Source organism: Paenibacillus antarcticus (assembly GCF_001637225.1).
Taxonomy (GTDB): Bacteria; Bacillota; Bacilli; order Paenibacillales; family Paenibacillaceae; genus Paenibacillus_AQ; species Paenibacillus_AQ antarcticus.
On the sequence record NZ_LVJI01000001.1, the window covers coordinates 1 to 57,671 of the forward strand.

55 protein-coding genes, 1 tRNA gene and 2 other annotated features (1 of these 58 running past the window's edge) are annotated in these 57,671 nt (G+C 41.0%); of the genes, 3 read left to right on the top strand and 53 right to left on the bottom strand.

Annotation, left to right across the window (positions count from 1 at the left end; all coding sequences use genetic code 11):
* Positions 1-273: 273 nt before the first annotated feature.
* From PBAT_RS00005 to PBAT_RS00225, 46 genes are all read right to left on the bottom strand, one after another.
* On the bottom strand, positions 274-1,722 hold the full coding sequence (locus PBAT_RS00005) for a LysM peptidoglycan-binding domain-containing protein (protein WP_068645718.1): 1,449 nt from the start codon (positions 1,720-1,722) through the stop codon (positions 274-276).
* 204 nt (positions 1,723-1,926) lie between these two features.
* Positions 1,927-2,802 carry a prephenate dehydratase gene (pheA, locus tag PBAT_RS00010; protein ID WP_068645719.1) on the bottom strand — a complete coding sequence of 292 codons (876 nt, stop codon included), beginning with the start codon at positions 2,800-2,802 and terminating at the stop codon, positions 1,927-1,929.
* Entirely contained in the window at positions 2,799-3,767 is a 969-nt protein-coding gene (thrB, locus tag PBAT_RS00015; protein ID WP_068645720.1) for a homoserine kinase, read from the bottom strand. The genes pheA and thrB overlap by 4 nt, the downstream gene beginning before the upstream one ends.
* A complete protein-coding gene (locus tag PBAT_RS26140) occupies positions 3,764-3,895 on the bottom strand; it encodes a hypothetical protein (protein ID WP_276326506.1) in 132 nt (43 codons plus the stop codon). The genes thrB and PBAT_RS26140 overlap by 4 nt, the downstream gene beginning before the upstream one ends.
* A 118-nt stretch (positions 3,896-4,013) precedes the next feature.
* Complete coding sequence (locus PBAT_RS00020; protein ID WP_068645721.1) at positions 4,014-5,300, bottom strand: homoserine dehydrogenase; 1,287 nt, start codon at positions 5,298-5,300, stop codon at positions 4,014-4,016.
* A 42-nt stretch (positions 5,301-5,342) separates the two neighbouring features.
* Positions 5,343-5,780: an ACT domain-containing protein gene (locus PBAT_RS00025; protein WP_068645722.1), complete on the bottom strand. Its 438-nt coding sequence runs from the start codon at positions 5,778-5,780 to the stop codon at positions 5,343-5,345.
* Between the two features lie 151 nt (positions 5,781-5,931).
* Complete coding sequence (gene obgE / locus PBAT_RS00030; RefSeq protein WP_068645723.1) at positions 5,932-7,242, bottom strand: GTPase ObgE; 1,311 nt, start codon at positions 7,240-7,242, stop codon at positions 5,932-5,934.
* A 13-nt stretch (positions 7,243-7,255) separates the two neighbouring features.
* A complete protein-coding gene (locus PBAT_RS00035; protein WP_068645724.1) occupies positions 7,256-7,996 on the bottom strand; it encodes a Spo0B domain-containing protein in 741 nt (246 codons plus the stop codon).
* A gap of 154 nt (positions 7,997-8,150) precedes the next feature.
* A complete protein-coding gene (gene rpmA, locus PBAT_RS00040) occupies positions 8,151-8,456 on the bottom strand; it encodes a 50S ribosomal protein L27 (protein WP_068527061.1) in 306 nt (101 codons plus the stop codon).
* A gap of 17 nt (positions 8,457-8,473) precedes the next feature.
* Positions 8,474-8,806 carry a ribosomal-processing cysteine protease Prp gene (locus tag PBAT_RS00045; protein WP_068645725.1) on the bottom strand — a complete coding sequence of 111 codons (333 nt, stop codon included), beginning with the start codon at positions 8,804-8,806 and terminating at the stop codon, positions 8,474-8,476.
* Between the two features lie 14 nt (positions 8,807-8,820).
* Positions 8,821-9,132 carry a 50S ribosomal protein L21 gene (gene rplU, locus PBAT_RS00050; protein ID WP_068527065.1) on the bottom strand — a complete coding sequence of 104 codons (312 nt, stop codon included), beginning with the start codon at positions 9,130-9,132 and terminating at the stop codon, positions 8,821-8,823.
* Between the two features lie 13 nt (positions 9,133-9,145).
* Positions 9,146-9,231, bottom strand: a sequence feature (ribosomal protein L21 leader region).
* Between the two features lie 58 nt (positions 9,232-9,289).
* Positions 9,290-10,534, bottom strand: coding sequence for an Rne/Rng family ribonuclease (locus PBAT_RS00055; protein ID WP_068645726.1), 1,245 nt, complete (start codon positions 10,532-10,534; stop codon positions 9,290-9,292).
* An 88-nt stretch (positions 10,535-10,622) separates the two neighbouring features.
* Complete coding sequence (locus PBAT_RS00060) at positions 10,623-11,483, bottom strand: M50 family metallopeptidase (protein ID WP_068645727.1); 861 nt, start codon at positions 11,481-11,483, stop codon at positions 10,623-10,625.
* On the bottom strand, positions 11,476-12,282 hold the full coding sequence (locus PBAT_RS00065) for a M23 family metallopeptidase (protein ID WP_068645728.1): 807 nt from the start codon (positions 12,280-12,282) through the stop codon (positions 11,476-11,478). Before PBAT_RS00065 ends, PBAT_RS00060 begins: the two co-directional genes overlap by 8 nt.
* 199 nt (positions 12,283-12,481) lie before the next feature.
* Positions 12,482-13,279 carry a septum site-determining protein MinD gene (gene minD, locus PBAT_RS00070; RefSeq protein ID WP_068645729.1) on the bottom strand — a complete coding sequence of 266 codons (798 nt, stop codon included), beginning with the start codon at positions 13,277-13,279 and terminating at the stop codon, positions 12,482-12,484.
* Positions 13,280-13,282: 3 nt separating this feature from the next.
* Positions 13,283-13,945, bottom strand: coding sequence for a septum site-determining protein MinC (gene minC / locus PBAT_RS00075; protein ID WP_068645730.1), 663 nt, complete (start codon positions 13,943-13,945; stop codon positions 13,283-13,285).
* Positions 13,946-14,026: 81 nt separating this feature from the next.
* On the bottom strand, positions 14,027-14,557 hold the full coding sequence (mreD, locus tag PBAT_RS00080) for a rod shape-determining protein MreD (RefSeq protein ID WP_068645731.1): 531 nt from the start codon (positions 14,555-14,557) through the stop codon (positions 14,027-14,029).
* Positions 14,557-15,432, bottom strand: a complete 876-nt coding sequence (mreC, locus tag PBAT_RS00085; RefSeq protein WP_068645732.1) for a rod shape-determining protein MreC — start codon at positions 15,430-15,432, stop codon at positions 14,557-14,559. Before mreC ends, mreD begins: the two co-directional genes overlap by 1 nt.
* Before the next feature lie 48 nt (positions 15,433-15,480).
* Positions 15,481-16,503 (bottom strand): rod shape-determining protein, encoded by a 1,023-nt coding sequence (locus PBAT_RS00090; RefSeq protein ID WP_068583361.1) that lies wholly within the window; start codon positions 16,501-16,503, stop codon positions 15,481-15,483.
* Between the two features lie 38 nt (positions 16,504-16,541).
* On the bottom strand, positions 16,542-17,231 hold the full coding sequence (gene radC / locus PBAT_RS00095; RefSeq protein ID WP_068645733.1) for a RadC family protein: 690 nt from the start codon (positions 17,229-17,231) through the stop codon (positions 16,542-16,544).
* A gap of 42 nt (positions 17,232-17,273) precedes the next feature.
* On the bottom strand, positions 17,274-17,876 hold the full coding sequence (locus PBAT_RS00100) for a Maf family protein (RefSeq protein WP_068645734.1): 603 nt from the start codon (positions 17,874-17,876) through the stop codon (positions 17,274-17,276).
* Between the two features lie 23 nt (positions 17,877-17,899).
* Complete coding sequence (locus PBAT_RS00105; protein WP_068645735.1) at positions 17,900-18,142, bottom strand: DUF4321 domain-containing protein; 243 nt, start codon at positions 18,140-18,142, stop codon at positions 17,900-17,902.
* Positions 18,143-18,263: 121 nt separating this feature from the next.
* Positions 18,264-19,436 (bottom strand): SPOR domain-containing protein, encoded by a 1,173-nt coding sequence (locus tag PBAT_RS00110; protein WP_149466378.1) that lies wholly within the window; start codon positions 19,434-19,436, stop codon positions 18,264-18,266.
* Between the two features lie 200 nt (positions 19,437-19,636).
* A complete protein-coding gene (murC, locus tag PBAT_RS00115; RefSeq protein ID WP_068645737.1) occupies positions 19,637-21,007 on the bottom strand; it encodes a UDP-N-acetylmuramate--L-alanine ligase in 1,371 nt (456 codons plus the stop codon).
* Positions 21,008-21,014: 7 nt separating this feature from the next.
* Positions 21,015-22,391 carry a bifunctional folylpolyglutamate synthase/dihydrofolate synthase gene (locus PBAT_RS00120; RefSeq protein ID WP_068645738.1) on the bottom strand — a complete coding sequence of 459 codons (1,377 nt, stop codon included), beginning with the start codon at positions 22,389-22,391 and terminating at the stop codon, positions 21,015-21,017.
* A gap of 37 nt (positions 22,392-22,428) precedes the next feature.
* On the bottom strand, positions 22,429-25,095 hold the full coding sequence (locus tag PBAT_RS00125; RefSeq protein ID WP_068645739.1) for a valine--tRNA ligase: 2,667 nt from the start codon (positions 25,093-25,095) through the stop codon (positions 22,429-22,431).
* A 59-nt stretch (positions 25,096-25,154) separates the two neighbouring features.
* Positions 25,155-25,430: a binding site (T-box leader), on the bottom strand.
* 121 nt (positions 25,431-25,551) lie between these two features.
* On the bottom strand, positions 25,552-26,721 hold the full coding sequence (locus tag PBAT_RS24565) for a LysM peptidoglycan-binding domain-containing protein (protein ID WP_068645740.1): 1,170 nt from the start codon (positions 26,719-26,721) through the stop codon (positions 25,552-25,554).
* 128 nt (positions 26,722-26,849) lie between these two features.
* The gene (locus tag PBAT_RS00135; protein WP_068645741.1) at positions 26,850-27,749 is read right to left on the bottom strand and encodes an RluA family pseudouridine synthase; all 900 of its coding nucleotides are present in this window, start codon (positions 27,747-27,749) and stop codon (positions 26,850-26,852) included.
* Positions 27,746-29,047 (bottom strand): glutamate-1-semialdehyde 2,1-aminomutase, encoded by a 1,302-nt coding sequence (hemL, locus tag PBAT_RS00140; protein ID WP_188016972.1) that lies wholly within the window; start codon positions 29,045-29,047, stop codon positions 27,746-27,748. Before hemL ends, PBAT_RS00135 begins: the two co-directional genes overlap by 4 nt.
* 27 nt (positions 29,048-29,074) lie before the next feature.
* Positions 29,075-30,076, bottom strand: coding sequence for a porphobilinogen synthase (gene hemB / locus PBAT_RS00145; protein WP_068645742.1), 1,002 nt, complete (start codon positions 30,074-30,076; stop codon positions 29,075-29,077).
* Between the two features lie 160 nt (positions 30,077-30,236).
* Positions 30,237-31,769, bottom strand: a complete 1,533-nt coding sequence (gene cobA / locus PBAT_RS00150; protein ID WP_068646319.1) for a uroporphyrinogen-III C-methyltransferase — start codon at positions 31,767-31,769, stop codon at positions 30,237-30,239.
* 13 nt (positions 31,770-31,782) lie between these two features.
* Positions 31,783-32,739 (bottom strand): hydroxymethylbilane synthase, encoded by a 957-nt coding sequence (gene hemC, locus PBAT_RS00155; protein ID WP_068645743.1) that lies wholly within the window; start codon positions 32,737-32,739, stop codon positions 31,783-31,785.
* Positions 32,740-32,742: 3 nt separating this feature from the next.
* Positions 32,743-33,399 carry a precorrin-2 dehydrogenase/sirohydrochlorin ferrochelatase family protein gene (locus PBAT_RS00160; RefSeq protein WP_169810065.1) on the bottom strand — a complete coding sequence of 219 codons (657 nt, stop codon included), beginning with the start codon at positions 33,397-33,399 and terminating at the stop codon, positions 32,743-32,745.
* Complete coding sequence (gene ccsA / locus PBAT_RS00165) at positions 33,396-34,223, bottom strand: cytochrome c biogenesis protein CcsA (protein WP_068645744.1); 828 nt, start codon at positions 34,221-34,223, stop codon at positions 33,396-33,398. Before ccsA ends, PBAT_RS00160 begins: the two co-directional genes overlap by 4 nt.
* A 16-nt stretch (positions 34,224-34,239) precedes the next feature.
* Positions 34,240-35,634, bottom strand: coding sequence for a glutamyl-tRNA reductase (gene hemA, locus PBAT_RS00170; RefSeq protein WP_068645745.1), 1,395 nt, complete (start codon positions 35,632-35,634; stop codon positions 34,240-34,242).
* Between the two features lie 208 nt (positions 35,635-35,842).
* Positions 35,843-36,364, bottom strand: a complete 522-nt coding sequence (locus tag PBAT_RS00175; protein WP_068645746.1) for a hypothetical protein — start codon at positions 36,362-36,364, stop codon at positions 35,843-35,845.
* Positions 36,365-36,473: 109 nt separating this feature from the next.
* Entirely contained in the window at positions 36,474-36,875 is a 402-nt protein-coding gene (gene speD, locus PBAT_RS00180) for an adenosylmethionine decarboxylase (protein ID WP_068594264.1), read from the bottom strand.
* Positions 36,876-37,152: 277 nt separating this feature from the next.
* Entirely contained in the window at positions 37,153-37,740 is a 588-nt protein-coding gene (locus PBAT_RS00185) for a non-ribosomal peptide synthetase module (RefSeq protein WP_068645747.1), read from the bottom strand.
* A 209-nt stretch (positions 37,741-37,949) separates the two neighbouring features.
* Complete coding sequence (gene yihA, locus PBAT_RS00190; protein WP_068645748.1) at positions 37,950-38,606, bottom strand: ribosome biogenesis GTP-binding protein YihA/YsxC; 657 nt, start codon at positions 38,604-38,606, stop codon at positions 37,950-37,952.
* A gap of 17 nt (positions 38,607-38,623) precedes the next feature.
* Positions 38,624-40,960, bottom strand: coding sequence for an endopeptidase La (gene lon, locus PBAT_RS00195; RefSeq protein ID WP_068645749.1), 2,337 nt, complete (start codon positions 40,958-40,960; stop codon positions 38,624-38,626).
* 88 nt (positions 40,961-41,048) lie between these two features.
* Complete coding sequence (gene lonB / locus PBAT_RS00200; RefSeq protein WP_068645750.1) at positions 41,049-42,785, bottom strand: ATP-dependent protease LonB; 1,737 nt, start codon at positions 42,783-42,785, stop codon at positions 41,049-41,051.
* Positions 42,786-43,002: 217 nt separating this feature from the next.
* Complete coding sequence (ispG, locus tag PBAT_RS00205; RefSeq protein ID WP_068645751.1) at positions 43,003-44,109, bottom strand: flavodoxin-dependent (E)-4-hydroxy-3-methylbut-2-enyl-diphosphate synthase; 1,107 nt, start codon at positions 44,107-44,109, stop codon at positions 43,003-43,005.
* A gap of 121 nt (positions 44,110-44,230) precedes the next feature.
* The gene (gene clpX / locus PBAT_RS00210) at positions 44,231-45,499 is read right to left on the bottom strand and encodes an ATP-dependent protease ATP-binding subunit ClpX (RefSeq protein ID WP_068645752.1); all 1,269 of its coding nucleotides are present in this window, start codon (positions 45,497-45,499) and stop codon (positions 44,231-44,233) included.
* Positions 45,500-45,511: 12 nt separating this feature from the next.
* Positions 45,512-46,102, bottom strand: a complete 591-nt coding sequence (clpP, locus tag PBAT_RS00215; protein ID WP_068645753.1) for an ATP-dependent Clp endopeptidase proteolytic subunit ClpP — start codon at positions 46,100-46,102, stop codon at positions 45,512-45,514.
* A 225-nt stretch (positions 46,103-46,327) separates the two neighbouring features.
* Positions 46,328-47,662 carry a trigger factor gene (gene tig / locus PBAT_RS00220; protein WP_068645754.1) on the bottom strand — a complete coding sequence of 445 codons (1,335 nt, stop codon included), beginning with the start codon at positions 47,660-47,662 and terminating at the stop codon, positions 46,328-46,330.
* 125 nt (positions 47,663-47,787) lie between these two features.
* Complete coding sequence (locus PBAT_RS00225; protein ID WP_246169297.1) at positions 47,788-48,624, bottom strand: hypothetical protein; 837 nt, start codon at positions 48,622-48,624, stop codon at positions 47,788-47,790.
* A 243-nt stretch (positions 48,625-48,867) separates the two neighbouring features.
* On the opposite strand from PBAT_RS00225, the gene PBAT_RS00230 reads away from it, so the two are divergent.
* Positions 48,868-48,941: transfer RNA gene (locus PBAT_RS00230), tRNA-Arg, on the top strand.
* A 519-nt stretch (positions 48,942-49,460) separates the two neighbouring features.
* On the opposite strand, the gene PBAT_RS00235 is transcribed toward PBAT_RS00230, so the two are convergent.
* The 6 genes from PBAT_RS00235 to PBAT_RS00260 form a co-directional block, all read right to left on the bottom strand.
* Positions 49,461-49,658, bottom strand: a complete 198-nt coding sequence (locus PBAT_RS00235) for a sporulation protein Cse60 (RefSeq protein ID WP_068645756.1) — start codon at positions 49,656-49,658, stop codon at positions 49,461-49,463.
* A 30-nt stretch (positions 49,659-49,688) separates the two neighbouring features.
* A complete protein-coding gene (locus tag PBAT_RS00240) occupies positions 49,689-50,138 on the bottom strand; it encodes a GreA/GreB family elongation factor (protein WP_068645757.1) in 450 nt (149 codons plus the stop codon).
* Positions 50,139-50,390: 252 nt separating this feature from the next.
* Complete coding sequence (gene pstA / locus PBAT_RS00245; protein ID WP_068645758.1) at positions 50,391-51,272, bottom strand: phosphate ABC transporter permease PstA; 882 nt, start codon at positions 51,270-51,272, stop codon at positions 50,391-50,393.
* A complete protein-coding gene (gene pstC, locus PBAT_RS00250) occupies positions 51,269-52,219 on the bottom strand; it encodes a phosphate ABC transporter permease subunit PstC (RefSeq protein WP_068645759.1) in 951 nt (316 codons plus the stop codon). Before pstC ends, pstA begins: the two co-directional genes overlap by 4 nt.
* 79 nt (positions 52,220-52,298) lie before the next feature.
* Positions 52,299-53,159: a phosphate ABC transporter substrate-binding protein gene (locus PBAT_RS00255; RefSeq protein ID WP_068645760.1), complete on the bottom strand. Its 861-nt coding sequence runs from the start codon at positions 53,157-53,159 to the stop codon at positions 52,299-52,301.
* A gap of 30 nt (positions 53,160-53,189) precedes the next feature.
* Entirely contained in the window at positions 53,190-54,659 is a 1,470-nt protein-coding gene (locus PBAT_RS00260; protein WP_068645761.1) for a stalk domain-containing protein, read from the bottom strand.
* A gap of 438 nt (positions 54,660-55,097) precedes the next feature.
* Here PBAT_RS00260 and PBAT_RS00265 point away from each other — a divergent pair, with 438 nt between their 5' ends.
* Together PBAT_RS00265 and PBAT_RS00270 are read left to right on the top strand one after the other, a co-directional pair.
* Positions 55,098-56,264 carry an amidohydrolase gene (locus tag PBAT_RS00265; protein WP_068645762.1) on the top strand — a complete coding sequence of 389 codons (1,167 nt, stop codon included), beginning with the start codon at positions 55,098-55,100 and terminating at the stop codon, positions 56,262-56,264.
* Between the two features lie 147 nt (positions 56,265-56,411).
* Positions 56,412-56,720, top strand: coding sequence for a hypothetical protein (locus tag PBAT_RS00270; RefSeq protein ID WP_157091278.1), 309 nt, complete (start codon positions 56,412-56,414; stop codon positions 56,718-56,720).
* A gap of 12 nt (positions 56,721-56,732) precedes the next feature.
* Here PBAT_RS00270 and PBAT_RS00275 read toward each other — a convergent pair whose 3' ends face one another.
* Positions 56,733-57,671 carry the 3' portion of an AraC family transcriptional regulator gene (locus PBAT_RS00275; protein ID WP_068645764.1) on the bottom strand. The gene runs 675 nt beyond the window's last position, so only the last 939 of its 1,614 coding nucleotides appear in the window; its start codon lies off the right edge, out of view — the gene reads right to left on this strand; the stop codon is at positions 56,733-56,735.

Sequence of the window (57,671 nt, forward strand, 5' to 3'; positions counted from 1 at the left end):
ACCAATTATTTCATTTTGTTAGCACCAATCTGTCTCGGTGACAACTTTTATATCATATCATGCGGTAATTCATAATGCAAGAGTTTTTTTCGGAACAGGAATCTATTTAAATATTCTGCCCAAGCCATTCCCTTGTAACTAAACCTTATCAACCATCATTCTTTTATCGGTTGGGTTATTAACTTAACATATACTTAACCACGTTGGCAAATGCAAATAATATACAAATGAATTAAGGCAAGCGATTATGAATCGCTTGCCTTAATTTGAAGCTTACTTATTTTTTATCCAAGGGTTACGCCGCTTCTGTTGTTTGTTTTTTTGTCTTTTATCTCCGGCTTGATTAGTAGCTCTACCTTTACCTGTATTTACACTTGAGGTTTTGGCTTTCTTCAATTTCGAAACACTAATGGAATCTTCAGGCTCCAAGGTTGAGTTACTCACATCATTACCTATAAATGCTTTTTCTGAAATGGCTGTGACGTTACCAACATCAGATGATTCATGAATACCTTCTCTACTATGACATCCGCAGTCATGCATAACTTGAGACTCAGGTTGAGAATAACCATACGACATAACTGGATGTTGCCCCTGATGTTCAACTCCTTGCCCTTGCATCATTCCATTCGGGAAAGTCCAATCGTAAGGTGATATACAAGAATATACCTCTGAGCAAGATACTGAAATATTTTCCGATGGTGCCATATTGTTCGATAATGGTGAAAATCCTTGATTGTCGCCCCCATAACCAGATAAACCACCAGCAAATGAGGTACCGTACGGTGACATGTTAGGATTACAATGATCTGGTCCTTCGTGTACCATTTGCGGCATCATAGGGTAACATGGTTGCGTAAATTGCGGTTGTACCCAATTCTGTTGTTGCCCATAACCTTGATGTTCCCACGTTGCTTGTTCGCACTGTGGTTGATTCCAAGAGTATCCTTCCGTAATACCTGGATAATACATTTGTTCTGAAACCTGAGGGCAAGGATTAGACTTCTCCATTAATGGAGCTTTTTCCTCCGCCTCTTGAGTAGGGACAGAATACTGTATATACAAGTGTTGTTTCATTTCTATTTTTTCTTCTGCAATTGGTAACTCAGGAAGTGGCATAGGTATGTGGTGTGGTGGAACATGTTGAATTGGCGCATTGTTAGGAGGTGGGGGATTAGGAATTGAGACGTTTGGCATTTGTACGTTAGGCATAGGCACGTTAGGTGCTAGCGCATTGTCTTGAATTTGTGGAAGTTGAGGGATAACAGGTGGGATTGTTTGAATTGGTGAGGTGTCTACTTTGGGTCCTGTGTGCGTTTTACCTCCTGCAGTTGTTTTATTGTGATTAGCATTTCCACCAACTAACTCTCCGTTTATTACCTCTTTCATTCCAACCTTAGGAATATTCACAATTTCCCCAACAAGCAGTGCATTTGGATTTTTCAATTGAGGATTAGCGTCGATCATTTCCCTTAATGTTACTCCCCAAGCTTTAGATAACTGCCAAAGACTATCTCCCTGCTTCACAACATGTTTGTGAATAATATTTTCTGGCATTGGGACAGAACTTGCTTCCGTTGGAATTTTGACTTTTTCACCTATGTTTAATTTGTTCGGGTCTTTCAGTTGCGGATTAGCCTCAATTAGCTTTTCTAGCGATATACCATACTTTTTAGATAACTCGTATAAGCTGTCGCCCTTCTTAACCATGTGTATTTTCACGTGGAAAAAACCTCCTAAACTTCTTATAGACGGCATCTGCCCGCCTTCTTTACTCTCATCTTATGCAAGTGATGGGCGGATGACATCATTGATGACAAAAAAAATCCTTTCATGACTTAACCATGAAAGGATTTTTACTAAAAACAGCCTTATTTTAACCCATTTAAGTAAATCCATTGTTCTACATTGATTAATGTATTGCATCTAAGAATTTTTATTATAAGGATAACAAGGATAAGACCCCAATACACGCACCTGACATCCTAAGGCCTCAATCTCCGAAAAGGCTGCTTGTAACAACACCGCACTATCCTCAGCAAGAACATCAATGTAAAAATAATAATTACCTAGTTTCTTTTTCGTTGGACGGGATTCAATTCGAGATAAATTGAGCCTTCTCCAAGCAAATGCAGAAAGAACTTGGTGAAGTGCCCCTGGGAAATCTTCAGGAAGCGTTACTGTAACACTCGTCTTCATCTGATTACTCTGGCGCTGGAGACGTGCAGAATCAGAACCAATCAGCACAAATCTAGTGAAATTATTATCATGATCCGTTACTCGCTCGGCCATAATATCTAACTTATACTTTGCAGCTCCAAGAACTGTACCGATCGCAGCCCATCCTTGGCCTGGATTATTTTTGACAATATGAACTGCCTCTGAAGTACTTCCTGCGTGCTCTACCTCAGCTTGAGGTGCATACTTACGAACGAACTGCATGCATTGAGCAGCAGCGACAGGATGAGATATAATTTTAGTGATTTTACTGTAGTCTATCTCTCCATCTTCTGAAAGAAACGCTTCTCGATCACCAATTAAATTCTGTATGGATGGATAGACCCACTCCGCTTGCATAGGAATATCCACTTCATTTACAAGCCAATCCATATGCAGACTCACTGAACCATCAATCGTATTCTCAATGGGGATTACACTATAATCACTTTTGCCTAGAACAGTTGAACGAAACACATCGGAAATCTGTTTATAATACAGTAATTCCACAGGCTCATCGCCAAATAAATGAACTATAGCCTCATGAGAGACAGACCCTTCTGGTAGTAAAGCAATTCGTTTCATACTTCAACTTCCCCTTTTATCATATCCAAAAATGAATTAGATGACATATTATCATTGATAATAACGCCATCACTTGAAGGATTAAGCCATCTAGCAGATGCCTGAATTCCATATTCCTTCATCGTATCCAATAAATATGTCTCTAAATCCCCCTTAAGAAGATTACCACGATCTACTAACGCCAGCAAAGTTGGGCCTGCTCCACTTAAAGCGACACCAAGAGCTCCACGGTTCGGAGCCTCCTCTAAAATACGAGACATACCCGGCACTAAACTTGCGCGATATGGTTGATGTAATCGATCAGACATGGCTCTTCCGATGAGATCAAATCTTCCCTGCGATAACGCAGCTACGAGTAGTGATGATCTGCTGATATTATATATAGCATCTTCACGACTTATTTGATCAGGTAGCACCTTTCGAGCATCCGAGGTAGATAGTTGAAATTCTGGGATAACAACAAGTACTTCCAAATTGTTATGAGGCTCCATTTTTATATAATCAGCATGCACCCCATCCCATACAGCAGTGATAATTCCACCAAATAAAGATGCTCCCACATTGTCAGGATGACCTTCTAACTTAGTGGCCATATCGAATAACTTATCCTTGGAAAGTGGTGAACCAATTAAGGCATTTGCCGCAACCATTCCCCCAATGATAGCCGAAGCACTACTCCCAAGACCCCTGGTTAAAGGAATATCAGAATACATTGAAATCTCAATCTCTGGTACGCAAACACCCGCTTCATCAAAGACTAGTTGTGCCACTTTGTATACTAAGTTAGATTTATCCGTAGTTAATCCATTCATTTGATCGCCATACAAATGAAACTGAGTATGCTCCGATTCTTTCATCTCAATCCATGAATATAACGACAAGGCCATTCCTAGCGTATCAAAACCAGGTCCCAAGTTCGCTGTACTGGCCGGCACCTTCACACAAACACCTTGACTTCTAATCATCCCTGTTCCTCTTCCAGCTTAGCGATAGCATCCATATCAGTCGCTTCATAGTTCCCTACAATAGTAGGTTGTGCAATAACAGTCTCATTGAAATATTCAGATCTTTCAATCTTATGCCTGCTAATCACATATACTACGCTTTCCCCATTTAGGAAGTATCCTTAGCATTTAAATTTATAGACTCCTTCAGTACGTTGCACACGGCAACAGATCCTGAAGGAGTCGGTTCAAATATATTCTCTGAGTTTATCCCTCAACGCGATAAACACTTTTAATGGTACGAATGACTGCGAGACCCTCGAAATGCTCTAATACCTTGTTCATACTAGCTTTACTAGCATCGTGAGTGACGATGATAATTTCAGCATAAGGATTATGTTCGTTAGGTTGTTGCACGACGGACTCTAAACTTACATCAAATTGAGCAAAGGCTTGTGTGATTTGTGCAAGCACTCCTGCCTTATCATCGACGTGTAGAAGAATAAAGTTCTTATACTTAATTTGCTCATCATCTTTGAGCTTCTTCTGCTTGTATGGAACAATAGCTTTCAAACCATTCACGCCAAGCTTCAAGTTCTTGATCGCCGCCACAAGATCAGCTACCACCGAAGTTGCTGTAGGCATAGCTCCGGCTCCGGCTCCGTAGAACATCGTCTCACCGACAGCTTCACCATACACATACACAGCATTATATACACCATTCACAGATGCAATCGGATGACTGCGACGTACCATTGTAGGTTGAACACTGATACTGATGTGCTCATCATCACGATCCGCAATTCCTAACAACTTCATTTCATATCCAAGACGTTTAGCATATGCAATATCTTCTTTGGTCACTTGGGAGATTCCACGTACACTAACATCCTTCAACTCCACATTCGTTCTAAATCCAAGTGTTCCTAGAATAGCCATCTTACGTGCAGCATCCAATCCCTCAACATCAGATGTTGGATCTGACTCCGCATAGCCAAGTTCTTGTGCTTCTTGTAAAACATCATCATAAGAAGCGCCTTCTTTACTCATCTTAGTCAGAATAAAGTTCGTTGTTCCATTTACAATACCCATTATTTTCAGGATACGATCCGATGAGAACCCTTCAATTAGTGTGCGAATAATCGGAATACCACCCGCTACACTAGCTTCGTAGAATACATCACACTGTTTCTCTTGTGCTTTAGCCAGAATTTCAGAACCGTACAATGCCATGAGGTCCTTATTGGCAGTTATAATATGTTTACCTTGCTCTAAAGCTTCTAAGATATAAGCTTTAGTCTGTTCCACTCCACCCATCACTTCAACAATAACATCAATCTCGGGATCACGAATAACATCCCATGGGTCTTCTGTCAATATTGCGGGGTCAATATATATATCCCTTGATTTATCACTATTTTTTACTGCAATTTTTGAAATAATAATAGGAGAACCCACTTGACTACTTAAATCCTCCTGATTTCCTTCTACAATTCGAACGACCCCTGTACCCACAGTTCCTAATCCTAATAATCCCACTCTTACCGGTTTCATTAATTCGTCCCCCTTGATCACGTCATTCATCTTTATTAGTGCCTACCCTTGTCCAATCATATGGACGCGCTTTACCCCTGATACGCCTTTCATACCTTCTAGCATATCACCAAGCCCTTCACTAAGCCGTGAAATTTCTACAGATATGACTACATTAGCAATCCCTTGTAACGGTATACTTTGATGCATAGTTAGAACATTACCACCAAGACCTGCCACAAGACTTAATACTTTAGACAACATCCCTGAACGATGTTCTAAATCAATGGATATCGTAACAATTCTTTCGCGTTCCAATTGATTAATAAGATGAATTCCATCTTTGTATTTATAAAATGCACTCCTACTTAAACCCACTTGTTCCACGGCTTCATGAACCGTTTTAACATCCCCGGCTGCAAGTAATTGCTTCACATGCATCGTCTTTATGACCGCTTCTGGTAAAATATCCTCACGAACTAAATAATAGCGTTCTTTCAAGAACGTCCTCTCCTCAAAGACTACTGTTTGTGTATAGTGGACATTATAATATATTTGTCCTTCGAGGGTCAAGAGATAGAAGCCCCATTCCGCAAAAAAAACCGTATTTCTGTACTTTAAAAGTACAGAAATACGGTTTATAAATGTGAATTTAGTAATAACTACTACCCTCAACAAATTCGAATTCGAAATCACCAAGACGAACGATTGTCCCATCTACCGCTCCACGCTTACGAAGCTCTTCATCCACACCCATAGCACGAAGAATTCGCCCTAATTTGAGGATAGCTTCATGCGAATTAAGCTGCATTCTCTGCATCAGATGTTCAATCTTCGAACTCGTAATGATAAATGCATCATTCTCACGAACAATCGTGAAGGAATCATCATCCTTCGGATCCAATTTATATACTTTTCTTTCCTTGATTTCAGGAACATCTTCAATAACCGTTTCAACTTCAAGTTGATCCAACAAATCTGTTGCCCGGTATAGTAATTCCTGTATACCTTTACGTGTCAAGGAAGAGATAGGCATGATCTCTAAATCCGGTCTTACAAGTTTAACTTGTTCACAGAAGGAGGCTAAATTCTCTTCGGAATCTGGCATGTCCATTTTGTTTGCTGCTACAATTTGTGGACGCTTCTCAAGACCTGGATTATACAATTTCAATTCCTCATTGATCTTAACCCAATCTCCATAAGGATCTCTGCCTTCAGAGCCAGACATATCCACCACATGAATAATAACACGAGTCCGTTCCACGTGACGAAGGAATTCATGTCCAAGTCCAACACCTTCATGAGCACCCTCGATTAGTCCTGGCAAATCAGCCATAACGAAACTGCGACCATCCCCTACATCAACCACACCTAGATTTGGTGTGATGGTTGTGAAATGATAAGCACCAATTTTAGGTGTAGCAGCTGAAACGACAGATAGCAATGTTGATTTCCCAACACTCGGGAAGCCCACAAGCCCAACATCCGCCATAACTTTTAATTCTAATACAATATTACGTTCCTGACCCTCTTCACCATTCTCAGCAATTTCGGGAGCTTTATTCTTCATGGTTGCGAATCGAGCATTACCTCTACCGCCACGCCCACCCTGGGCTACAACAATATGCTGACCATGTCTGGTTAAATCCCCAATCACTTCCCCAGTACTATCGTCCATGATGATGGTTCCTGGCGGGATACGGATAACGGTATGGTCCGCATTAGCACCATGTTGGTTCCTATTGCGTCCCTTTATACCAGGGTTCCCTTTAAAATGACGTTGATAACGAAAATCCATCAATGTTCGCAGTCCTTCATCTACCTTAAAGATGATGTCACCACCTCGACCTCCATCACCACCCGCAGGTCCACCATCCGGAACAAACTTCTCACGACGGAAAGCAACGAGTCCGTCACCCCCATTGCCAGCTTTCAAGAAAATCTTCGCTTTATCTACAAACATAACTTCACCTTCCTCATGTATCACACGGTACTCGTAGCTGGAAAGAACCTTGAGAGGCGTAAACCTGCTCAGCCTTCACCTTATGGCTACGTACCACATTATGAATTTGTTGCTGAAGAACTTCTGGGTCAACATGTGAACCTTCACCTTCAAAAAAAGCGACTATGTCTCCATCTTCTTCATAAAAACTAAGATTTAGCTTGCGAGTCTCACCCCAAGATGATAGTTCACCGTATTGATACGCTCGAACGGACTCCACGATGGCAGAAACCCAGTTCTCAATGTCATCTTGTTTCATTCTGCGACTAAGATGTAAGTCATCTGCGATGTTGACTTCAAGTTCTACATTACTTCCTATAGTACGAAAGGATTGTAAATAAAAAACTAAAGATGGAATACCCAGTTTTGAAATCTTACCCTCAAGATATATCCGTTCTTTTATTCTTCCCACACAATCGATTGTTTTATCATGCTTTCCCAGTTGTATATAACCATATAAAATTTGCAAATCATTCATCCAATCATGTCGATGATGATTCAAGGTATCAATAGCAGTCTGTTCAATACTCTGAATGACTAACCGTTGCTCCCTCTCACTCTGCCTATGAATAGATGAGATTGCGATCCAAAGTACTGTAGCCACCCAAAGCGTAAGCATGATGTACCATATTAACGCTGGATACCATATGACTAATGACAAAGGAATCCAAGTTGATATGATAGCTAGAGCCCCTAACTTTTTCCACGATTTCACAGCATCACCTCGTCCTCAATCATCTATTGGGTAATTTAACCATTTCATAGTATAGCACAGTATTTCATATCAAATCATCTAAAAACCTACAAAAAAGCCCCCGGCACTTATTGGCCGGAGGCTTATTATCAGTTCACAACTGTTTCGTTAGCAATTATGCTTCCACTGCTGCCGCTACAGGAGCTACCGGATAGACGCTTACTTTCTTGCGATCGCGGCCCCAACGTTCAAATTTCACAACGCCTTCCACTTTTGCAAACAAAGTATCGTCACTACCGATACCAACATTCGTACCTGGATGAATTTTAGTTCCGCGTTGACGAACTAAGATACTTCCGCCAGTAACCGTTTGTCCGTCTGCACGTTTCACACCAAGACGCTTCGATTGAGAATCACGTCCGTTTCTTGTGGACCCAACACCTTTTTTCGAAGCGAATAACTGAAGATTCAACTTTAACATGTTGTCTACCTCCTTCTTTAAAGAATAGCTTCTTCTATTAAAATATACTTACCGTAGGATTCAGCAATATTATTCAACATAACTAGCATAGATTCCAGTAGTAACTGCACTTTGCTTCCAGTAACTTCATCCTCTATAAGAGGAATCAGGCCACTTAAGAAACCATTATGCATCTCACAATTTAAAGTAATACCAGTTAACGTTTCAATCGAATTGACAGTTCCAACAGTAATAGCCGATACTCCAGCACATACAATGTCTTCCCCAGCCTTCGCATAATTCGCGTGTCCCTTAATCTTAAAACTCTGGATTATACCACTATGATTACGAAAGATTCGCACGACAATCACTTGATCGCACCTTCTTACGCCTGAATTTTTCCGATAGTTACTTTAGTGTATGGTTGACGATGACCTTGCTTCACATGATAGTTCTTCTTAGGTTTGTATTTGTATACAACAACCTTATGACCTTTACCATGTTTCTCAACTGTAGCGGCTACAGTTGCACCGGAAAGTAACGGTGTACCTGCTACCAATCCATTGTCATCACATACTGCTAGTACACGGTTGAAAGTAATACTTTCTCCGTCTTCTGCGTATAGTTTCTCAACGAACAACACATCGCCTTCTTGCACTTTGTATTGCTTACCACCTGTTTCGATAATAGCGTACATATTCTTGCACCTCCTCATGTCTCAGACTCGCCTAATCTAGGTGACAGCATTATAAAAATGTTGCGCTTCACAACCCGACCGGAGCGGTTACAGCATGTGCAGGACAAACAATCACCAGACACATACTAATAGATAATAACATAGGCACTACGTATAGTCAATGAATTGTAATTACGTTTATTCTGCCCGTTCCACTACAATGGTCACATTCTTTATCCAGAATGACAGATGTGTCTTCACGAACTTTTTTACGTGTGAGCTCTAGGAGTCCAAGTTTTGTCCAGCCAACAATTTGACTTTTAGCTCGATCTTTTTTCATAACAGACTCTAGAATATCTACCACACTTTGTCGATTAACTTCTTGCTCCATATCAATAAAGTCAATAACGATGATTCCGCCCACATCCCTTAGACGAATCAACCTAGCAATTTCTTCCGCAGCTTGTAAGTTCGTCAGTGTTACTGTTTCTTCCAGACTAAATGCACCTGTATATTTGCTTGTATTCACATCAATAACCGTTAAAGCTTCCGTATGGTCCCAGACGATGGTTCCACCACTTGAAAGTGACACTTTTCGAGCAAGACCTCTGTCTAATTGTTCACGAATACCATAAGCCTTGAATATGGATTCAGGTGCATGATACACCTTCACGGGTATATGTATACCATTCGTCATTTCAGACAGATACAATTCCGCATCATTTGCTTCCCTAACATTATTAATGACAAGTTCATCTTTTATGGGGTCTAATACATCACGAATCAGTCGCTGTACGATACTCAAGTCTCTATGTAGCAGACTAGGCGCTTCCGCTTCATTCGCACGCTCTTGAATGAGTTCCCACTGCGCGCGCAAAAAATTCAGATCCCCTTGAATGGCATCCCGTGGCTCATCTTGAGATACCGTTCTTACAATAATCCCCTCTCCACGGAATCTCATTTGTTCACATAAAATCTTCAATCGCGTACGTTCGCTCTCTCTCTGAATCTTCTTCGATACAGCTACATAGTCTGATATGGGCATAAAAACAACCCAACGTCCTGGTAGCGAATAATGGGTAGTCACCCGTGGACCTTTCCCTCGAAGTGATTCTTTCATCACTTGAACAACAACCTCTTGCCCTACTTTTAATAATTCTTCTATCGAAGGTTTTACCTTCGGCTGCTTCTCAAGATGGGGGTGTAGCACATCATCAACATATAAAAAGGCGTTCTTCTTGTGTCCGATATCAACAAATGCAGCCTGCATGCCCGGTAATACATTAACAACTCTTCCTTTATAGAAACTACCTACTAAGCTTTCACTTTGGCTGCGTTCTGTTGCAAACTCAATAAGCTTTCCTTCCTCTATGAGAGCCATCTGTGTAAACTTAGGTTCACAGTTAACGATCATCTGTTTCATGGCTTCACCTCTGCTAGAAGACATTTCACTATATCGTGCATGAAATCTCTTATGAATTTTGTATAATAATTATTTCGCTGCTTCACAGCTAAGGAAGGCGACGACCATGAGAAAAATAGGCTGCAATAAGACGTTGTTCCGGTAAAACAGCTATAACTTTACCATCTTTATCCATAATATAAATTAAATGATATTTCTCTCTCTTAAATAGACGCAAAATATTCTCTAAATGTTTCGTTACATCCGTAATAATAGGCTGGGCAATTGAACCGCTTATGGCGTATTTTGTATATACAAGATCTCTATTCATCAAAAATCTCATGAATCGATATGGAAGATTGCGATAATCTATGAGATTTGAATAAAATAAAAATATTCCAATCATCAATATATTAAGTTGTATGATTCCTTCTCCCTTAATTAATGGAAGCATTGAGTAGGAAATCACAACCATACTAGTAACTATACTCACTCTTGAAGACCATAGCAAAGTCCAATGATAAGGAAATAATCGACTGGCGAGAGATTGCACTATTTTACCTCCATCAAGTGGGAGGATTGGCAGTAAGTTAAATAACGCAATCACCATATTACCATGCACGATATATGAAATAACCGCATTATTCCCCCATCCCACCTCCAAAAAAGTCATGCCAATACCCATCATGATAACATTCTGAAGAGGACCCGCCAACGCAATAATGATCTCCTTCCATGGCGTGAGTTGCCCATGGTCTTCAATAGACACAACCCCTCCAAATGGAAGTAACTGAATCGAACGGACCTTAATCCCCAATACGATTGCAGCACTCATATGCCCCAGTTCATGAATAAGTACAATAACAAAAAGTGTAATCAGTTCAATAAAACTTCCTGTCACAATAGACATTAACATCACGATAACAAAAAGAGGATGTAAGGATAGCGTTACCCCACGAATATTAATCAAAAGACATCACTTCCGTGGGGTCGATATATTCTTGAGCTTGCTGTATTGCAAAATATAAGAATGGAGTCTGCTCCATAGTTGCATTAGATAATACGCCAAGCGAATCTCCCGCTTCGACCCAATCGTTTATTTTCAAACTCGTATCGAGATGCCCATAAATAGCCACCATACCGCCTGTGTGCTGAATTGTTAAAGTCTTCCCTGCAAGCGAATCTGTCACCACATCTATCACTCGGCCCGTTGTTACGCTTTTAACCGGATGTTTGGCATTTGAATCGCCATTAGGCGTAATTTCAATTCCTTGAAGAGCCACAGAGTAAGGCATTGTTATATTCCCCTGAATAGGAGCAATCAGTGAAAGTGATGCAATAACCTTCTGAGGGTTATCCTGACTTTCCTTAAAGCTAGGAATAATCGTGGGCGCTTCTCCGAAATGAGAGACATACCAAGCCTCAGCTGCTTGAAAGTTCATTTCTCGGTTCAGTGACTGCGTTATATATTGCTGAACATTAACTGCCAAAGGTTGTTCCAACCGATATACGCCAACGATTAATCCAAATAATACACCACTAACTAACAAGCGCCAAGTAAAGCTAGAAACAAAATTATTTTTTCTACCCTCTTCATTGAATCCATTTAAACGGTTACGTTCCTTTTTCCATAACACTTCAGGATCCAGTTCTTGAACTACCTGATTTCCCTTGGACACCTTCGATATATCGAGACGAGGCTGATTATAATCCAATAGTTCCTGAATTCTCTCCTCTCGGCGTTGTTTCAATGCTGATTTATCATCCATTTCATCAATCCCCCTTACGAGGCTTCTTTTCACCTATTTTATGAGGGATGTCCATCTATTTAGAACAAGCTTACTTAGTTATCGGTACAATAAGAAATGCATATCAAGTTAACCTTTTACTTTTTCATATAAAAAAAGAAACCCTCTCAAAAGTAGACAATGCTACTTTTTTTGAGAGAGTTCCTATCCTCTAACTCTATTATTTTCCCATTCCAAAAAACTTTTTAAAACGTTTGAACGCACCTTGCTCAGCATTCATTTGCATTAAAGGTACCGTATCCCCCAGAATTCGACGAGCAATATTACGATACGCGATCGCTGCTCGAGAATCCGGGTTCATCACGGTTGGTTCCCCGTTATTGGCTGCCTTAATCACATACTCATCATCGGGTACGATACCAATCAAATCAATATTCAAGACTTGAAGAATATCCTCAATATCTAGCATATCACCAGACTTAACCATATTATGTCGAATTCGATTCACAACGAGTTTTGGAGATTCCACATGGGAACTTTCTAGAAGTCCAATAATTCGATCCGCGTCTCGAACTGCAGCGTTCTCAGGTGTGGTAACCACAATAGCCTTATCCGCTCCGGCAATCGCATTCTTAAACCCTTGTTCAATACCCGCAGGACAGTCGATGATCACATAATCGTATTCCTTCTTAAGTTCGAGGATAATATCTCTTACTTGTTCAGGCTTAATGGAGTCCTTGTCTTTGGTCTGTGCTGCTGGAAGCATATATAATTCATCGAATCGTTTATCCTTCACAAGCGCTTGTCCAAGCCGACATCTTCCTTCAGCTACATCGACCAAGTCATAAATAATACGATTCTCCAGTCCCATCACGACATCCAGATTACGCAATCCTATGTCGGTATCCACCAGACATACCTTCTTGCCAAGTAAAGCAAGTGCTGTTCCAATATTGGCAGTTGTGGTTGTCTTGCCTACTCCACCCTTACCAGAAGTGACAACAATAGCCTCTCCCATGTACTACACCCCCTTAAACATGTTAAAATCACGCCGTAATCGTACAATATTGCTCATCTTATCGATCTGCATAACCCCATCTTCTAAATAAGCGAATTCCATACGAGTCTCCCATGTTTCCCATTCATCAGGTGGACGACTGATCATATCAGAAATTCGTAATTGTGTTGGAGCAAAATGAGATGCAGCTATAACCGCCTCTTCGTTACCTTCATTACCCGCATGAGCCATTCCACGTAATGCACCCAAAATATAAATGTCCCCAGTACATGTCACAGAACCGCCTGGATTCACATCTCCCAGAAATAAAAGATTTCCCTCGTGATGAAGCACTTGACCAGAACGCACCATTCCGCTCATCACAGTAATATTGCTCCCTAGAATTTCTTCTAGTTTCAATTCTTGCGATTCAACTGAACGTACCAAGAGATTCCCTTTTTGCTTCATGATCTCAAGGATGCTCTGCTTCTGCTCCACGGTGATATACCGTGAACCCATCTTTATATCCACATGTATAATTGGACCTGCCAAAATATTTGTATGGCTATGCTCCAATTTATAGCGAAGTTCGGTCAATAAATCCTCGAAATCACATTCGTCCTCAAGTAGGAAGACCAGGCCATCTTTGATGCCCTTAATCGTGACATGATTGGATTTTACAGTCATAAGCCTGTCCCTCCCATCTTCTTTCATTTCGTTCCCAGAGTCCCAAGTTCCTGCTTTGATCTCTAAATAATAGAATTTAGCCTAAGCCGCCTTCTCTTTTTGGTTAAGTTTACTAATTTTCTCTAGTTGAGATCTTAGAGGAACATAGATTATTAATCCAAAAACAAAGTGAACGAATACGTCAGGAAGGATATGATGCACTAAAGCCCAATCGTAAGACGTATGACTCATTTGAAATATTGTATATATTCCGTACAAGGTACTATCTAATAGCAGACTGCCAAGAATAATAACTGTCATCATGATAGGCATTGGTGCCCTTGGAGTTTGAAATATGAATCCCATCAGATAGGCTGATAACCCCATCGCAAAGGAGTATGTCCCCATGATCTGCCCATAAAAAACAATGTCATGCAGTAAGCCAAATACGATCCCCAGGACTAATGCCGTATGACGATGGTTATAGATCGATACGAACAGAATCACTATGTACACCAAATTCGGTACAATTCTAGACTGCCATGCATCAGGAATGAGCCATGGCACAACAGTTCCTTCTAATATGAACAGTATGAATAACAACAGAATGAGAACAGGTCTACGCATCATCACTATTCAGGAACCTCCGGTGTGAACACCACAAATAGTTGTTTCCAATCTACAAAACTTGCAGAAGGAGTAATTATTGCTGTTCTCAACAGTCCCATTTCTCCGACTTGAACGCTATCCACAGTTCCGATAGTCATCCCTCGAGGATACAATCCCCCACTTCCTGAAGAGACAATGGTGTCTTTTGCTTTCAGTGGATCTTCCTGTTTGATTCCTGTCATTAGAAGTTTCCCCGTCTTCTCATCATAACTCTCAATGATACCAAACGTTTTATCCTGCTTGTTGAGCGCTGTTGCAGCAATAGCATTTGTATTAGGATCCTTAACATCCATGGTCGTAATCAACTTCACCGTTGAAGTAAAATTACTAACTTTACTTACAACACCAACGAGCCCCTCAACTGAAGTGACGGACATATCTACTTTCACACCATCACGCCCACCAATATCTATCACGAGTGAACGATTATTAGGGTCCGTATTCACACTAACTACCTGTGCGATATGGAATTCATAGTTATTTTTTCCCTCTTGTTCTTTAGTGAATTTCAGATCAGTATGAAGATCCCTAATCTCAGCTTCCATAAAGTTAAATTGTGCCTTCTCGCGTGCATACTGTGCCAGCGCAATTTTAAGCTGCTCATTCTCTTTATGAATTTCATTCATGTTACCAATATCTTCAAACAAGCCCGCTACATAGCCAGCGGGCTTATAAAAGATGTTTTGCACAAAACCGACCGTATCTCTGAGGAATTTCTCAGGCCAGGACAAAGTCGTCCTAGGCCCAAGTGTGAATCCCATTAGAGCTACAAACATAACAAGGCCAATTAATATAACAAACAATCGTTTGTTTCCAAGCAATTTAAACAGTTTCAACACCCTCTAACATTGCTTATTTCTATCCCATATCAGGGGTACATATTCTAATTAACGTCTTGATCTAGCTGAACTCTTAAACAAATGAATGTTCTCTAATGCCTTACCTGTACCAATAGCTACACAATCCAGTGGGTTCTCTGCCACAATAACAGGCATCCCCGTCTCTTGTGCAAGCAACTTGTCCAAGTTACGCAATAGTGCGCCTCCGCCAGTCAATACGATGCCACGATCCATAATATCCGCCGCAAGTTCAGGTGGACATTTCTCAAGTGTTACCTTTACCGCTTCAATAATAGCATTCACCGTATCGCCTAGTGCTTCACTAATCTCATCTGAGGTAATAGTGATGGTCTTCGGTAATCCTGTCACTAAGTCGCGACCACGAATTTCCATCGTTTCCACTTGATCTAGTGGTAGAGCAGAACCTACTTCCATCTTCAACTGTTCAGATGTACGTTCACCAATCATCAAATTATATTGACGTTTGATGTACTGAATAATAGACTCATCCATTTCATCCCCAGCGACACGAACGGAACGACTCGTTACAATTCCTCCAAGAGAAATTACTGCAACTTCCGTTGTACCTCCACCAATGTCAACAACCATACTACCCGTTGGTTCCCATACCGGAAGATCTGCACCGATAGCTGCTGCAAAAGGTTCTTCAATAATATAAGCTTCACGTGCACCCGCTTGCTTCGTCGCATCTTCAACAGCACGTTGTTCCACAGCCGTAATTCCTGAAGGTACACAAACCATCACATTGGGATGACGTTGAAACATGGAACGTTGCTTCTGAGCTTGCTTAATGAAATATTTAATCATTGTTGCTGTAATATCAAAATCTGCAATAACGCCGTCTTTCATAGGGCGTATCGCTTGAATATTACCAGGTGTACGTCCAATCATCTTTTTAGCAGATTCCCCAACAGCCTCAATGCTTTTCGTATCTAATCTAATCGCAACTACTGAAGGCTCTCTAACAACAATACCCTTACCTCGGACATATACAAGTGTATTTGCTGTCCCCAAATCAATCCCTAAATCTTTCGTAAAACCACCAAACATGCTGTAAACTCCCTTTCTGTGTCAATCTAAGCAATATATCACATGAAGCCTTGTTCCTTCAAACTTACAAAATCCCCGTCCCCAATAATGACATGATCTAATACATCAATTCCAATAATTTGCCCCGCTTCTACTAAACGAGAAGTGATGGCTATATCTTCTGGACTAGGTGTTGGATCACCGCTTGGGTGGTTATGTGCACATACAATCGAAGCGCTACTACATTTAATTGCCGCTCGAAACACTTCTCGTGGATGAACTATAGAAGCGTTCAAACTCCCCATAGAAAGTGTTTCTTGGGCTATAATGTGATTTTTTGTATTTAGAAATAAACAAACGAAATGTTCTTTTTGTAAATATCTCAATTGTTCACTTAGGACATCGAATGCATCGCGTGGGCTACGGATGGTTACCGTATCGCTCATGCGAGCTCTAGCTAAACGTTGTCCTAGTTCAATTCCAGCTTTGAGCTGAACAGCCTTTGCGTTTCCAATACCTTTAATTTGTGTAAGTTCATCGATGCTGAGGTCAACTAGATTGCGAATACTGCCGACTTTATTCATAATCCGCCCTGCCAAGTGGATGGCCGATTCTTGATGAGATCCCGTTCGTAACAGTATTGCCAGCAATTCAGCATGGCTTAAAGCCTCTGCCCCATAATGCATCATGCGTTCTCTTGGTCGTTCTTCATGGGGGAGGTCGCGTAACAATAAGAATTGCGACTCCACTCTATTCCCCTCTTTTCTGTTCAATTCAAACATTCAAACAGACTACAATACATCCACCCCAAATTCCGACAACATATCGGTAAGGAGAGAAAGTGGCAATCCCACGACATTGAAATAACATCCTTGTATACTGTCAATTAGCGTTGCTCCGAGTCCTTGTATTGCATAAGAGCCTGCTTTATCAAAGGGTTCGCCACTATTTACGTATGCTTGAATCTTACGATGAGACAATGATTTCATGGTAACTGCTGTCACCCTATGGCGAATCAATGTTCTTCCTGTCAATACATCAATACACGCTACGCCTGTATATACCTCGTGGGTCTTACCTTGGAGTGAAGAGAGCATAACATAAGCATCTTGCTCATCCTTAGGTTTACCAAGCACCTGATTGTCTAACAACACGATCGTATCACTACCTACAATGATTGAAGGTTCTGTCTGCGTCAAGCAAGTCCGATGCACGGCTTCCGCTTTGCGAAGAGCCAATCCCTCTACGATTTCACGAGGGGTCCAGTCCTCAAGCGTATCTTCATCTGCATGACTAGGTATAATTTCGTATGGAATACGTAGAGAGGAGATTAACTCCTGCCGACGCGGGGATGTCGAAGCCAGAATAATTCGATGTGAGTGTTGTGAATTCAAATAGAGTTCTCCTTTATCTTCGATTATAGCTTACGGTACAGCCACACGGAGATAATCATACTCAGCAAGCTAAGCAAACACAGTTTCATTTGAATGGTAAAATCATAACTAATAATATCCAAGTCGGCTTGTGGTGACCATTTAATCACCTTTGATGCAGTAAGAAAAGATAGACTTTGAACAGGCTCAAGAGCCGTGGCAATCCATGCTCCCACTAGCCAGCCAAGCAGCAGAAACAATATAAGCATTCCTACGTTTCTCTTCATTCGTATCTTCCCTCGCCATTTTTTGACACTCACATTATTATACGGTTATTTCTAGTTCAATACAAACAAAAATCCGGTAGGGGAAGTATTTCCAATTTCCTCTACCGGATACATAATCTATTTAGTTCTTTTTCATCATATTAATAATTTCTTTTTGCCCCATCATATATTCCATCATGGAAGACTGTATTTCCCACAAATGACCCTTAGATGTATTTCTATTGTACTCTGTCACAGATGATAGAGCACTATTCATGGTTTGTTCCATCTTCTTGCCTACCACAACGGCTTCCGGACTTAGACCCGATTGTAAAGTTTTTATAGACTCGGTCCACACTCTGTGTAGTTCTGTGAGTACGACCATTTCGCTGTCACTTAAAGGTATCGGATCTTCCATTCCTAGTAACGATGCCGAATGTGTACTTAAAGAAGAGATCAGATCCGTACTGACGGCAAAGTATCGATTCAGATTCTCAACATCGCCCGAGAAGGTAAGTTCACTGGCAGACGGAAGCGTAATCTCTCTCACGTAGAGCTCAACACCTTGTGTCTTCAACTGATTGCTAAGTAATTTCGCTTGTTCACGATCCGTAGATATACCCGCATATACCCTAAATCCCAAATCTGGGTCATCTCCTGCTGCGAGCCCAATCTTCTGAAGCTCCTCTTTGGCGATAGCCACACGCTCAGCATTGCTGAACACACCATACTGTAGCATATAATACGTCTGTGGTTCTAACGTAACCGCAACCGCCGGAATCTGACCTTCCGTCTCGACTGGCATATTACTATTTACCGTCATACTTTCTATAGCTGTACTTTTTTGTGAGTCTTCAGAAAATATACTTCCTACATCAAAAAAAGAAAGAACCACGAACCCGAACAATGCACCTGTTACTACCGCTGCCGTTACTGTGCCAAATATCTTCCACATTGAGGCAGGTCGACGAGGACGATGCTCGGCATAATGATGATCGACTTCCGGTCCTATGATTCTTTCGTTAGAAGGCTCATTGTCCCGCAAATCATTAAATGCATCTTCTATTGGATCCACTCTTTGAAAACGGTTTGTCATCAACTCTTCCCATGCCTCGTTCTTACTAAATGGATCTCCCCAACCATCTAGTGGCTCTGGTACAACGGCTAACCTTGGATAGGTTGTATTTCTTGATTCATCTGAGAACTCATTTTCAACGGTACTTTCCGTAGATTCCTGTACAATGATTGGGGCTTCACTTTGTTCCAAGTGTCGTTCAGCTACGTCAAATCGAAATGTCATTCTTCCTTTATTCACAGTTAACACCTCACCTTGTCTCATCTTCTATTATCCAAATATATGATAGATTTAAGAAAGATATGTTCAGTAAGACTTAGTAAATATGAAAAAAGAAGGAATAGCTAATGTATATCATTAAAATCTACTACATAACAAAACGGCAGCATAAGGAAGAACTCCTTGTGCTGCCGTCATTTTAGAAATCTGTAGTCATTAACTTATTTCTTATTCAAATCTTTAGCTAATTCTGCTCCAACTTTCCAGATATCTCCTGCACCCATCGTTAGAACGACATCTCCGAAAGCCACTCTTGTCTTCAAATCTAGCAGGACATCTTCTTTTGTCGGAAGATATCTTGCTCCAGCATTACTGTTCTGAACAATAAGCTCAACTAATTTGGAAGAATGGACACCTTCAATTTCTTTCTCACCCGCAGGTGCATAGATATCTGTAATAATAACCTCATCCGCTTCACTGAATGCTCTGCTGAATGCATCAAGTAAAAAGAACGTACGCGAATATCGCTGAGGTTGAAACACAGCAATAATCCGTTTACCTGTTGCTTTAGCTGCACTAATCGTAGCTTCAATCTCTGTTGGATGATGTGCATAATCATCAATAATGAGAATGCCATTCTCCTCACCTAGCACCTGAAACCGTCGTTTCGCGCCATTAAATTCCGAAATTCCTTGTACAATCGCATCGAAAGAAATACCCGATGTTAGACAGACAATGACGGTTGCCATGGCATTATATACATTATGAAGACCTGGAACGGATAATTCTACAGTCCCAAGCTTATCACCTCTATAACTCAACATGAACGAAACTTGACGGTCTCCAAGAATAATGTCACTCGCCATATAATCGGATTCTGTTTTAATACCGTAGGTAATCATTGAACATTCAAGTTCTGGCATAATTGCCTGTATATTATGATCGTCGCCACAGACTACAGCAGTCCCGTCTTTCCGAATCTGATTCAGAAATTGAACATAAGCCCCTTTTAGCTGTTCGAAATCACTGTTGTAATTCTCTAAATGATCCGCTTCAATATTCGTTACAACGCCAAGCCACGGATGATATTGAAGGAATGAACCATCACTTTCATCCGCTTCAGCAACAACGTGCTCCCCTTGACCAGCTTTAGCGTTTGTACCTACATTCATGATTTCCCCACCAATAATATATGTAGGGTCCACACCGCATTTCTCCATAACCAACGCAATCATCGAGGATGTAGTCGTCTTGCCATGCGCACCCGCAACAGCTACACCTTTACGTTCGTTAAGTAGTCTAGCCAACATTTGCGAACGATGTAATGTTGGAATATTTAACTGTTCCGCTTCCACTCGTTCTACGTTATCTTTGGATAATGCCGTAGAATATACGACCAAATCAGCACCATGTACTTGTGCTGCGGTATGACCAATATAAATTTTGGCTCCTTTAGCTACCAACTTTTCTGTCAATTCCTGAGATACAACATCAGACCCTGTAACTGTATGACCCATTTCTAACATAACTCTTGCAATGGCGCTCATTCCGTAGCCACCAATACCGATAAAATGAACATGTTCCGTATTCAACTGTTATTCACCAACCTTTTTCAGAATCGGATAGATTTAAGAGAGACCCTCGCACGTCGGCAATTAAATATAATGTACCGGATACCACTCCAAGATCCGCCTCTTCCGTCCGTAACTTTAATTTCTCTAACGCCATTCGCCAATCAGGTTCTACTATAATTTGCAAATTTGGTTTGCCGTATTTAGGCTTAAGCTGTTCAACAATCTCCAACAGCTTATTCACGTCCATTTTTTTGCGAAAATCCGGTTCTGTCAGAATAAGCGTATCCACTATAGGAAGTATATGCTTCAAGTAGGATTCATGATGCTTATTTAACAACATCCCCATCATCAAATTTAATGATTGATATTTATAGTACTGAGGAAGACTCTTCACAAGCGTCTCTGCGCCCTCTGGATTATGTGCACCATCCAATACAATTCTTGGAGAAGTACCTATCTCCTCTAATCGACCTGCCCATTTCGTATTTCGGAACCCTTGAAGTAGCTCTTCATCATCCATGACGAATGCCATGTACTGACGAAGCACCTCAAGTACCATCATAGCAGCCGAAGCATTCGCAATCTGATGCTCACCTTTCATCCCAATCTCGATATCTATTGAGCGGAAAGGTCCAGCATAATGAAAAGATTGCATACTAGACTCATAGTTTAGACGTTCATATGTGAATTGCTCGCCTGCGAGATATAAAGTTGAACGATTTCTTTGCGCTGCTTCTCTTATTACCTCTACAACCTCAGGCTGATTGGCACAACTAACGACGGGAACCCCAGGTTTAATAATTCCCGCCTTTTCCATAGCAATTTGTTGCAGCGTATCTCCTAGAATATCCGTATGATCTAAGCCCACATTCGTAATAACTGACACCACTGGATTTACAATATTTGTTACATCCAGTCTTCCCCCAAGACCTGTCTCCCATACCACAACATCAGGTACGCAAACCTCTGCATAATAAAGAATAGCAAGGGCCGTCGATACTTCAAACATTGTCGGTGAACCAAGCTCAGTTAGTGCTATATTATCTACTACAGGACGTAAACGATTCGAGAGATCAAGTAACGTCTCTTCGGGAATATCATCACCATTATACTGAAAGCGATTAGTGAACTTAGTAATATACGGTGAAGTGAACGTCCCCACCGAATACCCGGTTGCTAACAGAACTTTAGTCAAGAAGGCACAAGTAGAGCCTTTACCATTCGTCCCCGCTACATGAATAAATTTGAGACGACGCTCAGGTCGCCCCAATTGTTCCATCATCATTTCCATGCGAGATAAACCTGGTCTGATCCCAAAAGGGATCAAACCATTAATCCAATCGACTGCTTCTTTATAAGTTGTAAGAGGCGACTTACGTTCGGCTCCTATATGATCCCCCATACTCTCTCACCTTCAGGTCTATGAATTGGTTGTTAAGTTATCCTTTGAGTTCTTCAATTCTAGCCAATACTTTACTGCGTTTATCCGAATAATCTGCTTGTTTGGCACGTTCCTCATCAATAACCTTGGCAGGGGCCTTAGCGACAAATCCTTGATTGCTAAGTTTCTTCTCAACCCGATCTACTTCATCATTTAACGTTTGTACTTCTTTCTCTAGGCGTGCAATTTCTTGTGTGATATCAATCAATCCAGCCAATGGCAAGTACAATTCAGCTCCGCTCACAACGGCTATCATGGACTTCTCTGGTGCTGGAATATCAACACCTACTTCAAAGCTAGATGTGTTGCAGAATCGTTTCACGTAATTCTCATTACGACTCACGATGCCGAACACGTCATCATTTCCTGCTTTAACGATCAATTCCACTTTTTTGCTCATCGGTACATTAACTTCAGCGCGTATATTACGTACCGTGCGGATGATTTCCATTAATATATTCATTTCGTTAACCGCTTCTACATTCTCAAAAGCAGCATTATACTCCGGCCATGCAGCCAGTGTAATCGTATCTCCTTCATGAGGTAGATGCTGCCATATTTCTTCGGAGATGAACGGCATGAATGGATGAATCAAACGAAGTGTACGATCAAGAACATAGGCAAGAACTGATTTCGTATTCTTCTTAGCAACTTCATCTTCACCGTATAAGGACAATTTGGCAATCTCAATATACCAATCGCATAGGTCATCCCATATAAAGTTGTACAACAGTCGTCCTGTCTCGCCAAAGTCGTAAGCATCTATTAGACGCGTGATATCACGTGAAGTTTCGTTTAATCGATGAAGTATCCAACGATCAGACGTTTGTAAATCTCCACTGATATCGATATCTTCGAATTTAAATCCTTCTAGATTCATAAGAGCAAATCGAGAAGCATTCCATATTTTATTGGCAAAATTACGGGATTGTTCAACACGTTCCCAGCGGAAACGAAGATCTTGACCCGGTGTACTACCTGTTGAAATCATATAACGCATCGCATCCGCGCCATATTTCTCAATAACCTCTAATGGATCTACGCCGTTCCCTAGTGACTTAGACATTTTTAGTCCATCTGAATCTCTAACGAGCCCATGCATCAATACATCTTTAAATGGAATCTCATCCGTGAATTCTAACGCAGTGAAGATCATTCGCGCTACCCAGAAGTAAATAATGTCATAACCAGTAACGAGCACGTTCGTGGAATAATAACGTTTCAAGTCTTCTGTATCATCAGGCCATCCAAGCGTTGAGAATGGCCATAGCGCTGAGCTGAACCACGTATCCAGTACATCTTCATCTTGTCTTAGTTCAGTGCTTCCACACTTGGAACATACCGTCACATCATCATGTGCCACATGAAGCTCGCCACAAGCATCACAGAACCAAGCCGGGATACGGTGACCCCACCAGAGTTGTCTTGATATGCACCAATCGCGAACATTTTCAATCCAGTTTAAATAAACCTTTTCAAATCGATCCGGTACGAAGTTAACTCCATTGCCTGACTTCTGTACTTCAATCGCTTTTTCTGCCAATGGCTTCATCTTAACGAACCATTGTGTAGAGAGGTAAGGTTCAACGACAGCCCCCGTACGTTCACTGTGACCAACCTGATGAACATGATCCTCGATATTAATAAGCACACCTTGTTCTTGCAAATCCTTAACAATCTGCTTACGGCAGACACTGCGGTCCATACCTTCATAAGGGCCGGCTAAATCATTCATTGTCCCTGTATCATCCATGACGCTGATCTGCTCTAATTGATGCCGTTGTCCTACTTCAAAGTCATTAGGATCATGCGCAGGAGTAATCTTCACTGCACCACTTCCAAATTCTTGCTCCACATAATCATCAGCAATAATCGGTATTTCACGACCAATGATAGGAAGAAGAACCATTTTACCAATCATATCTTTATAACGCTCGTCTTTAGGATGAACAGCAATAGCTGTATCACCTAACATTGTCTCTGGACGTGTAGTCGCAACAGTAATGTGACCACTACCATCTTTTAGAGGGTACTTCAAGTGGTAGAGATGTCCCTGTACCTCTTTATGCTCTACTTCAATATCAGAAAGCGCGGTCCGCGCAACGGGGTCCCAGTTAATAATATATTTACCACGGTAAATAAGACCTTTATTATACAGTTTCACAAAGACTTCACGAACAGCTTTAGAAAGGCCCTCATCTAATGTGAAGCGCTCCTTGGAGTAATCCAGAGATAAGCCCATCTTCGCCCATTGCTCATGAATTGTATTTGCATACTGATCCTTCCATTCCCATACTTGATCTAGAAACTTCTCTCTTCCTAAATCATAACGGGATACGCCCTGTGCACGAAGCTTCTGTTCTACCTTGGTCTGTGTAGCGATACCCGCATGGTCCGTACCTGGAAGCCATAAAGCATCATAACCTTGCATCCGTTTCGTACGAATCAGAATATCCTGCAACGTGAAATCCATAGCATGACCTATATGAAGCATTCCAGTCACGTTAGGTGGTGGAATTACAATCGTATATGGCTCTGCTTCTGGTCGTTGACCTGCTTTGAAAAACTCGCCATCCATCCAATATTTATACCATTTCTGTTCAGCAGATTTCGGGTCATACGTAGTTGGCATTTCAATCGTTGTTTTCTTCTCATTGTCAGTCATAATAAGTTACCCTCCATTACATCTTCAGAATATCTAAAAACACAAAAAACCTATCGCCCTCAAAGGACGAAAGGTTAACTTTCGCGGTACCACCTTTGTTTCGTGCATGCGGAATAATAAGCCCGTATACGAAGGACTTATTACCATACAAATCACGACACTCATACAGATAACGGCTGCTACCGGCCATATTCTAATCATGAGGATAATCCTCAAGGGTTCAAAAAGGCAACTCCAGGGTGACTTTCGTTTGGCTGCATCCTGCGGAATCTTCCAGCTTACAATTCCGCTCTCTGAAGGGCATACCAACTACTCTTCCCGTTCACAGTTTATTGTTAAATATTCTATAGTTATAATAACGTTCCTATGGCTCGTAGTCAACTTCCTATCCATCTAAAAACCCCCGTACATGAGGAAATGTACGGGGTTCATACTAATTAGAACGAATAAAACATGTTAAGGAATGTAAAGAATTTGTCCTTCTTCGATAGTCTGCTCTGACAATCGATTATACAGCAGTAGTTCTCTAGGACTCAATTGGTAACGATCTGCAATAAGATCAAGCGTCTCTTCTCTTTGTACGATACATAGACGGACCTTACTGAATGGTGTTCTCTCAGATGAACCACCAAGGAAAAGGCTCTTCCACTGAACATCTTCATTAGTCAAATGCTCATGATTTATTTCCTGCGCAATGAGCTGTTCCTCTTGCGCTTGCTGTTCCTGATCCCTTTGCGTTCGTAATCGACTAGACGTCAGTATTGAAGATAAGCCCACGTTATCTTGCGTAGTAGCTGGCACTTCTCTTTTACTTCCTAAGCCGATTCTAAGCTCCGATTTCTCTTCGTCTTGGACGACTTCAGGAGATGTAACAACTGGAGATAACTCTTCCTCTAACAAATCTAACGTGGAGTGTTCATTCTCATCGTGCGAAATAGGCTCGACAACAATTTCATTCACCGCAAAATGTTCCTTGGTATCTTTCAGTCCAATATTCCACACATTAGAGTGGTCTTTCTGACGGGCAGTTTCATCCTCCGTATGTAACAACGGTGTATGAATACCGTCAGTGCCATAACCATCTTGATCACCAAAACCAACAGAATCACTTATTCCAAATGTGTGCTCGTCTGACAACTCCAAATTCGTATAAGCTACATCTTCTACCGAAGGTCGAGGAGACTCATTGTAATCCAACTGCTGATCTGGTGAATGAACTACAGTGAAATCTTCCGCATTCCAGGATGACGTATCATTTGCGAAAGATTCAATACCACGCAAAGATAACACACCTGTAATGTTAAGACTCCTCTCGGACAATAGATCCACGTCGAAATTTTCAATTTCAACACCAATCTCATCCAAAGAAGTTACACGGTTAAGCGGAACGGTTATTTCAACGGGAATATAATGTTCTAACCGTTGGGATGCATTCTCCTCACCTTCACCTCTGTACAAACCCGTTAGTATCAAATGACCTCGGAGTGCAGCTTGATCTTCCTGGCTAATTACCTGGATATACGGTAATAACTCAATCTCTTCAAGCTCCGCAATTCCAGCCACTTCTTCTGACAGTTGAATGCGTTCATAAATATCAAAGCGCAAACCGTAGGACTGGTCAAACACAGGTAACGTCCTCCTTTCGGCATATTATAACCATGAGTTCACTCACGGCATGAGCCCATTTTTCTTAACTCATTTTATCTATATGCGTCAAAAGGTAGAGCATGCCTCTTTTACCATTATCCTTTGGATTACGTTCGTAGAATATTCTGTAAATCAATAAGATCTGTAGGCCACGGATCAGCAACTTCAATGTATTCTCTCGTAAAAGGATGACTGAAACATAACCGTTCTCCGTGAAGAGCTTGCCTTCCAATGAGTCCAATACTACCTTCATACAATAAATCACCTAACAAAGGATGACCCAAATGATTCATATGAACACGTATTTGATGCGTACGACCTGTATCCAATTCAAGATGAACTAGAGTTACTCCTGTATATCTCTCTTCCACACGTACACGAGTAATAGCAGATTGCCCTGTAGGAGAGACACGCCTACGCTGAGCATGGTGTCGATCCTTGCCGATGGGTAGATCAATCTCCGATAAACTGGAACTAACACTTCCCTCAACAAAGGCGATATATTTCCGTTCTATTTTCTTCATGCGCATGTCTTCATCCAGTTTCAGTTGAGCCCATTCATTCTTTGCATAAAGTACGGGGCCAGATGTATTCTGATCAAGTCTATGAATATGTCTGACTGCTGCCTCTTCGCCATTCACCTCATAGTGGGCGGCTACAATTTGATCGAGTGTAACTTCGCCTTTGCGACCATCCGGATGTATCGTCATTCCCGCTGGTTTGTGTACGACTAGACAGAAATCATCCTCATAGAGCACTTCAAGTTCCTGCCAGATCGAATCAATACCTAGGGAACGAGAAGGAAAAAGGGCTAGCCGTAGCCGAGCTCCACTCCATTGAATCTTTTTCTCATGTGTAAGTCGTCGTAATAACTTCTCGGGTATACCAACGATGTTATTTAACCATGCGATTGTCTCTAAATCACGGTCTTCAGCTTCAGCGATAGCTTTTCCGGGACTAAGTTCTATCCATTCCCCACGCCGCGTCCATTTAACTTGATGACTCATAGGGATTTAAGAGCGTTAAAATTCGCTTCAATCGTTAAATCAATATCTTCAACACTATGTGCAGCAGATACGAACATCCCCTCATATTGCGATGGAGCTACACTCACACCATTGTTAAGCATCGCTGCAAAATAACGACGGAACATATCTAAATTGCTACTCTTCGCAGTATCAAAGTTGGTTACCGGGTGATCCGTAAAGAATGGACATACCATAGAACCCACACGATTAATGGTTACTGGAACTCCGAGTTCTCTCGCATTTCGTTCAAAACCTACTTGTAATCGAGCAGCTCGTTCTTCTAATTGCGTGTATACTTCGGGTGTGAGTAACTTCAGTGTTGTAAACCCGGCTGCCATGGCCAACGGATTCCCACTAAGTGTGCCCGCTTGATAGATCGGACCTGATGGAGAAATCTGCTCCATAATTTCACGTTTACCACCATAGGCACCTACCGGCAATCCTCCACCAATGACTTTTCCAAGACAAGTTAGATCTGGCGTTATGCCAAATAATCCTTGAGCACATTCCCGGTCCACTCGGAACCCAGTCATAACTTCATCAAATATAAGTAAACTACCATATTTCGTAGTTAGATCGCGTAGTCCTTGTAGAAATCCTGGTAGTGGAGGTACAACCCCCATATTACCCGCAATTGGTTCCACAATGACACATGCAAGATCTTCACCGAAACGTTCGAATGCCACTTTAGCAGATTCAAGATCATTATAAGGAACCGTAATGGTGTTTGACGCAACGCCCTCTGGCACACCAGGACTATCCGGTAATCCTAGAGTGGCTACACCAGATCCTGCTTTGATCAATAGACTATCTGCGTGTCCGTGATAGGAACCTTCAAATTTCAAAATTTTGCTTCTGCCTGTCACACCACGAGCAAGGCGAATCGCACTCATCGTAGCTTCTGTCCCCGAATTAACCATACGTACGATATCGATCGAAGGAACTCTCTCACACACCGTCTTCGCCATCTCTGTCTCTATCAATGTTGGAGCACCAAAGCTCGTCCCTTTCAACGCGACTTCGCGAATGGCTGAGATCACTTCTGGATGGGCATGTCCCATAATCAAAGGTCCCCAAGAGCACACGTAATCAAGAAAACTATTGCCATCGATATCATAAATGCGAGAACCTTCTCCACGCTCCACATAAACCGGCGTTAATCCTACACTTTTAAATGCACGAACGGGGCTATTCACTCCCCCTGGAATATACTGCTTAGCTATTTCAAAGGCGGCTCTTGAAGCCTCTTCTTTACGATTCCCAGACAAATTGCTCATTCTCGCCACTCCTATCATTAGTGAAATCTATTTTTGAGTTAACCAACCAGCCATATCTTTAGCAAAGTAAGTGATAATAATATCTGCACCTGCACGTTTCATGCCTGTCAGCATTTCATGTACGATAGCTTTCTCATTAATCCAACCCTGTTGTGCAGCGGCCTTCACCATGGAATATTCACCACTAACGTTGTATGCAACCAAAGGAAGATCGAATTGATCCTTAATCATTCGGATAATATCTAAATAGGCTAGCGCTGGCTTCACCATCAGCATGTCAGCACCCTCTAGCACATCAGATTCAGCTTCTCTTAGCGCTTCTCTTGCATTTGCAGGGTCCATTTGATATGTTTTACGATCTCCGAATTGAGGAGCCGAGTCAGCCGCTTCTCGGAATGGGCCATAGAATGCAGATGAGTATTTCACAGAGTAGGACATGATAGGGATGTCTTTGAAACCCGCTTCATCAAGGCCTTCCCGAATCGCTTGTACAAACCCGTCCATCATATTAGAAGGTGCAATAATATCTGCCCCCGCTTTCGCTTGAGATACTGCGGTCTTAACTAGAAGGACAAGCGACTCATCGTTCAGAACGTCTCCATGAATATGACCATCATGCTCAAAAGTATGTACCATCCCACAATGCCCATGATCTGTGAACTCACACAGACACGTATCTGCAATAACTAACAATTCTGGATGCCAGCTTTTGATCAGACGCGTCGCTTCTTGTACGATACCATCATCTGCAAATCCAGAAGATCCAATACTGTCCTTTGTTGCTGGAATACCGAACAATAGAACTGCCGGAATCCCTAAAGAAGCAATGTGATCCACTTCCTCCTTCAACGTATCCAAGGAGAAATGATAGACGCCAGGCATAGATGAAATTTCATTCTTCACATTCGTTCCATGCGTCACAAATATAGGTTGTACTAAGTCCTGTACATTTAAAACAGTCTCCCGTACCATATTGCGAATACCTACAGATTGACGTAAGCGACGATGCCGTACTAATGGAAAGCTCATAGTTGTTGACCTCCTAAAATTTTTCGAGCGTAAGCTTCTTGAAGGGTCATCGAGAAAAACACTTCGGAAGCATGGGTTTAAATTATTCAAGCATGAAATTCTTAATCATAAACAATCCGCTACCGTAGCGGTCATGCTACACAGGAGAGATAACTACTTCTCAAGCATTCCAACCACATAACGAATTCACCAGACTATCAATCGTAGCTTCTTCCGCAATTCGGCCTACTGTTAGTCCCGCATCCTTTGCGGTCTTAGCTGTAATCTCCCCAATGCAGAAGGTTTCAACACCTTCCAAATGTTTAATAGGGTCAGGAATACCCATACGTTTCATAATGGCAAGAAGATTGGTTACCGTTGAAGAACTAGTAAAAGTAATAGCATGAATGCCGCTTTCATTGAACATTCTTAATAATTCATCATCTTCTTCACCCGTAATAACCGTGTGATATGTCACTGTATTTGTAACATCAAGCCCCATCTCCGTAAGCTTCTCCGGAAGCCACATTCTTCCCTTATCCCCTCGCGGTAGCAGAACCTTTTGTCCTGCCTCCAATCGAGTACCCAACATCTCAATTATTCCTTCTGCTTGGAATCTCTCAGGGAGTTGTTCAGGCATGATTGAACGCAACTTTAAAGCCTCAGCCGTTGCTGGGCCCACAGCTACAATTTTAGCGCGATGTAACGAACGAATATCAAGTCTTTGCTCTTGTAAATGCTGAAAGAAAAACTCCACACCATTCACACTCGTAAAGAAAATCCAATCATAACTCTCTAATTCAGAAAATGACTTTTCTATATTTAACATTTCTATAGGATCCGATGGTTTTATAGTCTCAATGACTGGGAACTCATAGGATTCCCCACCTAATTCTTCAATTCTACTGGCTAGCTCGCTTGCCTGTGAACGGGCGCGGGTCACGAGTATACGTTTGCCAAAGAGTGGCATGTATTCAGCCCACATTATCTTTTCTCGCTGCAATACTACGTCACCCACAACGATAACGGCAGGCGCCTGGAAATTCGCTGCTTTTACTTTATCTTCAATATCCTCAAGTGACCCAGTCAGTGTCTCCTGCTCTGCTCGAGTACCCCATCGCACAAGTGCAACAGGGGTACTCGCTAGACGCCCATTCGTAATCAATTGCTGACTAATGTATCCTATCTTAGCAACCCCCATCAAAAAAATGAGTGTTCCTGTAGCATTCGCTAACTTGTCCCATTGAATCATTCGGTCCAGCTTATCAGGGCTCTCATGCCCTGTAATAACCGAAAATGAAGAAGCCATATCACGGTGAGTCACAGGTATACCTGCGTATGCTGGTACACTTATCGCCGAAGTTATACCCGGAATAATCTCATATCGTATTCCATTCTCCCTAAGTAGCTCGGCCTCCTCACCAACACGTCCAAAAACAGTTGGGTCCCCGCCCTTTAACCTAGTGACCGTTTTACCCTCCAAAGCAAAATCGACCAACAACTGATTAATCTCTTCTTGCTTCATCGTATGACGGTCTGGAAGTTTACCGACATAGACCTTCTGCGCACCAGGTCGCATGGATTGTAATAACCTCGGATTTGCCAAACGATCATACACCACTACATCTGCTTTTTTAATACATTGCAATCCCTTGACTGTAATCAGACCAGCATCTCCCGGCCCTGCCCCAACAAGATATACTTTCCCTTCGATTAACGACATTACGTTATCCCCTAACTTGTGCCAATATATTCTCCGCTCCTTGAGCAATTAATCGATCTGCAACTTCTAGTCCAAGCTTCTCGGGATGTATTCCTGTTACAGTCTCTTTTAAAATGATATCCCCATCTGGAGAACCCACCATACCTGTTAATTGTATAACTTTGGGACCAGTTTGGGAATGATCAGATGGATCGTTCACCCACACCGCATGTGCACCAATCGGAACTTGGCATCCACCATTGAGCGCACTTAGAAACGTTCGCTCAGCCGCTACCGTTAGAGAAGTAAGCTCATCATTATAAAGTGAAAGAAGCTTACGCAGGTCATGATCATCTTCACGACATTCAATGCCCAGTGCACCTTGCCCTACCGCTGGAAGACATACATCTACGGAAAGATATGATGTGACACGATCTTCCCAACCCATACGATATAGACCAGCTGCAGCAAGGAGGATAGCATCGAATTCTCCGTTCTCAAGTTTCCGTAGACGTGAATCAATATTGCCTCGAATAAATTCTAATTGTAAATCTGGACGATATGCCTTTAGCTGACTAGAACGTCGTAAACTACTTGTACCCACCTTAGCTCCTTGAGGTAATTGATCTAAATTCAGTCCTCCTATAGAGATGAGACAATCACGTGAATCTACACGAACTGGGACAGCACCATTGATTAGGCCATCCGGTAACTCTGAGGGCATATCTTTCATGCTATGTACGGCCATGTCGATTTCTTTATCAAGCATCGCCTGCTCAATCTCCTTAACAAATAAACCCTTACCGCCAACTTTCGAGAGCGTTACATCCAAAATACGATCGCCTTTCGTAACTATCTTTTTAACTTCGAATTGAAAATCAAATCCATGTTCAACACTAAGTTGCTGTAAATCTTCAATGACCTGTCCTGTTTGCGTTAAGGCCAGTACGCTTTGTCTGCTACCTACTATAATCGTCCGCATTCCTTAATCCTCCTCATTCTTCGCAATCCATAGGTGTATTTGAGTTTCACTCCAGGCCTTGAAGCGACCTTGTCTGATCTCCTCAAGAATCGGGTATTCTGTTAGTTTTCTTAATAACTTGTGGCGTTGCTTGGGTGAATTCACACTCTTCTTAATTTCTGCGCGCATGAGATAAAGGAAATCAAGATAAATCTCATATTCATCCCCATATTCCTCATTCAAAAGCTTACAAATATTCGTTGCTACTATAGGTCCTGCGCCTTCAGTCGATACAGCAATCGTAAGTCTTCCTCGCCTCATAACTGCGGGATTTAAAAATGTACTCGCCTCTGTATGACTTGCTACATTAACCAGAATCCCCTTCAAGTTAGCTTCCTCAGCTATTCGTTGATTCACCATCTCTTGATCTGTCGTAGCATGTACCATCCAGTATCCCTGCGTATCTCCGCCAGCAAATACTCTTCGTTCCCACATGATGCGGTTCGTTTCATATAAAGTGAATAACCCCTGTGAAAGTTCTGGACTAATGACAGTTACCATAGCTTTTGCTTCAAGGAGTGCTTGGGTCTTTCTTTCTGCAATCATTCCCCCACCAATAACAAGGCAGGGTCGACCTTCACAATCAAGCAATATCGGAATATAACCCGCCACAGCTCTCACACTCCCGTCCACCAATGAAAGTTAGACCATGAATTTAACAAGAGATTAATGACAATAAATACGTATCCAAATAACGCCCACCTAGACATCATGACACCTGAATTTTGTTTGGATCTTCTTTTAACAAAATAATAACTAAAAATACCAAGTCCTATGAAAGTTGTTACTACCTTAAAATCCAATAGCAACTCCAATCTTCCTTCAGAAACAATCGATAGTACCGCAACAATTAGCGACACGGCTAAAAGTGGAGTACCTACCGACATGCCATAGTAGGACATTCTATCCATCATTTCTAGACTTGGCAATCGTCTCATCGTGTCATTCCATTTCTTGTTCTTCAACTTCTTATGAAGGAATAAATACATAGCAGCAAATACGGCCGCCACTGTAAATGACACCACACTTAGATTGGCTAGGATAATGTGAAACACTAACAATCCGTGCACGCCTTGCCAATTGCTTAATGGATTATTGCTAAAGTCAAACCGCAAATGATTGAGGACAAGAACACAGAAACCTATCACACTAAATAATAGGATGGTAATCTCTGATTTCTGAAAGAAGCTCATCAATAACGAAGCCACTACAAGAATAAAAGCAAACATAAATAAGAAGTCATACAGGGTAACAACCGGTACAATGCGGTCCTGCCAAGTACGAATCCCTAATACGGTGAATTGTAATGCTAATACAATAATAAGAAGCCCTGTGCCCATCCGCTTCGCACTCGAATTGCGACGAATGCAATCCGAGAAAAAAAACAGAAGGCTCAGGGCATAAATATAAATGCCTGTATCATAAATATTGCTAACTAACGACATATTCATTCACCCGACTTTACAGGCTGGCCGGCATCAAGGATGCCTTAGAGAGAGATGACATGATCTCAGAAGATTTGCTTGACGCAGTTACAGCTGTTTTTTTGGAAGCAACCATTTGAACTTTATCATTACCTTGTTCATTCACCTGATCCTCTAACGCAAAAATCTGCGTAAAGAATTCCAATGCATCATTCCCTTGCTTCTCACCTGTCATTTCCTTAATTCGATTTATAGGATCATGCATCATTTGGTTCACAATACTTTTCGTTAATCGACGGATCACCTTACGTTGATGATCATCCAGTTCTGGGAGCTTATTAAACAGGCTTTCCATCGTATCTTCATGAATAGAGTTAGACTTTTCTTGGAGAGCTCGGATAACTGGTCTAATACCAAGTGTCTTCAACCAATGATGAAATTCGATAATCTCTTCCTTTATCATAATTTCAATTTTAACCGCTTCTCCACGACGCATTTCAAGATTACTCTCCACAATGCCTTCTAAATCATCAATATCGTATAGAAACACGTTATGAAGATCACCAATAACTGGATCTATGTCCCTTGGTACAGCAATATCTATTATAAAAAGTGGACGGGACTGCCTATTTTTCATACTTTCCTTCACCTGTGAAGACGTCAATACGTATTCTTTAGCCCCCGTCGAGCTAATCAGAATATCCACTTCATCCAAGCGGTCGATAGCCGTCTCAAGCGTACATGGTGTGCCGTTAAATTTAAGCGCTAACTCTTCTGCTCTTGACAGTGTACGGTTTGCCACAATAACTTCATCAGCGCCATTGGCATACAAGTGTTTCACTGTTAATTCACTCATTTTACCGGCACCGAGAATTAACACCTTCTTATCAGTAAACAGACCAAAAATCCGCTTGCCCAGTTCTACTGCAGCATAACTTATGGATACTGCACTTTCTCCAATAGTTGTCTCCGAATGAACTCTTTTGCCCAGCGTAACCGCTTGTTTAAATAACATATTGAACCAAACACCTGTAGCATTATTCTCTTGAGACTGTAGAAAAGCATTACGGACTTGGCCTAATATTTGTGTTTCTCCAAGAACCATTGAGTCTAAACTACATGTCACCCGGAACAAATGAGAAATCGCCTGTTCATCTTCATAAATATATAGATGACTCGTAAATTCTTCACGTGAAATACCGAACCATTGCTCCATAAAACTACGTATAAAGTAGCCACACATGTGTAATCGATCAACGACTACATAAATTTCTGTGCGATTGCAAGTTGCAACAATAACGCCCTCTAAAACACTCTTAGTTAGCTTCAAATGTCGCAAGGCTTCTGGTAAATCCTTATCTGCGAATGTAAATTTCTCTCTCACTTCCACAGGCGCCGTGCGATAATTTAATCCTACAACGACGATGTGCATTACGTTTGTCACCTGCCTCAACTAAAATGAGATCTCTGAAATATTATATCGAAATTTCAATCAATTAATTTTAAAATCAATATGTTAATTATATCACACTTGTTCAACTCGTCATGTCGATTTTATGACATGTTTATGAACCCACTTCTTATAACGTATTGTTAGTAGTATCTTCTGTATCTATACGTCTCATGCTAAACCCACTTTACTATTTCAAAATAAGCTCGTCTAATTGCTTCCCCAACTGAGCTAATTGACCAGACTGCGTTGACACAATTTGATTATTACTATTTACAAGAAGACTGTAAATGGGCAATACTTCGGAGAACTTGGTGCTAAACTCGACTAATAGATCACGTTCCTTTTGACTAAGCGGACGTTCTCCACCGATCTGCCAACTAGTAATCATATTAACCAATTCACCTATTGCTGGCAAGGTTTTCAGTTCATTCTTTCCAAATGCCTTAACCATACGTTCATGACCAAAATTAGCAGCATAAGCAGCTAATTTAAGCCCAGCTAACTGTCCTGTTGCATTCATATGAACAGCCTCCATCAAGGATGAATTTAATATCTCCATCTGAAAATCAGCAACCTCAAACAGCATTTGACTTGCATTCATTTTTTCCTCATTTGGTTTTAACATCTGATAACCCTGATAGAGCAGACTTCCAACTAATAACAATATCACACAAAGGAATAAGATATCCTTATTCTTTCTACGTTTCAAACATAACGCCCCCTTGTCTCATGAATACCTATGTAACAGTCTATGGGCATATAAAAAACAAATGACCATGGAATCTCCATGGTCATTGTATATAAGAATTATAGTGACGTTATTTTACGAGCTCGAGCGGTTGCATTTCGGGTGTTTCTACCGTCATTTCTCCTAAACCACGCACAAGCTTTTTAGCATAAGTTTTTTCCGGTTTCAATACGGATACCAGGTAATCAATAGCTAATTGTGGATCTACTGTCTCCCCGCAGGTATAACAGTCAATAGCTGCAAAACCTCTCTCAGGGTAAGTATGAATCGAGAGATGACTTTCTGATAACAATACTAGTACAGTAGCACCTTGTGGCTCAAACTGCTTAGATTGCACGGACATTACCGTCGCCCCACATGCCTCCGCAGCCTCCACCATTTGATTCTGCAGAAATTCTGCACTGTTAAGCATTCCAAAATCGACACCCCAAGCATCTACAGCAACGTGTCTTCCGAAAGTCGAATATTCCATCCTTCGGTTTCCCCCTTCCTAGGAATAAAATGTTTGAAAAATTTCATCCGCTAGGACCTACGTCATTCACTTCTCGAGGGAATAATCTCTCGTAACATAATGTCCTGAGTGAATCCTGGTTCCTAATATTCTTTTCAACGAGATTAAAAATAACATCTATTGGTATTAATTGCAATACCTTTTTTAAGAATTTCAAATTTATTATTTCTGCTGACATAAAAAAAAAGGAACTCTTTTCAGTGAATCGAAAAAGTCCCTTTTATAATTAATAATTATATCAAGCTTCCATCGCAAACCATTTTGCTGTACCCAATCGAAGCTTCTCATCAATAAAAGTAATATCATTATGACTAAGCGCTTTATTCCGTTGATCAAGCCAAAAATTAATGTCTTCATATGTCATGGAAATTTCTTCTTCAACGCCTGTTTTCTGAAACAATTGTTCCAAGTCAGTCACCGTTTGTTTATGTTCAAATACTAACCGGCTACCTTCAGAAGTGATTTCTTCAATTCTTTGAACTGATCCATGCACATAATAATACATCATTGTGAATCCTTGATAAATACGATTAACTATTCCATCACCTTTATAAGTCATGAATAACTTACGTACCGCATCTACCAATCGAGGGTTCACCAAGCGGCATGACAACTCACAGAGGTATACACCATCCTTGCATACAATAGGTAAATGAACTTCCTCCCCACTCACATCCTCGAGTACAATTTCTTGTTCTCCGCTTCCTAACACTTTTACTTTAGGATGTATATGCAAGTGTTCTATCGAATTCAGAAACTGATTCATTTGAAGTTCTGTTAATTGTAAACTGGCTTTTACATATTCTGTGGCTAACCGCTGAGCCATAAAAATCTCCTCAATTCTTTGTCTCAATACTTAATATTATTATACAGCACAAATATAATAAATTTCTTGTTAACAAATCATTGATTTTCCACCATATTTCATAAAAAAACCGCATTAATCCCGATTATATTGTGAATATCATATAGGATGCTCACTTTCATAGCTAAAAAACGCTGAATCTCTATGCTATCCAATGAAAAATATTAATTTTATAGTTCAGGAGCGCTTTCAGGTGAGCTCTCAAGAGAGTCTTCATATGAACTTTCATCATCTTCTATGGTAGTCTTTGTGTGAGCTTTAATGATGCCCCACAACTCATCTTTACCAAGTCCAGTCTCAGATGAGAATAAGACCATAGGATGATCAATTCTAAGACTCAAGCATTCTTTCATTTGCTTAATCTGTTTTGCCCAGCGACTACGTGGTATTTTATCCGCTTTCGTTGCAACAACACAGACTGGTAAATCATAATGCGATATCCAATCATACATAATCATATCGTCTTTGGATGGCGGATGCCGCAGATCTACAATGAGTAACAATAGCTTTAACGGATCTCTATCCAATAGATATCCTTCAATCATCGCACCCCAAGCCTGCCGTTGTGTTTTGGATACTTTGGCAAATCCATAGCCGGGAAAATCGACTAAATACAACTCATCGTTAATGCGATAATAATTTAATTGCTGGGTTTTACCTGGTGTAGAGCTTGTACGTGCTAAGTTCTTACGATTGATCATTTTGTTAATCAGTGACGACTTACCCACATTGGAACGCCCTGCCAGAGCAATCTCCGGCAAGGCGTCCTCCGGGTATTGACTAGCGCCAACAGCACTAATCACAAACTCGGATTTAGTTACTTTCATAATTTAATAATTCCTCTCTAGTTCACTCCCGTATGGTCCACAAGCGCATGTTGCAGAACCTGATCCATATGCGATACAGGTATAAATTCCACTTCATTCTTTATGCTGTCTGGAATCTCACTTAAATCCCGTTCATTATCTTTAGGGAGTAGAATTTTTTTGTAGCCTGCACGATGGGCGGCAAGTGATTTCTCTTTCAGTCCACCGATGGGTAATACACGTCCACGCAAGGTGATTTCACCTGTCATAGCCACATCCTTGGATACATGCCTCTTCGTTAAAGCAGATATTAAAGCAGTCGCAATAGTAATCCCTGCTGAAGGCCCATCCTTGGGGATAGCTCCTTCAGGAATATGAATGTGAATATCATTTTTCTCATGAAAATCAGCCTGAATACCTAACTCTTCTGATTTGGAACGAGTATAGCTAAAAGCCGCTTGTGCTGATTCTTTCATCACATCACCCAATTGGCCTGTTAACGTCAGTTTACCCGAACCTGGGACAACTGTCACCTCAATCATAAGAGTCTCCCCACCCACTTCCGTCCAAGCGAGCCCTGCTACCGTTCCAATTTGGTCCTCAAGATCAGCAACACCATGACGGAATTTAGCAATCCCTAGATGGTTTTTAACATCATCTGATGTTATTGAGATCTTAGATTCCTGTTGTGACACGATAATTTTGGCAGCTTTGCGACACAAAGCAGCAATTTGCTGTTCTAGATTACGAACACCAGATTCTCTCGTATATTCACGAATGACTTTAAGTAATGCCTCTTCTTCGATCAGTAATTGATCCGGCTCTAATCCGTGGTCACGCTTTTGCTTCGGAAGCAAGTAACGTTTAGCAATTTGCAACTTCTCAAGTTCAGTATATCCCGGAATATGAAGTACTTCCATACGATCTAAAAGAGGTCTTGGGATATTGTGTATAGCATTCGCTGTCGTAATAAACATGACTTGAGATAAGTCAAAAGGCATTTCAATAAAATGATCACTAAACGTATTATTCTGCTCTGGATCAAGTACTTCAAGTAAGGCTGAGGAAGGATCCCCTCTAAAATCTGCCGCCATTTTATCAATTTCATCTAGAAGGAATACCGGATTTAATGAACCGGCCGTTTTCATTCCCTGAACGATACGACCGGGCATAGCACCTACATACGTACGACGGTGCCCTCTAATCTCTGCTTCATCCCTTACACCACCCAATGACATACGCACAAATTGACGATCTAAGGATCGTGCAATCGAACGTGCTAGTGACGTTTTCCCGACACCAGGAGGACCAACTAGGCATAGAATAGGCCCCTTCATTTTTTTAACCAACTTTTGGACAGCTAGATACTCCAACACACGTTCCTTCGGTTTATCAAGGCCGTAATGATCCTCATTCAGAACATCTTCCGCCTTCTGAATATCAAGGTCATCATCCGTCTGATTAGACCAAGGTAGACTTAATAACCAATCCACATAATTACGGATCACTCCACCTTCTGCAGAACTTGTTGGCATTTTCTCGAGTCGGTCAATTTCTTTCTCAACTTTCTCGTGTACCTTTTCCGGAAGGTCCTTTTCCTCTAACTGCCCACGAAGGTCATCCACTTCGCCAGCCCGACCTTCCTTCTCGCCTAATTCTTTTTGTATCGCCTTCATTTGTTCACGTAGGTAATATTCCTTTTGGGTTTTTTCCATCTGTTTCTTAACCCGCTGGCTTATTTTACGCTCCAATTCAAGTACTTCACGTTCATTGTTTAGAATATCAAGTAATTTCTCGAGCCGCTTTCGAACATCAATCGTCTCTAATATTTCTTGTTTATCTTTAATCTTCAGTGTCAAATGACTCGTAATAACGTCTGATAGACGACCAGGTTCTTCAATATCTGAAACCGCATCTAATGTCTCTGGAGTAACTTTCTTTGACAAATTAATATAATGCTCGAATTGACTGAGCACGGTACGCATCAAAGCATTTATCTCAGGATCATCATTCTGCTGCTCGGGAAGTTCACGAGCAATAACCTCGTAATACTCTTCGTTATCTGTATACTGAAGAACTTCCGCTCGCTCCATCCCTTCTATTAACACACGAATGGTTCCATTCGGAAGTTTCAACATTTGTCTCACTTTTGCCACTGTACCAATTCGAAATATATCGTCTTGTGTTGGTTCTTCAATGTTCACTTCAGACTGAGAACAAAGGAGAATCAAGTTATCTTCTATCATAGCTTTCTCCAAAGCCTTGACCGATTTCTCGCGACCCACATCGAGATGAAGCACCATGCTTGGGTATACAAGAAGTCCTCTCAAAGGCAATAACGGAAAACGACGACCTTTGGGTTTACTAGTACCCATCGCTTTCGCACCTCCAGTTGCTCTCTTTAGGTTATGCATCTTATATATTTTAGCAAAAAACAACTTGAAACACCAATAAACCGCTGTATTAAAAGCTTCCCGAATCGGTTACTTGACCAGGTCGAACTAATTTAGCATGTAGATACGATGAAGGGACTTCTGCAAATCCATCCGCCATCTCAGGCAGTAATGTTTCTTGCAAATTGTTTACCAACTCTTTACCGAATACATGCTGAAATACTTCCTGAATCGATTCTACTGGAATAACTTGCAATCCATTTAGATCCGCAAATAGGGACTGCCAATTTTCCTTAGGTATTATGACGGTTGTTGCACCCGCTTGAAATGCAGCTTCAACTTTGGCAATAACGCCTCCAATCGGCTTTACCTTTCCATGAATACTAATCTCACCGGTCATGGCGATACGATGATCAATAGGAATACGTTTCACGGCTGACACGATAGCAGTAGCCATCGCTATACCAGCAGAAGGCCCATCGATTGGCGTGCCCCCTGGAAAGTTAATATGCAGTTGATAATCACTTGAATCAAGCCCCATCAAACGAAGAACGGTAAGGACGTTCTCAACAGATCCTTTAGCCATACTTTTACGACGGATCGTTCGTGAACCCCCTCCAATTTCTTCCTCTTCTACGACCCCGGTGACATTAAATGTCCCTTGTCCTTTAGGGACTTGCGTTGCAGATACTTCAATTTCCAGTAAAGTTCCCATATTCGGTCCATAGACGGCAAGCCCATTAACTACGCCGATCTGAGGATACATGGCAACTTTTTGTTCTGGACGAGGTTGAAGTTGGCTACTGTTGGCAACCCACTCCACATCTGAGGCGTCCAAAGAATCTCTCTTCTCCGTCAGAGCTAATCCAGCAGCGAGTTGAATAATATTAACTGCCTCTCTTCCGTTCGTAGCATATTGTTTCACTACTTCTACAGCCGATGGACACGGCGTAAGACCAATTTTCTGGATAGCATCTTCTGCAATCCTTCCAATCTCTTCAGCTAACAAAGGTCGGAAATAAATCTCCATACAACGGGACCGTAGCGCTGGAGGGATTTCATGTGGGGAACGAGTCGTTGCCCCGACAAGCCGAAAATCTGCCGGCAATCCATTTTGAAAAATATCATGAATGTATGCTGGCGTATTATTGTCCTCAGAGTTATAGTATGCGCTCTCTAAGAGAACCTTGCGGTCTTCCAGTACCTTTAACAATTTATTTAATTGAATGGAATGCAATTCACCAATTTCATCAATAAAAAGAATACCACCATGTGCCTTAGTCACTGCTCCTGGTTTAGGCTGAGGAATACCTGCAACACCCATAGACCCTGCCCCTTGGTATATTGGATCATGAACGGACCCAATAAGAGGATCCGCAATCCCACGTTCATCAAAACGAGCCGTTGTTGCATCTATTTCAGTAAATTTAGATTCACTTTTAAAAGGAGATGCCGGATTCTTCTTAGCCTCCTGCATCACTACGCGTGCGGCAGCCGTCTTCCCTACCCCCGGTGGCCCATATATAATGACATGTTGCGGGTTAGCACTGCATAACGCAGCCTTTAAGGCACGCAATCCATCCTTTTGCCCTACGATATCCTCTATCGATTGAGGCCGGGTTTTCTCTGCAAGAGGTTTGGTTAGAGAAATAGACCGTAGTTTCCGTAATTTCTCCAGCTCTTTCCTCGACTCTCTGTCGACCGCAGTACGATTGGTCTTCTGACCACGCAATAGATTCCAGAAGTAAATTCCGATTACAATACCAAAGAACAATTGAACTAGCATAAATATCATAGTAAAATTCATGGCCATCCTCCCATTTCTTTTTCTATCGTTAGGTTAATACTTGATAGTATTGCCTTTTCCTCATTCAATAAACGCAAAATATTATGAATTTCAAAAGGAGCCATCCGATATGGGTAGCATGCGTTCATAACAGCTATGGCTATCGTTCTATTGTCACATCAAAAAAAACTGCAAGCCAATGACTTCTGGCTTGCAGTTTTTCATAAATTCAATATTATTATTGATGTTGATGATTGCGTCCCGGGATTTCTCCTGTTGCTTCAAACACTTCAACAATATGATCAATTTCTTTCTTCAATTCACTAACTAGATCAGCCTCAGGAACCTTACGGATCATCTCTCCATAACGGAAGAGCATTCCTTCTCCACGAGCACCAGCGATACCGATATCGGCCTCACGTGCTTCACCCGGACCATTTACGGCACAACCAAGTACAGATACCTTAATAGGTACCTTCAAGTTGGAAATGTACTCTTCAACTTCATTAGCAATAGAGAATAAATCAATGTCTAGTCTTCCACAAGTAGGGCAAGAAATCAGAGTTGGTGCATTAGAGATTAGACCGAAGCATTTCAAGATCTCTCGAGCCACCTTAACTTCCTCTACCGGATCCGCACTAAGGGATATCCGTAGCGTGTTCCCAATACCAAGAGAAAGTAGAGCACCAATCCCTGCAGAACTCTTAATTGTACCCGAGAACAATGTTCCCGCTTCGGTAATACCCAAATGTAATGGATATGGGATGACCTCTGCTGCCTTACGATAAGCTTCAATCGCCATAGGCACGTCTGAGGCCTTTAGAGATACGATAATATCGTGGAAGTCTAACTCTTCTAATATTCCGATATGAAAGAGCGCACTCTCAACCATAGCATCCGGCGTTGGATAACCGTATTTCTCAAGTAAATGATTCTCTAAAGAACCCGCATTAACGCCGATACGAATTGGAATTCCACGCGCTTTACAAGCTTTAACAACCTCTTCCACTTTCGAACGTCGTCCAATATTACCTGGATTTATTCGAACCTTATCAATCCCGTTCTCAATAGCCAGCAAAGCTAATCTATAATCAAAATGAATATCCGCAACAAGCGGAATATGAATCCGTTTCTTAATTTCCTTAATCGCAGCAGCAGCTTCCTCATTGTTAACGGTAACACGTACCATTTGGCAGCCCGCTTCTTCTAAACGTAATATCTCAGCTACTGTAGCTTCAACATCAGCAGTCTTCGTCGTACACATGCTTTGAATAATAACATCGTTATTTCCACCTATAGTTAGATCTCCAACTTTGACAGGACGTGTGTCTTTTCTCGAAAACATGGTTAACCTCCCTTATAACGCTAAAACTCCACTCCTAACCCTGACGTCAAGATTTGCACGGCACAGGGTAGAAGTGGAACTTCGGCATCAGTTTACAAAGTGCCTTAAGGTAATTGTTCCTTTAGGCGCTTTCTTCCTGTTTCTTACTATCATTATCTTCATTATTTGCATGTAATTCCGGAACAATCTTATCGTTGACTACTTTCTCAGTGATGACACATTCTTTAATATCATCACGAGACGGAACCTCAAACATCAAGTCCAACATTATTCCTTCAATAATAGCTCTTAAACCACGAGCACCTGTTTTACGCTTAATAGCTTCTTTAGCTATAGCGACCAAAGCCTGAGGTTCAAACTTCAAGTTTACGTTGTCCATTTCAAGTAGCTTTTCATATTGTCGAGTCAATGCATTCTTCGGTTCAGATAGAATCCGAACAAGCGTATTCTCATCCAAAGGCTCCAAACTTGAAATAACAGGCAAACGGCCTACAAATTCAGGAATTAGACCAAATTTCAATAGATCCTCTGGAAGAACCATAGATAAATACTCTCCTGGTTGTAGTTCCTTCTGAGTTTCTACACCTGAATTAAATCCAATAACTTTCTTACCAATTCGACGTTTAATTAATTGTTCTAATCCGTCAAATGCACCGCCACAAATGAATAATACATTCGTCGTGTCGATTTGGATGAATTCTTGATGTGGATGTTTACGTCCACCTTGTGGAGGTACAGAAGCAACCGTACCCTCAAGAATTTTCAGAAGTGCTTGCTGTACACCTTCACCAGATACATCACGAGTAATCGATGGATTCTCCGATTTACGTGCTACTTTATCAATTTCATCGATATAGATGATGCCACGTTCAGCCTTCTCCACATCATAATCAGCCGCCTGTATAAGCTTCAATAGAATATTCTCAACGTCCTCACCCACATATCCAGCTTCCGTTAATGAAGTAGCATCTGCAATAGCAAAAGGAACATTCAGTATCTTAGCCATCGTCTGTGCAAGCAACGTTTTACCAGAACCCGTAGGACCTAGTAAAAGGATATTACTCTTCGTAAGCTCTACATCATCAATCTTGCTTTGTGTGTTAATACGTTTGTAATGGTTATACACAGCAACGGATAGTGATTTCTTAGCTTGATCCTGTCCAATAACATATTGATCAAGAATATTACAGATATCCTTAGGTTTCGGAATATCCTTCAAGTCCACTTCTTCCTCGTGGCCTAGTTCCTCTTCTACAATTTCAGTACATAACTCTATACACTCGTCACATATATAAACGCCAGGACCAGCAACTAATTTACGTACCTGCTCCTGAGTTTTACCACAGAAAGAACATTTAAGCTGTCCCTTCTCATCATTAAATTTAAACATATTACCACCCCTTTAAGATTTGATCGGTGAAGAGAGAACTTGGTCAATAAGTCCATAAGACACCGCTTCTTCGGCGCTCATGAAGAAATCACGATCTGTGTCCCGTTCGATTTTTTCGAGGGGTTGACCCGTACGTTCAACATATATTTGATTGAGCTTTTCTCTTGTTTTAATGATCCAATCCGTATGAATCAAAATATCTGAGGCTTGCCCTTGAATTCCACCCAAAGGCTGATGAATCATCACTTCACTATTAGTTAAGGCAAATCTCTTACCTTTTGCCCCAGCAGTCAGTAGCAAAGATCCCATACTCGCCGCCATTCCCATACATATCGTGGAAACATCCGGTTTAATAAATTGCATCGTATCGTATATACCCATCCCTGCTGTAACAGAACCACCCGGTGAGTTGATATATAGACTTATGTCTTTCTCAGGGTCTTCAGCAGCCAGGAATAATAGCTGTGCTATAACGAGATTGGCAACATCATCGTCAATTGCATTACTTAGAAAAATAATGCGATCCTTAAGCAATCTGGAGTAAATATCAGAAGATCGTTCCCCTCGATTGGTTTGTTCTACAACCATAGGTACCAGACTCATTTGTCCAACCTCTTTTCCATTCAAAGATAGACTTCATTGCTTTCAACAGTATTTTACCATGTTAGAAGCACGATGTCATTTTTTCAACTATCATATTCAATTCTTTTTAAATAAATATGTATTTGCGATTACATCCAATTACCTTATGATTTATCCATAATTTGGATAAATTTAGGTAAAAATAAGGCACGTAAATAAATACGCGCCTTATCATAAGCAGACTTCTTATTTACTTTCTTCTGAAGTTGCCTCTTCTTTAACTTCTACAGCAGCGACTTCTTTACTGTTAGACAGTAGGAAATCAATTGTTTTACGCAATGAAATTTCTTCACGTAAACTATTCAATGAACCATTACCTTCTAGAACGCTACGAAGTTCTTCAGCAGAACGTTTGTAGGATTCAGACATTGCTTCCAATTCTTTAGTGATATCTTCATCCGTAACTTCAATGTTCTCAGCTTTAGATACTTGCTCAAGAACAAGATTGTTACGAACGCGCTTGTCTGCATCACCTTTCATTTGTTCTTGAAGATCTTCCGTTGTTTGACCGGAGAAGCTTAGGAACATTTCAAGGTTCATGCCTTGAGCGCGAAGACGATTATCAAAATCACGCATCATGCTTTGAACTTCACTAGCGATCATTGCTTCTGGAATCTCAACTTCAGCTAATTCAGCAACTTTATCTACAACAAGACCTTCACGAACACCTTTTGCTTCTTGCTCTTTACGAGCAACAACTTGTTTGTTCAAATCTTCTTTGTACTCAGATAATGTTTCGAATTCACTAACGTCTTTTGCAAACTCATCATCCAATACAGGAAGTTGTTTGCGTTTGATTTCATGAATTTTCACTTTAAAGATTGCTTTTTTACCAGCAAGATCTTCAGCATGGTAAGTATCTGGGAAAGTAACTTCAACGTCTTTAAGATCGCCTGTAGCTAATCCTACGACTTGCTCTTCAAATCCTGGAATAAATGTGTTACTTCCAAGCTCCAAAGAATAACGCTCAGCTTGTCCGCCGTCGAAAGGAACACCGTCTACAGAACCATCAAAGTCGATAATTGTGATATCGCCATTTTCTGCAACGCCTTCTTCAATAACAACTAACTCAGCATGACGCTCTTGCAAACGACCCAATTCTTCGTTCAGTTCTTCTTCAGTTACTACAACTGCTTGAACTGGCACTTCTACACCTGTATATTGACCCAATGTTACTTCAGGCTTAACAATTACTTTGGCTTTAAATTTAAAAACCTGACCTTTAGCAAATTGATCAATATCAATTTCCGGACGATCTACAGGGAAAATGTCTGTTTCATCAACCGCTTGTGTATAAACTTCTGGAAGCAAGATATCAATTGCATCTTGATACAGACTTTCTACGCCATAACGTGATTCAAAGATAGAACGTGGCACTTTACCTTTACGGAATCCAGGTACATTTGCTTTCTTAGATACTTTAGTAAAAGCCTTATCGAGTGCCTCGGTTACACGCTCTACTTCTACTTCTACTTCAAGAACCCCAAGGTTCTTCTCTATTTTTTCCCAGGTTGCTTTCATTTTATGCTTTCCCCTCCAAAAATATTTCAATTGTTTATTATTATCTACATAAATTCACGCATAGAACAACCATTTTAGTATAAACAACATTGAATTCTTTTTCAAGAGCAGGGTTATGTTTAATCCTATAACCCTTCAGAAATAAATTGCTTCAACGCACGATAAGCTTGTTCGAATTGAAACCTAATATTCTCTGTTATTCCATACATAGCACGTGTTTCTTCTTCATTTCTGCTTCCTGTAAGACTTTCAGATACTGTTTGATGAAGTGCAGCCGCCCAGATATCCATTACCAAATCTTCTTCAATAAGCAAAGATTGATAGACATTTGTTCCATACGCACCTTTAATAAATTGGATCCACAGCTCTTGAGCAAAATAATAAAGCGTAGGTTCCTGTACTTCGGTATGTTGTGCAACCCGATCTACAATATCGTGTACAACGAGCGGGAAATCGCTATCTTTCAGCGGAACATTCTCAATTTCAACTTCAACCTGTTCCTGTCCTCGTACAAAAGTAACGCATCCTTGCATACCTCGCTTATGAAGTGTCTGTAGTACCCGATACTGAAGTAGTGGGTGCATCGCTCTCGTCTGTAACCATTCCGTCAAAGACCGATCTATATCTTCACCATTCAAGTAGGATAGATGTTCTAATGCTAACATGGTCTGTTCAGACAAAGCCTCATGCATGACTTTGTAGAGCAACTTATTAGCATAATCGGTATCTTCAGCAAGCTTACCCATCACTTTAAGCCTTGTTAATTCCTCTTCATCTAGATCAATTTCTTTATCCAAATGAGCTTGTTCATTATCCTCGCCCTCAATATAGTGAGGGAAAGCGGTCTCTAGCCATTCAAGTAACGCCTGCCATTCATCAATATGTCGCTCTTCCTGTCCTTGGCATTGAAGCAAGAAACGTAGTAACTCCATCGCTTCTCCGTATCGTTCGCTTTCAAGCATGACCGTAAGTTGAATCTGATAGTAATCCAACGTCTTCGGAAAAAGTACAATATTATCTTTAGCAGGGGGATTTGTGTCGTTTATAAATGCTCCTCCTCTTTACCTTATCTCCATTATTTAAATTATATCACACCTCTTCTTAGTTTTAAAAAGTCACCTTTATCACTTCACTTTCATATATTATTAAATAATGCTTGCTATTACACGCCTGCCATGATATATTATTAATTGTTCGTTTTTCGCGTCTCAGTAGCTCAGCTGGATAGAGCAACGCCCTTCTAAGGCGTCGGTCGGGGGTTCGAATCCCTCCTGGGACATCATAGAAGAAGCTCTCCTTTTATAGGAGAGCTTCTTCGCGTATAAGGGGATAATAATTCCCTTAGGGGCGTCGGTGCATCTCAACGTTAGCATACGCTTCGCAGTCTCAACCAACGGGAGAGTATCCCTCCTGGGACATATAGTATGAAGACTCCCCATTGCCATTGAGGAGTCTTTTTTTGTTTTAGAGTACTAGAGCCCCCTATAAAGGGACTTCGAAGGGTATACCTCATAAGAAACATTTAAGGGACTACTTTTCTATATACAGAAAAGTAGTCCCTCTTGTTAATGAATAGCATGACAGCTTTGCTATCCTTATTTAAGGATCGTATAAATAACCCAACAAATCATGACTGTTACAATACACATTGTAGAAATGGAAGACAGGAATAAAAAGAAAACACTATACTTCCGATCCTCATGGGTCACAACATCGTTTTTTCTCGATGGTATCTTATCATCCATTCCTCCCTTGGAGGGAGGTTGGTATTCCCTCACGCTAAAAACTCCTTTCCTTGCTATTCTACTTTATCTTCTATTCTATAAACGACCAGTATGGTGCTTCTCTGCCGTTCTGTTCTTGAGTTGCTAGTCTTAACTACAGATTCATAACAGATGTTAATTACTTGATCATCTTTTAATCCTGCTAAAAACTGATTAGCCTTATTCTCGGCATAAGAATTATCCGAATCCACAAACTCTTTGACCTGTATCATCTTCCACTCTCCTTTTAATATCAAACTTGATTACCTGTCAATCTCACCGTAATTCATGTATTTAATCTCTGTTATTCTTACTTTAATAGGACCTGAAGGTACGACAAATTCATACAGCTCATCCAATGTAGTCGTTAACAATTGCAACCCGATCGGAGATAGAAATGAGATCCAGTTCTTACTTGAATCCGTCAAATGAGGAAAAACAATTGTATATTGCTCCTCATAACCGTCATCCTGATATTGAAGAGTCACTTGACTACCAATAAGAACCCTAGAATTTATAGACTCTGGATTCCCCTCAGCAATAATATTCTCAAGTGATGACGTATACATACAAAGAACTTGATCCACTTTATTTCGCTCATTAGAATCATCTGATATATAATTCTTCAAGAAAAATTGCCGCTCTTCATCAAAGAATACAAGCTGGTTCACCAACTGGGTACTGGAACCTTGAAGGATCGCACTATGGTTCATAGTATATTTCACCCCCTGTATGAAACTTCTCCCTTTCTAAACCACGATAATACAAGCCCATATTAATCCCTCCATAAAAATATAGACCTCGTGTAAGGAGGCCTTTATCGTATCTTATCAAATATTTACATTTAATCAAATGTAAAAGAATGTTTCAGCTTTTCTTAATGTATTAATAATAGTCAAATAGACCGATTCCCCGGTCAATTCAGACCTTAAGGAATCAGCCAATTTGCGAAATCGATAAGCTTACTACATTTTTAATTTACGGTTGCTTATCCATAATGGAATTCGAAACAGAAGATTAATGAGTAACACAACTAGAACTAACACAGCTGCTGATCGGTCTGCGATCTGCTTCGCATCTTCTACGATCGCCTCTGATTGTACATACCACAGATGCACTGCAAGCGTCTCTCCAGGCGAGAATAGATTAAAGTCCCACATCTCTCCAGAAGTGCTTAATCCCGCCGTTAAAAGGATGACCGCCGATTCTCCAAATGCTCTACCTGCTACCAAACAAATACCCGTAACAATCCCCCGCATAGCGATAGGTAGTACGACCGTACGAATACATTGGAACTTTGTCATCCCTAGGGCATATGAAGCGTTACGAACATCAACCGGTACAGCTCGAATAGATTCTTCTGTGACACGAGCAAGCATAGGTAGATTTAGAAAGGCTAGACTGACAGCCCCACCTAATATCGTAAGCCCTACTTGAAAATAAGAGGCAAAGATAGCTAACCCTAACATCCCAAATACAATAGAAGGGACAGAGGCTAAGCTCTCAACACATATACGTAACACTTCAGTAAACTTATTCTTGGGTGCATATTCAGCCATGTAGATTCCGGCTCCGATTCCTATTGGTATCGAGAGGGCTAATGAAATCCCTAGAATATAGAATGAATTAAATAACACGGGGCCAATCCCACCACCAACATCCATTTCTTCAGGAAGTTTCGTTAAGAAGCCCCAAGACAAGCTAGGCAATCCCTTGCTTAGAATCGTATAGAGAAGCCAAAATATAAGCATTAGAACTAAGACTCCTAGCGTATAAAACCCACCCGTTGCAATTTTATTAAGCCTAATGGAACGGGTTATTTTTGGAGTTCTTGTAAAACCACTCATGTAAGATCCCCTCCCTTTCTACCTAGGAAGCGTATAAATAAGATAAGAGCAAAGGATATAAGCAGTAACAAGAAGGCCATCATGTGCAATGCATAATTCCAAGGTGAATCAAAATCAACATTTGATATTTGCATAACAATATTACTCGTCAACACGGAAGTAGGAGAGAAAAATGATTTAGCTAACTGTGCTGTATTCCCTATTACCATCACAACAGCCATTGTCTCACCTATTGCACGTGTCATTCCCATAATTATTGCCGCAACAACACCTCTACCCGCTGCGGGTAGTATCACTTTCATAATAACTTGTATACGCGTAGAACCCATAGCATATGCTGCATCACGGTATTTCTTAGGTACCGCTGAAATCGCATCGTCACTAATACGACAAATCGTAGGTAGAATCATGAGCGTTAGAACTAGCGCTGCTGCAAGCAGACCATCCCCGAGATTCTCACCACTTATTTCACGAAGAAACGGTATGAGCACCGTCAATCCCAAATAACCGTATACAATAGATGGAATACCTACTAGAAGATCGAGGACCGGGCGAACTACATTCTTAAACCAAGGTGGAGCAATCTCAGCAATCAAGATAGCCATACCTACAGATATAGGCACTGCGATCACGAGTGTAAGAGCTGTCAACGATAATGTATTAATGATAAACAGAGCCGCCCCGAAGCGTCCCTCCTCAGGTGTCCAATCAAATGAAAAGAAGAATTCAGCAATTGAGACATGTTGAAATGTCAGCAGTGCTGTTTTTCCAATGAAGAAAATAACGAGTCCCAATACAAAACATAGCGCAAATATGCTAAATAGAGCATAAAATTTAAACAATTTATTGGAAAAGTGCACCCTCGCATATCTGTTAAACCGATTTGAGTTCCTAGGTTTAGTTAGCATTTCATCTTTAGTCGCGAACGATTGTGCAGGCGTACCCATCATATACCTCCCAGAAAGCAGCCAGCTCCATTGTTTCTAGAGCTGGCTGCATAATGATCTTTCCTTTTCTTAATGATCCTTATTTCATTGCAGCAATCGGAATGAATTTCAATTTCTTCAATGAACTTTGTTGGAATTTGGAGCTCTGAACATATTCAATGAAGGCTTTTGTTGCGCCTGTTGGTTGACCCTTCGTCATATAGTATCCATATGCCCATATTTTGTAGCTACCATTGATGACGTTATCTGTTGATGCAACTACACCATTGAATTTAACAGCCTTCAAATCACTAGTCACATACACCAAGTCAATATAACCAATAGAGTTCGGTGTAGTAGCAACAGCTGTTTTCATATCACCACTTGATCCAACTTCTTTATAGTTCTTTTCTTTCTTTGTGATATCGCCGCCATTTAGTGCCTTAGACTGATAGTTAACACGAGTACCCGATCCGAAAGCGCGGGTGATCACTACGATATCAGCGTTATCACCGCCAACATCTTTCCAATTCGTAATTTTACCAGAGAAGATACCTTTCAATTGATCCGTTGAAAGATCTGTAACTTTCACATTGTTGTTAACGACTGTAGCGAAAGGAATTACCGCTACTTTGTTAGCTACTTGACCTGCAAAAGCTTTAAATCCAGGAACATCCATACTTGCATCCCAGTCACAAGCACCAATGTCAGCAATACCTTTTTTCACAGCTTGTGGACCTGTAACTGATCCCTTACCCGAAGCAGCAACTTTTACTTTAGGATTCAATTTTTGGAACTCTTTTGCAGCTTGAAGAGTCAAAGGCAATAATGCAGTTGAACCATTCACTGTAATCTTTCCACTCAATTGACTTGGAGCAGCTGAAGCTGCACCGACAAGAGCCGATGACACCAACATAACGGATGTAACTGCAACTAATGATATTTTTTTGAATAATTTCACTTTAAAAACCCCTCTCGTTTGAACCATATTTTATTGTGTAAGCTGAATTTGTTGACCATTTGTAATTACAATTACTTTACCGTCAGAGATAACTGCCAACTGTGTACCATCCGGTGAAAGAGCTACTTCGGAAATATCGTTCTTTGTGCTGAATAGTTCCACTTGTGTTCCGTTTGCATCAACCTTAATCACTTTCATGCTTCCATCTTTAGCAATTCCAACTACAATAATAATTCCGTCATAAGATACGTCTTCGAAAGTAACATCAATATTACTAACTAAATCCTGAGACTTCCCATCAGCTGTAACTAGTTTGATTACGTTAGTAGCCGTTGTATTATCTGCATCGGCGCTCATATATAGGGTATTACCACCGCTTAGTAATGCTGGATATAACTTATTATCATTGCTATTGGTTAATTGAACGGGCTTAGCATCTTTTGTAGCGAGATCAAGAGAATAGAGTTGTGCACCTGCACCAGTGTAGTCGATCGTTAACGATTCCTCTGTGCCCTCTTTATCCGTTTTAGCAACACCCGTTATATTTACGATATAGACGATCTTTGTTTCATCAGAAGATACACGAACATCAGACTTGTTCTCTACTTTATCTGCTAATACTTGCGTGATTTTGCCTGTGTCTAAACTTATGTAGGAAATTTTCTCTTGTTTGTCACCTTGAATGAAATATACCTTTTTGTTATCAGCAGACCATCTTAAATCTGTTTTGACTGATGTATCAGAACCGACGATTTGAACTTGCCCGCTACTTATCGTCAAAATGGATAGTAGATTGTTATCATCAATGAATGCTCCCAACTGCCCATTAGGTGAAACTGTTATTGAACCTTCACTTGCAGAAGTAGACAGCAACTCAGATCCATAGGTTGTTTTGTTAAGCTTGTAAAGTTGAGCCGTCTCTCCATCTTCTTTCGTTACTACGATATTTCCTGTTGCGTCCCAATGAAGCGTGTCAAATGATCCACTAAGTCTTTTCACCGTTAGGATTCGATTCACCTTATCCGCCTGACCTGTAATCACTTCTCCACCGATTGCTTCTACAATCGCACCAAGTTCAACATAAGTTCTTCCGTCTTGTGCGATTGGTGCAGTCTTAAATGTAAGATTCGCACTATTAACTAAATATTTCAGTGACTGTGGTTGAATGTTAACTGTATGAACAGAATTGGCATCCTTTAATGTAATCGTTCCTTTGGAGAGTGTCGCTGAAACCTTCAATGCCTTCGCAAGATCATTTACCGCATACAGCGGTGTTTGATTAACTAGAATGGATTTCAAAATAACGTTACTACCATTCACGTTAATTGATGAATCGACAACTTTGTATGCTACCGCCTTCTTCACTACTGCTTTATTCACTGCTTTATTCACTGCTTGACTCGTTGGCTTAGCACTTGCTGCACCTGCGGTTCCAGCTGCTAAAGCGGTTGTAACTAGTGTAGTTGCGACCATAATCGTCATTAATTTACTATTTCTCAATTATATTCACCCTTTTCTTGTCATAAAAGCTATAAGTTCATTGTCGTATACAAGTGTTAAATCTGAACAACTGGAATGTTATGGTAATGTAAAATTGAGTTTATTTTTTAAAATATAGCGATAATTCTTCTCTTAACTTCCTCTATCAAACGGTTGCGCACCAAAAATATGTATTCATAATCATTTTCATTCGTACTTGTCCTAGATTTGTTGTCTATCGATCTATTCAAGTGAAGTGTTATATATAATAGAAGAAACATACAAATAGATAATGCCAGAAGCTTTAAGGTAGCCCAATTAAATACTCCAACATGTTGACACTTGATCCAAAAAAGGAGTAACATACCAACTAAATAAAAATCTTATCGGATAACTTTGAATTATAATGATATACATACAAATAAAGGTTATCTAACCTAATGAAATGAGGACTATCCCATGACAAATGTGACTAATATAAAAGAAGCAACTTCAGAACAAGCCTTATCTCAACACCTAATCGAGGTTCGACGTAATCTTCATATTGAACCTGAATTATCAAATGAAGAATACAAAACCACTGCAAAGATCCGTGAATGGCTGACTGAAGCAAACATTCGCATTCTGGATGTTCCACTAGCTACAGGATTAATCGCTGAAATTGGTTCAGGTCAAGATCCGATTGTGGCTATTCGGTGCGATATTGATGCCTTACCTATTAAAGAACAGACGAATTTGCCGTTCGCTTCACAGATTGACGGCAAAATGCATGCTTGCGGTCATGACTTTCACACGGCTGCAATCCTCGGTGCAGCTTATTTATTGAAAGCACGCGAATCCGAATTGACCGGGACCGTACGTGTTTTGTTTCAGCCTGCTGAAGAAACAGGACATGGTGCAACATCCGTATTAGCCTCGGGCGGTCTAGATAACGTATCGGCCATCTTCGGTTTGCATAATAACCCAGACTTACCTGTTGGAACATTTGGAACTCGTACAGGCGCTTTAACAGCTGGCGTTGATCGCTTTGAAATAATGATTCGCGGTATAGGAGCCCATGCTGCCTACCCTGAGAATGGCGTAGACAGCATCGTGACAGCTGCACAAATTATCCTTTCGTTACAAACCATCGCCAGCCGAATTACAAGTGCCACTGAACCTGTGATTGTCAGCGTGACGAGAATTAATGGTGGAAACACATGGAACGTCTTACCCGAAGTTGTTGAGTTAGAAGGAACCGTCCGAACCTATAATGAAGAAATTCGACGTCTCATTCCAGAAAAAATAAACCAGATTATTAAAGGAACTGCCGCTGCCGCTGGAGCAGAAGCAGAGTTACATTGGTATCCGGGTCCTCCTGCCACAGTTAACGATGGGGCTTGGGCCGACTTCACCAAAGAGATTGCAACCCTTGCAGACTATAAGGTACTTGATTTATCCCCCCAAATGGGTGGTGAGGATTTCTCATTCTACCTTCAGCAAATCCCTGGGGCCTTCGTCAATATTGGTACTAATAGCGCTTATGGATTACATCACCCTCAGTTTGATGTAGATGAAGAAGCATTATTACCTACTTCACGCTACTTCGCTCTACTAGCAGAATCCGCTTTAAAGAAGCTTTCGTAGATAACCTAATTGACTACAGCAGAAGGAAGTATTTCCTAAAAACAAAATATCTGTGAACGGCAAATAAACCCTCTGGACTTGGGGGTTTATTTGCTGTCTTTCATTCATCTAAAAAGATTCTTAGTTTCCTTATTCCGTATTATATTAATGAGTGGGGGGCGTACTCGTTCATTATGGAGAGGGGATCATATTATCATAATTAACGACGAACATTGTATCATTTCTGTTCCGTTCAACACGTCAGTAAAAATGTTAATAGGTATGGAACAGCGCAGTTCTGGTGATGTATATATCTTAGGAACACTTATGCCTAAGCTTAATATACTTCAGCAGATCAGATATATGGCTCAATCGGATGGGACCCGGCCGACTCCTCTCACACCAACGTACGTACCGTATTCGTATACAGCGGTTCTTGGTTATTCACCGGTATTTTCTTCATTTCGGAAGTTTTGAACCTTTATTGCGCTAGAGCATTCTCAGAACGTCATCAATTTTTTTGCTATTGGCAAGGAGGTGATCTCGGTTCATCCATGTCATAAAATCAACTTCGAACGCACGACGATTTCGAACGGCGGGAATTGTTTGCCACATGGGATGATCAATCTGCTGCCTTTCTGAACCTGCTACGTCTTCATGCCATTTATCGAACGCGAAGAAAATATAATCCGCATCTAACCCGTTCAACCATTCCCACGTCACACCTTGTCTACCTACTTCATGTGTTAACGCCTGTACCATCGGATGGGGAGATATACCTAAATCCTTCCATAAAAACGGCTTCGTATATTTCTGATCGACGCTGATGTAATCTGCTGTAATACGCAGAAAAGCATACGTCTGATTCCTCATTGAGCCAAACAATAATTTTCTCGCCCTGGATAGTTTATCCTCATATTGTTGAATGGCATACTCCGCCTGATCAACCCGTCCCAACCGTTCCGCTAATGTTCGTAATGTTGTATACACATCCATATCATCATCTATAATGACATCGGTATACATGAATTGCTTGCATTGCTCATATTGATTCGTACGAAGCTCGTAATCACTTCTACGTGCAATAATTAGATCTGGCTCGTACTCTGAAAGTGATTCATAGCTATCTTGTAAAACATTAAATGTCGGAACATGCTTCAGTCCAAGATATTCTTGCCTCCCCCATCCGGGATGAGACCATTGCACAACAGGAATAACACCTAATGTGATCAATAAATCTTCCATATATAGAGACACAACACGCACCGTACTTCGCAGTTGTTTACGATACTGACCTGGAGCCACACCGACCGACTTCTTAAAGCGGCGGTTAAAATAAAATTCATTGTTAAAGCCTACATGTTGGGCAATCTCATGAATTCGATCTTCTGTTTTTAAGAGTAGCTGCTTCGCATGGTCGATCCGTAG

Bases quoted from the DNA above. Each gene is read 5' to 3' on its own strand.
- lon (WP_068645749.1), bottom strand. From the start codon at position 40,960: ATGGGTACTAGTAAACCCAAAGGTCGTCGTTTTCCGTTATTGCCTTTG.
- minD (WP_068645729.1), bottom strand. From the start codon at position 13,279: ATGGGAGAGGCTATTGTTGTCACTTCTGGTAAGGGTGGAGTAGGCAAG.
- rplU (WP_068527065.1), bottom strand. From the start codon at position 9,132: ATGTACGCTATTATCGAAACAGGTGGTAAGCAATACAAAGTGCAAGAA.
- pstC (WP_068645759.1), bottom strand. From the start codon at position 52,219: ATGGGTACGCCTGCACAATCGTTCGCGACTAAAGATGAAATGCTAACT.
- thrB (WP_068645720.1), bottom strand. From the start codon at position 3,767: ATGATTAGAAGTCAAGGTGTTTGTGTGAAGGTGCCGGCCAGTACAGCG.
- hemL (WP_188016972.1), bottom strand. From the start codon at position 29,047: ATGAGCAATTTGTCTGGGAATCGTAAAGAAGAGGCTTCAAGAGCCGCC.
- PBAT_RS00225 (WP_246169297.1), bottom strand. From the start codon at position 48,624: ATGCTTGAAAGCGAACGATACGGAGAAGCGATGGAGTTACTACGTTTC.
- PBAT_RS00125 (WP_068645739.1), bottom strand. From the start codon at position 25,095: ATGACTGACAATGAGAAGAAAACAACGATTGAAATGCCAACTACGTAT.
- ccsA (WP_068645744.1), bottom strand. From the start codon at position 34,223: ATGTCGTTAGTTAGCAATATTTATGATACAGGCATTTATATTTATGCC.
- pstA (WP_068645758.1), bottom strand. From the start codon at position 51,272: ATGAGTGGTTTTACAAGAACTCCAAAAATAACCCGTTCCATTAGGCTT.
- ispG (WP_068645751.1), bottom strand. From the start codon at position 44,109: ATGTTTTCGAGAAAAGACACACGTCCTGTCAAAGTTGGAGATCTAACT.
- hemB (WP_068645742.1), bottom strand. From the start codon at position 30,076: ATGAGCTTTCCATTAGTACGGCATCGTCGCTTACGTCAATCTGTAGGT.
- PBAT_RS00270 (WP_157091278.1), top strand. From the start codon at position 56,412: ATGAGTGGGGGGCGTACTCGTTCATTATGGAGAGGGGATCATATTATC.
- PBAT_RS00240 (WP_068645757.1), bottom strand. From the start codon at position 50,138: ATGAACCATAGTGCGATCCTTCAAGGTTCCAGTACCCAGTTGGTGAAC.
- lonB (WP_068645750.1), bottom strand. From the start codon at position 42,785: ATGAATTTTACTATGATATTTATGCTAGTTCAATTGTTCTTTGGTATT.
- PBAT_RS00055 (WP_068645726.1), bottom strand. From the start codon at position 10,534: ATGAAACAGATGATCGTTAACTGTGAACCTAAGTTTACACAGATGGCT.
- PBAT_RS00105 (WP_068645735.1), bottom strand. From the start codon at position 18,142: ATGAAGAGAAACGTAGGAATGCTTATATTGTTTCTGCTGCTTGGCTGG.
- yihA (WP_068645748.1), bottom strand. From the start codon at position 38,606: ATGAAAGTAACTAAATCCGAGTTTGTGATTAGTGCTGTTGGCGCTAGT.
- clpX (WP_068645752.1), bottom strand. From the start codon at position 45,499: ATGTTTAAATTTAATGATGAGAAGGGACAGCTTAAATGTTCTTTCTGT.
- PBAT_RS00120 (WP_068645738.1), bottom strand. From the start codon at position 22,391: ATGGGGGATCATATAGGAGCCGAACGTAAGTCGCCTCTTACAACTTAT.
- minC (WP_068645730.1), bottom strand. From the start codon at position 13,945: ATGACTGTAAAATCCAATCATGTCACGATTAAGGGCATCAAAGATGGC.
- pheA (WP_068645719.1), bottom strand. From the start codon at position 2,802: ATGAAACGAATTGCTTTACTACCAGAAGGGTCTGTCTCTCATGAGGCT.
- hemA (WP_068645745.1), bottom strand. From the start codon at position 35,634: ATGCACATCGTCGTTGTAGGATTAAATTATCGCACGGCGCCTGTGGAA.
- PBAT_RS00020 (WP_068645721.1), bottom strand. From the start codon at position 5,300: ATGAAACCGGTAAGAGTGGGATTATTAGGATTAGGAACTGTGGGTACA.
- clpP (WP_068645753.1), bottom strand. From the start codon at position 46,102: ATGAGTCTGGTACCTATGGTTGTAGAACAAACCAATCGAGGGGAACGA.
- PBAT_RS00065 (WP_068645728.1), bottom strand. From the start codon at position 12,282: ATGGATGATAAATCAGCATTGAAACAACGCCGAGAGGAGAGAATTCAG.
- PBAT_RS00235 (WP_068645756.1), bottom strand. From the start codon at position 49,658: ATGATACAGGTCAAAGAGTTTGTGGATTCGGATAATTCTTATGCCGAG.
- speD (WP_068594264.1), bottom strand. From the start codon at position 36,875: ATGGAATATTCGACTTTCGGAAGACACGTTGCTGTAGATGCTTGGGGT.
- PBAT_RS00185 (WP_068645747.1), bottom strand. From the start codon at position 37,740: ATGGCTCAGCGGTTAGCCACAGAATATGTAAAAGCCAGTTTACAATTA.
- hemC (WP_068645743.1), bottom strand. From the start codon at position 32,739: ATGCGGACGATTATAGTAGGTAGCAGACAAAGCGTACTGGCCTTAACG.
- rpmA (WP_068527061.1), bottom strand. From the start codon at position 8,456: ATGTTAAAGTTGAATCTTCAGTTATTCGCTTCGAAAAAAGGTGTTGGG.
- PBAT_RS00090 (WP_068583361.1), bottom strand. From the start codon at position 16,503: ATGTTTGGTGGTTTTACGAAAGATTTAGGGATTGATTTGGGGACAGCA.
- PBAT_RS00265 (WP_068645762.1), top strand. From the start codon at position 55,098: ATGACAAATGTGACTAATATAAAAGAAGCAACTTCAGAACAAGCCTTA.
- obgE (WP_068645723.1), bottom strand. From the start codon at position 7,242: ATGTTTGTAGATAAAGCGAAGATTTTCTTGAAAGCTGGCAATGGGGGT.
- PBAT_RS00135 (WP_068645741.1), bottom strand. From the start codon at position 27,749: ATGAGTCATCAAGTTAAATGGACGCGGCGTGGGGAATGGATAGAACTT.
- tig (WP_068645754.1), bottom strand. From the start codon at position 47,662: ATGAAAGCAACCTGGGAAAAAATAGAGAAGAACCTTGGGGTTCTTGAA.